This is a genomic window from Kribbella sp. NPDC023972, assembly GCF_040639075.1.
Classification (GTDB): Bacteria; Actinomycetota; Actinomycetes; order Propionibacteriales; family Kribbellaceae; genus Kribbella.
The window spans coordinates 56,138-112,188 of sequence record NZ_JBEZZH010000009.1; the positions used below are offsets into that span (position 1 = coordinate 56,138).

General features: G+C 67.7%; 56 protein-coding genes (2 of these 56 running past the window's edge). 34 read left to right on the forward strand and 22 right to left on the reverse strand.

Annotation, left to right across the window (positions count from 1 at the left end; all coding sequences use genetic code 11):
- A protein-coding gene (dcm, locus tag AB0F43_RS29795; RefSeq protein WP_360484090.1) for a DNA (cytosine-5-)-methyltransferase crosses the window boundary here: on the forward strand, nt 1–542 show its 3' portion. Its footprint begins 706 nt before the window's first position; 542 of the gene's 1,248 nt are visible here — the last part of the coding sequence; the start codon falls outside the window, past its left edge; the stop codon is at nt 540–542.
- On the opposite strand, the gene AB0F43_RS29800 is transcribed toward dcm, so the two are convergent.
- The 3 genes from AB0F43_RS29800 to AB0F43_RS29810 all read right to left on the reverse strand — a co-directional run bounded on the left by AB0F43_RS29800 (nt 539) and on the right by AB0F43_RS29810 (nt 2,583).
- Entirely contained in the window at nt 539–1,099 is a 561-nt protein-coding gene (locus AB0F43_RS29800; RefSeq protein WP_360484093.1) for a very short patch repair endonuclease, read from the reverse strand. The two genes, dcm and AB0F43_RS29800, sit on opposite strands and share 4 nt — an antisense overlap.
- Entirely contained in the window at nt 1,032–2,054 is a 1,023-nt protein-coding gene (locus AB0F43_RS29805; protein WP_360484096.1) for a NaeI family type II restriction endonuclease, read from the reverse strand. The genes AB0F43_RS29800 and AB0F43_RS29805 overlap by 68 nt, the downstream gene beginning before the upstream one ends.
- 355 nt (nt 2,055–2,409) lie before the next feature.
- The gene (locus tag AB0F43_RS29810; RefSeq protein WP_360484098.1) at nt 2,410–2,583 is read right to left on the reverse strand and encodes a hypothetical protein; all 174 of its coding nucleotides are present in this window, start codon (nt 2,581–2,583) and stop codon (nt 2,410–2,412) included.
- Between AB0F43_RS29810 and AB0F43_RS29815 the strand changes: the two genes are divergently transcribed.
- From AB0F43_RS29815 to AB0F43_RS29825, 3 genes are all read left to right on the forward strand, one after another.
- Nucleotides 2,551–2,844 carry a hypothetical protein gene (locus tag AB0F43_RS29815; RefSeq protein WP_360484712.1) on the forward strand — a complete coding sequence of 98 codons (294 nt, stop codon included), beginning with the start codon at nt 2,551–2,553 and terminating at the stop codon, nt 2,842–2,844. The genes AB0F43_RS29810 and AB0F43_RS29815 overlap by 33 nt on opposite strands.
- 276 nt (nt 2,845–3,120) lie before the next feature.
- A complete protein-coding gene (locus tag AB0F43_RS29820) occupies nt 3,121–3,606 on the forward strand; it encodes a hypothetical protein (protein WP_360484101.1) in 486 nt (161 codons plus the stop codon).
- A 246-nt stretch (nt 3,607–3,852) separates the two neighbouring features.
- Entirely contained in the window at nt 3,853–4,362 is a 510-nt protein-coding gene (locus AB0F43_RS29825) for a hypothetical protein (RefSeq protein ID WP_360484104.1), read from the forward strand.
- Nucleotides 4,363–4,616: 254 nt separating this feature from the next.
- On the opposite strand, the gene AB0F43_RS29830 is transcribed toward AB0F43_RS29825, so the two are convergent.
- Complete coding sequence (locus AB0F43_RS29830) at nt 4,617–4,868, reverse strand: ATP-binding cassette domain-containing protein (protein WP_360484107.1); 252 nt, start codon at nt 4,866–4,868, stop codon at nt 4,617–4,619.
- A 266-nt stretch (nt 4,869–5,134) separates the two neighbouring features.
- Here AB0F43_RS29830 and AB0F43_RS29835 point away from each other — a divergent pair, with 266 nt between their 5' ends.
- Nucleotides 5,135–6,160 (forward strand): WYL domain-containing protein, encoded by a 1,026-nt coding sequence (locus tag AB0F43_RS29835; RefSeq protein ID WP_360484110.1) that lies wholly within the window; start codon nt 5,135–5,137, stop codon nt 6,158–6,160.
- A gap of 76 nt (nt 6,161–6,236) precedes the next feature.
- On the opposite strand, the gene AB0F43_RS29840 is transcribed toward AB0F43_RS29835, so the two are convergent.
- Nucleotides 6,237–6,836: a hypothetical protein gene (locus AB0F43_RS29840; protein WP_360484113.1), complete on the reverse strand. Its 600-nt coding sequence runs from the start codon at nt 6,834–6,836 to the stop codon at nt 6,237–6,239.
- A complete protein-coding gene (locus AB0F43_RS29845; RefSeq protein ID WP_360484115.1) occupies nt 6,833–7,186 on the reverse strand; it encodes a hypothetical protein in 354 nt (117 codons plus the stop codon). The genes AB0F43_RS29840 and AB0F43_RS29845 overlap by 4 nt, the downstream gene beginning before the upstream one ends.
- Before the next feature lie 138 nt (nt 7,187–7,324).
- On the opposite strand from AB0F43_RS29845, the gene AB0F43_RS29850 reads away from it, so the two are divergent.
- Nucleotides 7,325–7,648, forward strand: a complete 324-nt coding sequence (locus AB0F43_RS29850) for a hypothetical protein (RefSeq protein WP_360484118.1) — start codon at nt 7,325–7,327, stop codon at nt 7,646–7,648.
- 141 nt (nt 7,649–7,789) lie between these two features.
- Here AB0F43_RS29850 and AB0F43_RS29855 read toward each other — a convergent pair whose 3' ends face one another.
- Nucleotides 7,790–8,863: an SDR family oxidoreductase gene (locus AB0F43_RS29855; RefSeq protein WP_360484121.1), complete on the reverse strand. Its 1,074-nt coding sequence runs from the start codon at nt 8,861–8,863 to the stop codon at nt 7,790–7,792.
- A gap of 521 nt (nt 8,864–9,384) precedes the next feature.
- Between AB0F43_RS29855 and uraH the strand changes: the two genes are divergently transcribed.
- Nucleotides 9,385–9,708, forward strand: coding sequence for a hydroxyisourate hydrolase (gene uraH, locus AB0F43_RS29860; RefSeq protein WP_360484125.1), 324 nt, complete (start codon nt 9,385–9,387; stop codon nt 9,706–9,708).
- A 94-nt stretch (nt 9,709–9,802) separates the two neighbouring features.
- On the opposite strand, the gene AB0F43_RS29865 is transcribed toward uraH, so the two are convergent.
- Entirely contained in the window at nt 9,803–10,933 is a 1,131-nt protein-coding gene (locus AB0F43_RS29865; RefSeq protein WP_360484128.1) for an epoxide hydrolase family protein, read from the reverse strand.
- A 55-nt stretch (nt 10,934–10,988) separates the two neighbouring features.
- Between AB0F43_RS29865 and AB0F43_RS29870 the strand changes: the two genes are divergently transcribed.
- Nucleotides 10,989–11,984: a WYL domain-containing protein gene (locus AB0F43_RS29870; RefSeq protein ID WP_360484131.1), complete on the forward strand. Its 996-nt coding sequence runs from the start codon at nt 10,989–10,991 to the stop codon at nt 11,982–11,984.
- A 58-nt stretch (nt 11,985–12,042) separates the two neighbouring features.
- Here the strand turns inward: AB0F43_RS29870 and AB0F43_RS29875 are convergent, their stop codons facing one another.
- Both AB0F43_RS29875 and AB0F43_RS29880 read right to left on the reverse strand, forming a co-directional pair.
- Complete coding sequence (locus tag AB0F43_RS29875) at nt 12,043–12,687, reverse strand: response regulator transcription factor (RefSeq protein WP_360484134.1); 645 nt, start codon at nt 12,685–12,687, stop codon at nt 12,043–12,045.
- Nucleotides 12,684–14,657, reverse strand: a complete 1,974-nt coding sequence (locus AB0F43_RS29880) for a histidine kinase (protein ID WP_360484137.1) — start codon at nt 14,655–14,657, stop codon at nt 12,684–12,686. Before AB0F43_RS29880 ends, AB0F43_RS29875 begins: the two co-directional genes overlap by 4 nt.
- A gap of 147 nt (nt 14,658–14,804) precedes the next feature.
- On the opposite strand from AB0F43_RS29880, the gene AB0F43_RS29885 reads away from it, so the two are divergent.
- Nucleotides 14,805–15,149 (forward strand): hypothetical protein, encoded by a 345-nt coding sequence (locus tag AB0F43_RS29885; RefSeq protein ID WP_360484140.1) that lies wholly within the window; start codon nt 14,805–14,807, stop codon nt 15,147–15,149.
- Entirely contained in the window at nt 15,146–15,862 is a 717-nt protein-coding gene (locus AB0F43_RS29890) for a hypothetical protein (protein ID WP_360484143.1), read from the forward strand. Before AB0F43_RS29885 ends, AB0F43_RS29890 begins: the two co-directional genes overlap by 4 nt.
- Nucleotides 15,863–15,874: 12 nt before the next feature.
- Here AB0F43_RS29890 and AB0F43_RS29895 read toward each other — a convergent pair whose 3' ends face one another.
- Nucleotides 15,875–16,711 (reverse strand): alpha/beta fold hydrolase, encoded by an 837-nt coding sequence (locus AB0F43_RS29895; RefSeq protein WP_360484146.1) that lies wholly within the window; start codon nt 16,709–16,711, stop codon nt 15,875–15,877.
- Nucleotides 16,712–16,932: 221 nt separating this feature from the next.
- Entirely contained in the window at nt 16,933–17,844 is a 912-nt protein-coding gene (locus AB0F43_RS29900) for a DMT family transporter (protein WP_360484149.1), read from the reverse strand.
- A gap of 78 nt (nt 17,845–17,922) precedes the next feature.
- Between AB0F43_RS29900 and AB0F43_RS29905 the strand changes: the two genes are divergently transcribed.
- Together AB0F43_RS29905 and AB0F43_RS29910 are read left to right on the forward strand one after the other, a co-directional pair.
- Complete coding sequence (locus AB0F43_RS29905) at nt 17,923–18,840, forward strand: LysR family transcriptional regulator (RefSeq protein WP_360484152.1); 918 nt, start codon at nt 17,923–17,925, stop codon at nt 18,838–18,840.
- 176 nt (nt 18,841–19,016) lie between these two features.
- Complete coding sequence (locus AB0F43_RS29910) at nt 19,017–20,381, forward strand: FAD-binding oxidoreductase (protein WP_360484156.1); 1,365 nt, start codon at nt 19,017–19,019, stop codon at nt 20,379–20,381.
- A 57-nt stretch (nt 20,382–20,438) separates the two neighbouring features.
- On the opposite strand, the gene AB0F43_RS29915 is transcribed toward AB0F43_RS29910, so the two are convergent.
- Nucleotides 20,439–20,978, reverse strand: coding sequence for a dihydrofolate reductase family protein (locus AB0F43_RS29915; RefSeq protein WP_360484159.1), 540 nt, complete (start codon nt 20,976–20,978; stop codon nt 20,439–20,441).
- Nucleotides 20,979–20,992: 14 nt separating this feature from the next.
- Nucleotides 20,993–21,556, reverse strand: coding sequence for an NAD(P)H-dependent oxidoreductase (locus AB0F43_RS29920; RefSeq protein WP_360484162.1), 564 nt, complete (start codon nt 21,554–21,556; stop codon nt 20,993–20,995).
- 138 nt (nt 21,557–21,694) lie between these two features.
- Here AB0F43_RS29920 and AB0F43_RS29925 point away from each other — a divergent pair, with 138 nt between their 5' ends.
- The gene (locus AB0F43_RS29925; RefSeq protein WP_360484165.1) at nt 21,695–24,736 is read left to right on the forward strand and encodes a BTAD domain-containing putative transcriptional regulator; all 3,042 of its coding nucleotides are present in this window, start codon (nt 21,695–21,697) and stop codon (nt 24,734–24,736) included.
- Between the two features lie 81 nt (nt 24,737–24,817).
- Nucleotides 24,818–26,338: an LLM class flavin-dependent oxidoreductase gene (locus AB0F43_RS29930; RefSeq protein WP_360484168.1), complete on the forward strand. Its 1,521-nt coding sequence runs from the start codon at nt 24,818–24,820 to the stop codon at nt 26,336–26,338.
- 16 nt (nt 26,339–26,354) lie between these two features.
- Here the strand turns inward: AB0F43_RS29930 and AB0F43_RS29935 are convergent, their stop codons facing one another.
- On the reverse strand, nt 26,355–26,981 hold the full coding sequence (locus tag AB0F43_RS29935) for a DUF6308 family protein (RefSeq protein WP_360484171.1): 627 nt from the start codon (nt 26,979–26,981) through the stop codon (nt 26,355–26,357).
- A 217-nt stretch (nt 26,982–27,198) separates the two neighbouring features.
- On the opposite strand from AB0F43_RS29935, the gene AB0F43_RS29940 reads away from it, so the two are divergent.
- From AB0F43_RS29940 to AB0F43_RS29960, 5 genes are all read left to right on the forward strand, one after another.
- Complete coding sequence (locus AB0F43_RS29940) at nt 27,199–30,618, forward strand: DUF6531 domain-containing protein (RefSeq protein ID WP_360484174.1); 3,420 nt, start codon at nt 27,199–27,201, stop codon at nt 30,616–30,618.
- A gap of 178 nt (nt 30,619–30,796) precedes the next feature.
- Nucleotides 30,797–31,333, forward strand: coding sequence for a hypothetical protein (locus tag AB0F43_RS29945; protein WP_360484177.1), 537 nt, complete (start codon nt 30,797–30,799; stop codon nt 31,331–31,333).
- Nucleotides 31,306–31,695, forward strand: coding sequence for a hypothetical protein (locus tag AB0F43_RS29950; protein ID WP_360484180.1), 390 nt, complete (start codon nt 31,306–31,308; stop codon nt 31,693–31,695). Before AB0F43_RS29945 ends, AB0F43_RS29950 begins: the two co-directional genes overlap by 28 nt.
- Before the next feature lie 184 nt (nt 31,696–31,879).
- On the forward strand, nt 31,880–32,254 hold the full coding sequence (locus tag AB0F43_RS29955) for a hypothetical protein (protein ID WP_360484183.1): 375 nt from the start codon (nt 31,880–31,882) through the stop codon (nt 32,252–32,254).
- 1,279 nt (nt 32,255–33,533) lie between these two features.
- Complete coding sequence (locus tag AB0F43_RS29960) at nt 33,534–34,628, forward strand: ABC transporter substrate-binding protein (protein WP_360484715.1); 1,095 nt, start codon at nt 33,534–33,536, stop codon at nt 34,626–34,628.
- A gap of 375 nt (nt 34,629–35,003) precedes the next feature.
- Here AB0F43_RS29960 and AB0F43_RS29965 read toward each other — a convergent pair whose 3' ends face one another.
- Nucleotides 35,004–35,468 (reverse strand): nitroreductase family deazaflavin-dependent oxidoreductase, encoded by a 465-nt coding sequence (locus tag AB0F43_RS29965; protein ID WP_360484186.1) that lies wholly within the window; start codon nt 35,466–35,468, stop codon nt 35,004–35,006.
- Between the two features lie 683 nt (nt 35,469–36,151).
- On the opposite strand from AB0F43_RS29965, the gene AB0F43_RS29970 reads away from it, so the two are divergent.
- Nucleotides 36,152–36,721, forward strand: a complete 570-nt coding sequence (locus AB0F43_RS29970) for a LysE family transporter (protein WP_360484718.1) — start codon at nt 36,152–36,154, stop codon at nt 36,719–36,721.
- On the opposite strand, the gene AB0F43_RS29975 is transcribed toward AB0F43_RS29970, so the two are convergent.
- Together AB0F43_RS29975 and AB0F43_RS29980 are read right to left on the reverse strand one after the other, a co-directional pair.
- The gene (locus AB0F43_RS29975; protein WP_360484189.1) at nt 36,718–40,116 is read right to left on the reverse strand and encodes a UvrD-helicase domain-containing protein; all 3,399 of its coding nucleotides are present in this window, start codon (nt 40,114–40,116) and stop codon (nt 36,718–36,720) included. The two genes, AB0F43_RS29970 and AB0F43_RS29975, sit on opposite strands and share 4 nt — an antisense overlap.
- Nucleotides 40,109–43,201, reverse strand: a complete 3,093-nt coding sequence (locus tag AB0F43_RS29980) for a PD-(D/E)XK nuclease family protein (protein ID WP_360484192.1) — start codon at nt 43,199–43,201, stop codon at nt 40,109–40,111. The genes AB0F43_RS29975 and AB0F43_RS29980 overlap by 8 nt, the downstream gene beginning before the upstream one ends.
- Nucleotides 43,202–43,390: 189 nt before the next feature.
- On the opposite strand from AB0F43_RS29980, the gene AB0F43_RS29985 reads away from it, so the two are divergent.
- From AB0F43_RS29985 to AB0F43_RS30025, 9 genes are all read left to right on the forward strand, one after another.
- Nucleotides 43,391–43,588, forward strand: a complete 198-nt coding sequence (locus AB0F43_RS29985) for a hypothetical protein (RefSeq protein WP_360484195.1) — start codon at nt 43,391–43,393, stop codon at nt 43,586–43,588.
- Between the two features lie 7 nt (nt 43,589–43,595).
- On the forward strand, nt 43,596–43,991 hold the full coding sequence (locus tag AB0F43_RS29990; RefSeq protein ID WP_360484198.1) for a VOC family protein: 396 nt from the start codon (nt 43,596–43,598) through the stop codon (nt 43,989–43,991).
- A 103-nt stretch (nt 43,992–44,094) separates the two neighbouring features.
- Nucleotides 44,095–46,872 carry an FtsK/SpoIIIE domain-containing protein gene (locus tag AB0F43_RS29995; protein ID WP_360484201.1) on the forward strand — a complete coding sequence of 926 codons (2,778 nt, stop codon included), beginning with the start codon at nt 44,095–44,097 and terminating at the stop codon, nt 46,870–46,872.
- The gene (locus tag AB0F43_RS30000) at nt 46,869–47,546 is read left to right on the forward strand and encodes a hypothetical protein (protein WP_360484204.1); all 678 of its coding nucleotides are present in this window, start codon (nt 46,869–46,871) and stop codon (nt 47,544–47,546) included. Before AB0F43_RS29995 ends, AB0F43_RS30000 begins: the two co-directional genes overlap by 4 nt.
- Before the next feature lie 14 nt (nt 47,547–47,560).
- Nucleotides 47,561–47,821 (forward strand): hypothetical protein, encoded by a 261-nt coding sequence (locus tag AB0F43_RS30005; RefSeq protein ID WP_132209572.1) that lies wholly within the window; start codon nt 47,561–47,563, stop codon nt 47,819–47,821.
- Nucleotides 47,822–47,825: 4 nt separating this feature from the next.
- Nucleotides 47,826–49,091, forward strand: a complete 1,266-nt coding sequence (locus AB0F43_RS30010) for a hypothetical protein (RefSeq protein ID WP_360484207.1) — start codon at nt 47,826–47,828, stop codon at nt 49,089–49,091.
- A complete protein-coding gene (locus AB0F43_RS30015; protein ID WP_360484210.1) occupies nt 49,091–49,567 on the forward strand; it encodes a hypothetical protein in 477 nt (158 codons plus the stop codon). The genes AB0F43_RS30010 and AB0F43_RS30015 overlap by 1 nt, the downstream gene beginning before the upstream one ends.
- 370 nt (nt 49,568–49,937) lie before the next feature.
- On the forward strand, nt 49,938–50,159 hold the full coding sequence (locus AB0F43_RS30020) for a hypothetical protein (RefSeq protein ID WP_360484213.1): 222 nt from the start codon (nt 49,938–49,940) through the stop codon (nt 50,157–50,159).
- Complete coding sequence (locus tag AB0F43_RS30025) at nt 50,156–50,320, forward strand: hypothetical protein (RefSeq protein WP_360484215.1); 165 nt, start codon at nt 50,156–50,158, stop codon at nt 50,318–50,320. The genes AB0F43_RS30020 and AB0F43_RS30025 overlap by 4 nt, the downstream gene beginning before the upstream one ends.
- A 121-nt stretch (nt 50,321–50,441) precedes the next feature.
- On the opposite strand, the gene AB0F43_RS30030 is transcribed toward AB0F43_RS30025, so the two are convergent.
- On the reverse strand, nt 50,442–50,747 hold the full coding sequence (locus AB0F43_RS30030; RefSeq protein ID WP_360484218.1) for a hypothetical protein: 306 nt from the start codon (nt 50,745–50,747) through the stop codon (nt 50,442–50,444).
- 255 nt (nt 50,748–51,002) lie between these two features.
- Here AB0F43_RS30030 and AB0F43_RS30035 point away from each other — a divergent pair, with 255 nt between their 5' ends.
- Nucleotides 51,003–51,992, forward strand: coding sequence for an oxidoreductase (locus tag AB0F43_RS30035; RefSeq protein WP_360484221.1), 990 nt, complete (start codon nt 51,003–51,005; stop codon nt 51,990–51,992).
- A gap of 11 nt (nt 51,993–52,003) precedes the next feature.
- Nucleotides 52,004–52,495, forward strand: coding sequence for a metallophosphoesterase (locus tag AB0F43_RS30040; protein ID WP_360484224.1), 492 nt, complete (start codon nt 52,004–52,006; stop codon nt 52,493–52,495).
- A gap of 116 nt (nt 52,496–52,611) precedes the next feature.
- On the opposite strand, the gene AB0F43_RS30045 is transcribed toward AB0F43_RS30040, so the two are convergent.
- The gene (locus AB0F43_RS30045; protein ID WP_360484227.1) at nt 52,612–52,767 is read right to left on the reverse strand and encodes a hypothetical protein; all 156 of its coding nucleotides are present in this window, start codon (nt 52,765–52,767) and stop codon (nt 52,612–52,614) included.
- 117 nt (nt 52,768–52,884) lie between these two features.
- On the opposite strand from AB0F43_RS30045, the gene AB0F43_RS30050 reads away from it, so the two are divergent.
- From AB0F43_RS30050 to AB0F43_RS30060, 3 genes are all read left to right on the forward strand, one after another.
- Entirely contained in the window at nt 52,885–53,418 is a 534-nt protein-coding gene (locus AB0F43_RS30050) for a hypothetical protein (RefSeq protein ID WP_360484230.1), read from the forward strand.
- 67 nt (nt 53,419–53,485) lie between these two features.
- Entirely contained in the window at nt 53,486–54,742 is a 1,257-nt protein-coding gene (locus tag AB0F43_RS30055; RefSeq protein ID WP_360484233.1) for an exonuclease domain-containing protein, read from the forward strand.
- 246 nt (nt 54,743–54,988) lie between these two features.
- Nucleotides 54,989–55,528 carry a phosphoribosyltransferase family protein gene (locus AB0F43_RS30060; RefSeq protein WP_360484236.1) on the forward strand — a complete coding sequence of 180 codons (540 nt, stop codon included), beginning with the start codon at nt 54,989–54,991 and terminating at the stop codon, nt 55,526–55,528.
- Between the two features lie 113 nt (nt 55,529–55,641).
- On the opposite strand, the gene AB0F43_RS30065 is transcribed toward AB0F43_RS30060, so the two are convergent.
- Together AB0F43_RS30065 and AB0F43_RS30070 are read right to left on the reverse strand one after the other, a co-directional pair.
- Complete coding sequence (locus AB0F43_RS30065; protein ID WP_360484239.1) at nt 55,642–55,902, reverse strand: hypothetical protein; 261 nt, start codon at nt 55,900–55,902, stop codon at nt 55,642–55,644.
- A gap of 74 nt (nt 55,903–55,976) precedes the next feature.
- Nucleotides 55,977–56,051, reverse strand: the final stretch of a protein-coding gene (locus tag AB0F43_RS30070; RefSeq protein WP_360484242.1) for an FBP domain-containing protein. 414 nt of this gene lie beyond the right edge of the window; only the last 75 of its 489 coding nucleotides appear in the window; its start codon lies beyond the right edge, outside the window; it ends in the stop codon at nt 55,977–55,979.

Sequence of the window (56,051 nt, forward strand, 5' to 3'; positions counted from 1 at the left end):
GCGCTTGGGCTGAGCTGGGTGTCGATGCGCTCGGTGTCGCTGACGCCCCTCCACCCGCTGGTACGCCGGAAGGCTTCAATCCGAAGCTGACAGTCGAGATGGTTGCCAGGCTGCAAGGGTGGCAGGACGACTGGGGTTGGCGCTTCGCTGGACGAAAGACCTCCAGATACCGCCAAGTTGGGAACGCGTTCCCGCCTCCGGTTGCCGAGGCTATTGGCCGACGGATTGTCGCCGCGTTGCAGCACATCGGGGAGCCGCGCCTTCAGAGCGAGACGGTGACTCACGACGAGGTGTACCGCGTTCTACGGGTCGCCGATAAGCCCCTGACGATCGATCAGATCTTCAGCATGATTGACGGCGCTCTCACCCGTGAGGAGATTGACCTCCGGCTCAAGCACTTGATGCGCGACTTCGATATGAACATCAAGCCGTCCAGGTCAAATGAACTAAGCTTCAAGCTCGGCGGCTTTCGCGCCTTTATCGGCCAGGACGATCACATCCGGCACGAGTATCTCGCCCAAATGCGTTCCAAGGTCAGCTAGGCGACTCGAGATTCGAGCGCCTTTTTGACAAGACGGATCGCCGTCTCGAGTGGCTCATGCTCCCAGATGCGAACGACAGCCCAGCCATCGTGGGTGAGTGCAGCATCCGCCAGGCGGTCCCGTTCGACGTTCCTAGCGAGCTTGGGGGACCAGTAGCCGGAGTTCACTGACGGCTGGCGGCCGTGCTCTGGGCAGCAGTGCCAGAAGCATCCGTCAACGAAGACGGCGATCTTTCGCGCGGTGAAGACGATGTCGGGCCGCACCCGCCGCGTCGACGTGCGGACTACCAAGTCTTTGCGGAATCGGAAACCTTCCCGATGCAGGGCTGACCGCAGCTGTACCTCTGGTTTCGTATTGGTCCGCCGAATGGCCTGCATGTTCCGCGACCGGCCCGCGCTTGTCGGCGTAACGATGCCAGCGGGGACCGAGCCCTGCACGGCGGGCCGTCCGCTCGATTCTCCGCTCGTCCGACGATTCGCCATCTCGCTGCTATGTCCCAGATTCGGCCGGAGTCGTCGCGAGTTCGGCCAGCGTGGCACTCTTTGGCCTCCGCACATCTGGCAGCTTGGGCGCCGGGAGCGAGACGACCTCGTCCTCGCGAGCGAGCCGCCAATGCCGGCCCTCGAGCTCGACGCTCCAGGGGGTCTCGGGCTCAGTGGGCACAACTTTGAAGCTTACGACCTCGCCGGGCTCCGGCACTACGACACCAAGCCGCCGGGCAACCGATCGATGGGCTTCGTAGTCGCCGCCAGGAATGAGATAGCCCTCTTCCCTGAGAATAGTCCGGGCGCCGTTGCCGTTGTCCCTTAGCCTCGCCATGTAGTCGTCCTGCTGGGCAAGCGTGGCGATCGTATTCCTCCCGATCCGCTTCTCTGTGACTTGCCTCAGTAGCTCGGTCACTCGACGTTGGCCGGACCGGGCAGCCAGGACCTTCGCTAGCGTCGCCGGGGCAAGTCCGAGGAGCACATTCGGCGGCAAGTCAGCCCCGTACTGCAGCCACACGATCTGCTCCCGGCCCTTGGCGCTGAGCTGCGTCTTGCCATCCCGGTTCGTGCTGAGCCTGCGGTTCGTTTCGGACGCTCTGACGATGCCGAGGCTCCACGTCCCACGCTGGTCGTCCGCCCACGCCACCAGCAGCAGCTGGCCGAAGCATTCCGGCGGCAGCATCCACCCGCCGAAGCTCTGCGAGAACTTGCAGTCCACGTCGTGGCCGCTGATCAAGTAGTCAAGCGGCCGTCCCTCGGCAGTGTCATCAATGACATCGTCGAACTCACGCCGCAGATTGATCTCAAGCAGCGTTCCATAGTGAGTCTTCTCAGTCTTGAACAGCTGATCCCACCGAAACCGCCCGGTGTGCTGTCCGTCGTACAGCTGGTCGTAGGTTGCCCGGAATACGGCTGCAGCTCGTTTCCCGTCCGGGTCAGCGATCTGGAAGGCTTGCACCACCTCGTCGCGTGCCGGATCTGGATCCGGCTCGTCGAACGGCATCCCAGGCAAGACAGCGTCACTCACGCCACCGGACGATAGCTGGTCCGCGCTCATCGATGTCCAGTGCCCCCGCGGTGTCGAACAATCTTGAAACGGCCGCGACACCTCCCGGCCTGCCTGTCTACAGCCCAGGCGCTTCGATAGTTCATCGATCAGCCGTTCCTGCTCCGACGAGCTGAGCCGGCGTGCGCGAAGCGGGGGCGGCGGCGCGGCGGCTCGCCAGGGAGTTGGCGGTCGCGATCGGACAGCCGGTGACAGTCGGTGCAGCGGGGCCAGTGTCCGGACCGGAGAGGGTTCCCGCCGCGCATGCTGAGGCTAAAAGGTGATTGGAGGCGCTGACGGCGCTCGGGCGGTGCGGTGAGCAGTCGCGAGCTCGGCTTCATGGGGGTTCCTGATCGGTGAAGCGCGGGGCGTCGAGTGGTTCCTCAACGCCGTACTCGGTCCGGTCCTGGAGTACGACGAACGCCGCGGCACCGGGCTGATCCAGACCCTGGAGACGTACTTCGCCAATGGCGGCAACCTGACCCGCGCCAAGGACGATCTCCACGTACACGTCAACACCGTTGCCCAGCGCTCGGTCGCGTACCGCAACTCCTCGGCAGCGACTGGCAAGAGGCCGAACGCGCGCTGGAGATCCGGTTCGCTCTACGGCTGCAGCGACTCGTCCGGTGCATCGAGTGCTGTCAGTCGTTGTTCGGCTCGGTGCAGCCAGGGGATGATTCCGGCCGCGCGGTTGCGGTCGGCCGCCTGTGAATACGCATGCCGGGCCGCCTGCACGTCGCCGAGTGCCTCGAGGCCGCGGCCGATGAAGTAAGCGATGGAGCCGATGCAGTCCGTTGAGCCGTACATGGCGAACTCGTGGCCCCACGGTGCGATCCGCGCGAGCGCCGTCGGTAGCTCGTCGGTACGCCGGGGCCGGGGCAAGCGTGTCGACACGCAGGTAGTCGCCGACCATCGAGGCGTAGTCCCAAGCGCCATCGGGCACCGGTGGGCCGAGAATGGCCCCGTCGCCAGCGCGCCCGGACTGGGCGAGCGCATGGGCGATGAAGGCCCGGTACGCCGGGTTGGCATGAGAACGCGCTATTGCGACATGAGTGTCGTCGACGGGGGTGCCCGGACCGCCGAGGCGCAGCTCCGCCACGGGCGCCATCTCGGGGATACCCACGACGGAGCTACGCCGGTGCCGTTCGAGCGCCTCCTCGCCGAGCCGGCGCGCGGCCTCGTCGCCGACAGAGAGCGCGCGGTGGAACCGCCACCAGGCGATCGGTACGTCCGCGCCGGGGTGCCGCAGCCGGCGGGCCAACTCAATGCATCGGGTCATCTGCCGGTCGGCTTGGCTCGCGTCGCCCCGCTGCAGGTATGCGGCGGCCGCACCGAAGCGGGTATAGAGCTCTTGCTCGTGCGACAGCGGCAGCGTGAGCACCTCGTCGGCGAGCGCCAGGCGTTCCTCCGCGGCGCCGGGTGTGCCCCACAGTGCCAGCGTTCGAAGGCCTACAACGTCGGCGAGCAGATCGGGATCGCCGACCGCTCGGGCTGCCTGCACCGCGCGCCGCCCGACCGCGTCGGCCTCGTCTGACCGCCACTCGTACGTGAGCTCCATCGCCAGGCTGGCCAGGACCCGGGCATGCAACGGGCCGGAACGCAGTGTCGTCAGGCAGTCTTCAACCGCACCGGACACGCTCACGGTCTGGGCCCACTTGCTGCGGTTCCCGCCGTTGCCTGAGATTCCAGAGCCACTGGGGCGTTCGTCTCCATCGACGTCACCCACCTCAGTACCGCCGAGGAGGCGCTGGCCCTGCTCGAGCCTTTCCTCACACTCCCGGTGTGCTGGTTCAACACTCTCGGGACCGTTCCGCTGGCCGAGCTCGGCGCCATCGCGGCGGAGCCCGTCGAACCGATGCCCGCCAGCGAGATGTCGGGTCTGCTGCGCGACCTTGACGACCCGGCAATCGAGCGGCTGCTCAACGTCGTCGGCGCCGGCAGCACCGCACCGCTCGCGGTCGTGCAGATTCGGCACCTCGGCGGCGCCCTCGCACGGGCGAGCGCAGCCGAAGGCCCGGCCGGAGCCGTGCTCGAGCCGTACCAGTTCTTCTGCCTCGGCGTGCCCGTCGCCCCGGAAGTCGAGGCGGCGATCGAGACGTGCTTCGCCGACGTCCGCAAGGCCCTCGCCGGGCACAGCACCGGACGCACGATGTTCACCTTCCTCGTCGCCGACGACGACCCGGCCCGGGCATTCTCGCCCGCTGCCCTCGCCCGGCTCCGCCAGCTGAAGCGGCGGACTGATCCGTACGGCGTGATCCGTAGTAACCGACACGTGCTGCCGCGTGGATGAATACCCGGACGTCGACGTGCCGGGAGCAACCGGCTCCTGGCACCGCCCCACTGACTGCGGATGGCACTCCTGCCCTGACGCAGGGGGAACGCATGTCTAAGCGCCGGTCATCACGGGTCGACAGGCTGTGGTTGACGCTGTGATCCTGCCGTCATTCCGCCCGGAGAGGCCTTCCATGCGCTTCTCTGGATCACTCGCGGCTCGCCGCTTCCCTCATCGCCGTACCGCTGCTGCTCGCGGCGATGCGCACGTGGTCACCTTGGGATCATCACCGACTTCCGGCAGTCGCTCACGGACCCGCAGTACCTCAGTCGCCGCTGTCGTTCCCGATGGCAAATAGCCAGGCGCGTTCCGCTCGACGAACCGGTGGTGTCCCGGCTGCCGAACCTGATCTGGCCGGTGCTCGGCTTGAGGAAGCCGGTCAGCAGGGTGAACAGCGTCGCCTTGCCCGCGCGGCTCGGACCGACCAGTGCGTGGACATCACCTTCCGAGACGGTGAGATCCACCCGGGCGACGGCGGTAAGCCGCGAAAGCTTTGCTCAGTCCGGTGGTCTCGATCACCGCCCTGGAATCGCGTCGGGGAGCGTCGCTTGGAAGCTAGGTGCACCGCGACGTCGTTCCATGATTGAGGCGAACAGACTGTTCGCCCAAGAGATGCGGCAGCACAGGGCGAGCCCGCACCTCTAGTTCCGCCGAGTGGCTTGGTCATCGGCGCGGTTCGACCGGGTGATTGCGGAAGGGAATCTTCCGTGGTCGATGGGACGATGGCGGGATGTTGGAGACGTCGGCGCGGTTGTTGCGGTTGTTGTCGTTGCTGCAGGTCCGGCGGGACTGGGCTGGAGCTGAACTGGCAGAGAGGTTGGGGGTTTCGACTCGGACGCTTCGGACGGATGTGGAGCGGTTGCGGGTGCTTGGGTATCCGGTGGAAGGGCGGGCGGGGGTGGCAGGCGGCTATCGGTTGGGGGCCGGTGGGGAGTTGCCGCCGTTGTTGTTGGATGACGAGGAGGCTGTGGCGGTTGCGGTGGGGTTGCGGACCGCTGCGGCTGGAGGACTGGCGGGGATTGAAGAGACGTCCGTGCGGGCGTTGGTGAAGTTGGAGCAGGTTTTGCCGTCGCGGTTGCGGCATCGGGTGCGCGCGGTGGCGGGGGCCACGGTTGCGGTGGGCGGGGGTGGGGCTCGGGTTGACGCTGAGGTGTTGACGGCTATTGCTGCGGCGATTCGGGATCAGGAGGGATTGCGGTTCGAGTACGCCGGCGGAAGCGGTGGTGGGGTTTGGGGGAGTCGGACGGAAGGCACGGACCAGCCGACACCGGATGCGGGCGTGGGGGAGTTGCAGTCGTCGCGGGCGGCCGAGCCGCATCGGTTGGTGGCGTGGGGGAGGCGGTGGTATTTGGTTGCTTGGGACAACGGTCGGGAGGGTTGGCGGACGTTTCGGGTGGATCGGATGCGGTTGAAGACGCCGAATGGGCCGCGGTTCACGCCGCGGGAGTTGCCTGAGGCGGATGCTGCGGAGTTTGTACGGCGTTCCGTCGGGGAGGCGTCGTGGCAGTATCGGGCTCGGGTGAAGGTGTTCGCGTCGGCGGAGTATGTGAAGAATCGGATGCCGATTCCGATCGAGCCCGAGGTGGTGGGCGAGGAAGCGTGCATCGTCGAGATGGGGTCGGATGATCCACATCAGCTGGCGTTGTGGCTGGGGTTGCTGGATGCGGACTTCGAGGTACTGGACGCGCCGGAGTTGGCGGCCGCGGTGAAAGAGGTTGGAGATCGGTATCACCGGGCGGCGGGGAAGTTCGGCTAACAGGAGGCACTCATAGGGCCGGGCCGGTTTCGGTCCGACTTAGGCGTCCCTAGCTCAGTTGTAGCGGTGGTCTGGGCTAGAGGTCTCGGCAGCGTGGGTCGCCACGACCGAGGCCTGTGCGCACCCGCGGTGTGAGCTGGCGTGGGTTGACGGCTCCGGAGGCGGGCGCGACGTTGGCGGCTGCGGCTAGGGCCTTGCGGAGATCGGGTGGGAGGGGTTGACGGATCGGGGCGGCGCCGGAGGTAGCGGCCGCTGCGGCGAGGGTCCGGATCCTGGTGCCGCGGACGCGGCCGAGTCGGGCCGCGGCGACGTCAAAAGGGCGGTCGTCCTTGCGGGGCTCGAAGCAGACGACCTCACGGTAGGGCAAGCCACCGTCCTCCGCCTCGAATTCGCGGTACAGGAGCCGATGGGAGGGCCCCAGCTCGTGATTGCGGCGAGATTCTGGGATGACTGCCAGCTTGATCTCCGCGCAGTCGCTGAGGTCATAGGCGGCGTAGCCGAGGCGTTTGCCGTCGAAGAGCTCTTCTTGACCGTGGACGAGAGCGCGGAGGCCTAGCTCGAGAGCTTGGTGTTCGCGGCGGCGCAGACCGCCGGGGGCCTGGGTTGCGGCGGCTCTTTTGAGCACAGCCAGCTGCTGCAGCACCTCCTCGCGGACCAGAAGGCGGTACTGCGTCACTGGGGCTTGGGCAGGTCGGAGTCGTCGACTGGTTCGCTGAGGTCCAAGCCGAGATCGGCGGCTACCTGTTCGATCGGAACCGACGGCTGGGGGTGTGCGAGGCGGTGGCGGAGGACGGAGTAGCTGGAGTCGAAGCCGTTCTCGTCGGTGGTCGCGGCTTCGAGGGCGCGCCAGACCTCGAACGGTATGACGACGCCCTCGGGCTGGCCGGCGTCGCCGAAGATCAACGGCTCGGTCTCGCCGGAGCGGAACAGGGTCAGGAGGTTGGGAAGGTGTTTCGAGGCTTCCGTGGTGTTGAGCACCCAGACGCGCTCGCCGCCTGGGAGTAGGTACTCGGTTTCGGCATCCATACCGACAGCTTAGGAGCGGCGCGCTGTGGGCGGATTGAGTTATCCACAGGGGTGGTGACGGAGGGGTGGTTGTGGGTTACGGGTGGTGGCGGGATGATCGGGGGTATGGGTGAGGGGCGGTGGGTTGAGGTTCGGGTGGTGGGGGCTGCGTTGGATGAGGAGGGGGTGGAGAAGGCGGTTCGGCAGTTGCGGAAGGAGTTGGCTGAGCAGGAGTTCATGACTCAGGCCGTGGTTGAGGAGGCGCCGGGTGGTGCCAAAGGGGATGGGTTGGCCGTTGCACTCGTGGGGGCGGGTGGCAGGGTGCCGGCGTTGATCGCCGTACTGAAGGACTGGATTTGCCGGCGGCACAGTCCGGGGACGATCAAGCTCACATTGGGGGACCGCTCGATCGAGGTGGACAAGCCGACGTTCAAAGAGCGTGAGCAGCTCCTCGAGGCGTTCCTCGGCAAGCAAGAGCCGTGACGGGTGGGGGCGTCGGCTAGGGGTGCTGATCGCGAACGACGGGGACAGTTGCTGCGGTCATCGAATCCAGAGGTGCGACGTACCACGCGAAAACGATTGGAATCGATGCCGGCGACAACAACCCGGGAGCGCTCGAAAAGGCTAGCCGGGGATCGGGGCATCCTCCCGCGACGGTGACGATGACGATGACGGTGAAGGCGTCGGCTTGGGCCGTTGCTGCTTTCGTTGAGCCAGGTACGCCAACCCGCGGCCCGCGGCCGCGCTGGCGGCGTCGATTGCCTCGGCCAGCCGCGCAACCGGGCGGGACAAGGTGAAGCGCAGCTGGCGACTGTGGGGTTTGGCCTTGTCGTCGAAGGCACCGTGGGCGCCGTGGTCGCCGGGAACGGGCTCGTAGAGGTTGTCCGGATCATCGGCGGGACGTGGCTCGTCGAGTTGTTGACTGTCATACCCGGTCCGGCCCAGGAAGGAGTCCAGGAGCGGACCGGCCAGCCGGTCGCCGAGGATGGTGTAGACCGTGGGGAATCCGACCCAGACCTGGCGGCGACGGTGGTGGGCGGCGTGCCAGACGGCCTCAGCGGCCAGCTCTGGTTGATAGATCGGCGGGACGGGCTGTGTCTTGCGCCGGAGTTTGGAGCGCTGGACGTGGAACTGCGGGGTGTTCACCGCGGGCATGTGTACCTCGACCAGGCGTACGGCGCTCCGATCGTGAAGCAGCTCGCACCGGATCGAGTCGGTGAAACCCTGGATCGCATGCTTGGCCCCGCAGTACGCCGACTGCAAAGGGATCCCGCGATACGCCAGCGCCGAGCCGATCTGCACGATCACTCCGCGATCCCGCGGCGTCATCCGGTGCAGTGCGGCCCGCGTCCCGTTGACGAAACCGAGATAGGTCACCTCCGTCACCCGCTGGTACTCGTCGGCCGAGATCTCCAGGAAGGGGCCGTACACCGTTGCCATCGCACTGTTGACCCAGATGTCGATCGGCCCGAGTTCCTCCTCGATCGACTGAGCGGCCTTCTCCACAGCGTTCGCGTCACTCACATCAATCGGTACGGCGACGGCTCTCGAGCCCGCCCGTTCCACGTCGGTGACAGCACCCGCCAGACCGTCCGGACCCCGCGCGATGAGACCGACGTCGTACCCGCGCTCGGCGAACAGTTGGGCGCAAGCCCGCCCGATTCCGGCACTGGCTCCAGTGATCGCTACAACAGCCATGCCACGCCGGTGCCCATTCGCCCCCGCCATGACACGCACGATGCGCTACCTCGGGCGTTGTGCCGTCAGCGGTTCGAGCGTAGCGTCGAAGCAGTATCGGCGACGTGGCCGCCCTGGGGACGGCTCACCAAGGGGGGAGACTGGACGCCCGGGCGTGCGTGCTGACACAAGCCCGCGCACGACTCCGCGTTCCCGGCCTGCCGGTGCCGGTCGTCCCTCATCGAGGGCGGTACGGCGCCACCCCCAGCGCCGCGCACCCGCACCCGGCCGGGATCGACGGAGGTGGCTCTGCCCCGACGTCCCTCCACGGGGGTTGGAGCCAAGGAGCCCGGAGTGCGCGAGCGCTCCGGGCTCCCTCACGCTGAGGCATGGTCCGGTGCGAGACCGGGCACCGGAGGAGCAGTACGGCGGGCAACGGACCGAGAAGCGGTACGACGGACGGCGGGACGAGGAGCAGTACGACGCGCGGCGGAACGAGAAGCAGTACGGCGGTGACGGGCCGGAGGAAAGGTGGTCGACGAATGATCAGCACCCATGTCCTCGATATGGTGAGCGGCCGGCCCGCGGAGGGTATGACGGTCGTACTGGAGCAGCTTGACCCGTTCACCGTGCTCGGCTCCGGGATCACCGACGCGAACGGCCGAGTCGGCGAACTGGGTCCCGCGCTCGGTCGGGCCGGTGATCACCGGCTGCTCTTCGAGGCCGCGGCCTATTATGCGAAGACCGGGCAGTCGTGTTTCTTCCCGCAGGTGATCGTCGCCTTCACGGTTGCCGACCCCTCGACCCGGCTGCACATTCCCCTGCTGCTCGGCCCGTTCGCGTTCTCGACGTACCGCGGCAGCTGAGGAAAACGGTCCGATAACTGACCGGCCGACCACATGCCGGTGCGGCCCGAACACCTGATCAGGTGATGGGCCGCACTGGGCATCGACGGATTGTCTACAGGTTGCGGAAGAACTTCCGGAGGTCGGCGGCGAGCTCGTCCGGACGCTCGAGCGAGGCGTAGTGGCCGCCCTTGTCGAAAGTCGACCAGTGGACGATGTTCGGGTTGTCACGCTCGGCCAGCGGGCGGATCGTCTTGAAGTCGTCGGCGAACACGGCGACGCCGGTCGGGGCGTGGTTCTGGGTGGGCTCGGCGCCGGAGTGGGCCTCCTCGTAGTGGTAGCGACCGGCCGCGGCGGAGCTGTTGGTGAACCAGTACAGCGACACCTCGGTCAGGATCTGGTCGCGGGTGACCAGGCTGGTCCCGTTGCCGAAGCTGTTGAACAGTTCGTTCCAGGCGAGCTGCCCGACCGGTGAGTCGGAGATGCCGACGGCAACGGTCTGCGGCCGGGTCGCGTTGATCTGGTTGTATCCGCCGACCGACTGGAACCACTGCAGGTGCTCCAGCGCCGCGTAGTCCGCGGGCGTGAACTTCTCGAACTCGGCCGGGTCGCCGGACGGGAAGGAGAACAACTGCAGCACGTGCAGCCCCAGGAAGCCCTCGGGGTTCAGCAGACCGAGCTCCCGTGCGACCATCGCGCCGGCGTCGGAGCCATGGACGCCGTACGACGAATAGCCGAGCCGGCGCATCAGCGTGTCGAAGGTGCGAGCCACCCGCGCCATCGTCCAGCCGCGGTCGACCAGCGGCGTACTGAAACCGAAGCCGGGGATGGACGGGATGACGACGGAGAACGCGTCCTCGGCGGAACCGCCGTACGCGACCGGGTCGGTCAGCGGGCCGATCATGTCGAGGAAGTCCACGAAGGACCCCGGGTACGTGTGCACCAGCAGCAGCGGCGTCGCGCCCTCGACCTTCGACGGGATGTGCAGGAAGTGGACGGTCTGGCCGTCGATCTCGGTCAGGTAGTGCGGGAACTTGTTCATCCGCGCCTCCTGCTCGCGCCAGTCGAACCCGTTCTGCCAGTGCTCGACCATCTCGCGGAGGTAGTGGTTCGGGGTGCCGTAGTCCCAGTCGTCGCCGGGGACGGGCTCGGGCAGCCGCGTCCGCGCGAGGCGGGCGAGCAGGTCGTCCAGGTCGGTCTGGGCGATGTCGACGGTGAAGGGCCGGATGCTCTCGTTGGTGTTCATGGCTTTACCGTAGAATCCGTATAGGAACATTAGATTCCTATTTAGGAGACTGATTTTGCTGGAGACTTCGTCGAGGTTGTTGTCCCTGCTGGCGCTGCTGCAGACCCGCCCGGCCTGGACCGGTGCGGAGCTGGCTGAGCGGCTGGAAGTGACGACCCGAACGATCCGCAATGACATCGACCGGCTGCGCGAGCTCGGCTACCCCGTCGACGCGACCCGCGGGCCGGCCGGGCACTACCAGCTGGGCGTCGGTGCGAAGCTGCCGCCGCTGTTGCTGGATGACGAGGAAGCGGTGGCGGTCGCGGTCGGACTGCGGACCGGCGCCGGTGTGGCCGGGATGGCGGAGAGCAGCGCGCGGGCGTTGACGAAACTCGAGCAGGTGCTGCCGCATCGGCTCCGGCGGCAGGTGAACGCGATCCACAGCACCATGGAGAAAGGGCCGGACAACACCGGGTCGAACGTGCAGGACCCCGAGGTCGATCCGGCAGTACTGACCGCGATCGCGGCCTGCATCCGCGACGAGCACTATCTCCGGTTCGACTACGAGATCCCTAGCGGTGTTCCGATCCGCGGCCCGGGGTCGGGACGTGCGTCCGACCTGCCCATCCTTGTCGAGCCGTACCGGTTGGTGAGCTGGCAGCGGTACTGGTACCTGGTCGCGCGGGACGAGGCCGACGCCTGGCGCACGTACCGGGTCGACTGGATGTCGTTGCGGATGGCAACAGGTCGTCGGTACGAGCCCCGCCCGATGCCGGGGGACGACTACACAGATTTCGTACTGCGGGACGTCGCGACGACCGGGTGGAAGGTGCACGCCCGCATCACGGTCTTCGCTCCGGCCCAGGAGGTCCTGTCCCGGATCCACGCCGCCGTCGGCGTGGTCGAGTCCGTCGACGACAACACCAGCGTCCTCGTCACCGGCGCCGACTCCCTGGAGATCGTTGCCGTCTACATCGGCATGCTGGGCCTCGACTTCCACGTCGACGGCCCGCCCGAACTCGTCCAGCACCTGCAAACAATCGGCAATCGCTACCTCCGCGCGATCAACTGACTGCTTCCCGGAGAGAAATCGTCGCTTGGGGACGACTCTCCTTCCGCAAACCGCGGGTTCATGGCTTGTCTGTGCCGAGGCCGGCGTTGCGGGCCTGGATGATCGCGGCGGCGCGGTCGGCGAGGCCGAGTTTGGTGAAGATGGTGGAGACGTTGTTGGCGACCGTCTTGGCGGCGAGGTCGAGGCGGTTGGCGATCGCGGCGTTGGACAGGCCGGCGGCGAGCAGGTCGAGGATCTGGCGTTCCCGGGTGGTGAGCTCGGGGAACGGGTCGGCCGTGGGCGGCGGCGCCGAGAAGAAGCTCAGTACGCGGCGGGCAACGCCCGGGCCGAAGATCGCTTCGCCGGCCGCGACGGCGCGGATGGCCCGGGCGATCTCCTCCTGCTCGGCGCCCTTGACCAGGTAGCCGCGGGCGCCGGCGCGCATCGCGGCGAACACCGAGTCGTCGTCCTCGAACATCGTCAGGACCAGGACGGCGACCTCCGGCGCCGACCGCGCCAGTTCCCGGGTCGCGGCGAAGCCGTCGACGTCGGGCATCTGCAGATCCAGTACGGCGACGTCCGGGCGCGTCGTGATCACCTCACGGATCGCCTCACGGCCGGTCGCGGCGACGCCAACGACCTCGATCCCCGGCAGCGACGTGAGCAAGGCCGACAGCCCCGCCCGCACGACCGGATGATCATCGGCCAGCACCACGCGAATCATGTGTGCTCCAAAGGAAAACTCGCCCGTACGACGCCTCCGCTCGGCGACGGACCTGCCTCGAACCGGCCGCCAAGCTCGGCGGCGCGTTCCCGCATCGCGTGCAGACCGACGCCGGGACGCCACTCGCCGTTCGGCGGTCCGTCGTCGGTCACCTCGATCTCCAGGTCCTCGCCACAGCGCAACGCTAGTACGGCGTGGGTCGCGTGTGAGTGTCTGACGATGTTCGTGAGCGCCTCGGTCGCGATCCGGTACGCCGCGACCTCCAGAGCCGCAGGCAGAGCCGGCAACCCATCCGCCGAGACCTCCACCCGGATCGACGCACCGTCTGCCCGGAACGACAGGTGATCGGCGCGCTGCCGCAATGCTCCGACGAGGCCGAGTTCGTCCAGCGCCGGCGGCCGGAGGTCGTCGACAAGACGTCGTACGTCGGCAATCGCCATCCGGGTATCACTGCGTAACGTGCTGAGAAGATTGCGTGCCTGGTCGGTATCGGTGTCAACCACGTTGGCGGCCGCGTCGGCAGTGAACGCGACGCCGGTGAGCGTCGGACCGAGGCCGTCGTGCAGGTCGCGGCGGAGGCGGCGCCGTTCTTCCTCGCGCGCGGAGACCAGCTTCTCGCGGGACGACTGCAGTTCGGCGGAGAGCCGGGTCGCGTGGACGGCGACGGCAAGCGGTACGGCGAGCAACCCGAGCACATTGTGGTCCGCCGACGACAGCTCCGACTCGCCGGATCGCAGACCGATGTTCAGTGAGCCGACCGCCGTTCCGCCGTACTCGAGCGCCAGCGGTACGACGTTGGCCGGCAGCGTCCCGTCCGAGGCGACGATCGCATCGTCGACAATCAGAGCGACGTACGGGAAGCGGAGGGCCGAGCGGATGGATGCGACGACGCCGGGCAGCCCGGCGGACAGTTGTTCGCCGACGCGGGACGCGACGCGAGCCGGGTCGCCGCGGTCGCCATAGAGGGCTCGATCGACGAGCTGCTGCAGGCGCGGCAGGATCGGGGCGATGAGCAAGGCAACGAAGACCGTGATCGCGGCGGAGCGGCCGACTCGGGACGAGATCAACGAACCCAGGATCGCGGCGAGCGCGGCGTAGGCGCCGATGGCCACCAACGACAGCAGGGCCCAGGTCAGGGCGCGCGACACGACAAGCCGGATGTCGAGGAGCTGGTAGCGCACGACTGCCACCGCGACGGCAACCGGGATCAACGGAATCGCGAGCAGAACAAGGACTGGTGTGCCGACGATGAAGGCCCACGGCGTCACGAACAGGATCGCGATGACGGATGCCAGGAGCAACCACAGGAGTTGCCGACGGCCCGTTTCATCGGCTCGCCGGTATCTGATCGCCAGACAGCTGATTGCCAGCAGCAACGCGACCAGGTTGCGGAGTTCGGTGATCGTCCACAGCGGCTGGAGAGCGTCGTACGACGAGAAGACCAGATACCCGGGTGGGATGCCGTTGCCGGGTGCGCTGCCGTCGCCGGCCATCTCCAGGACGAACAGCGGCGCGGTGGCGATGATGCCGATCGCGGCCCAGCGCCAGCGGGGCGAGAGCAGGCGGCCGGTCGGGAACAGCAGGAGGGCGAGCGGGAGGAACAGGCCGATCGACCACGGCCAGGCCAGCATCGCGAGCGTGACGACCAGACGCTGGGCGACCAGCGGGGCGTCTCCGTCGGCCAGCAGTTGGCCGATGGGCGTGGCCACCGCGGTGGTGGCGTGACCGATGCCGTCGGCGATGAACAACCATCCGATCGGGTTGCCCGGCCGGTGCCAGGCGATCACCGCTCCGCAGAGCCCGAACGTCAGCCCCATCAACCCGTTCGTCACCACGAACGCGTCCACCAGGATCTGCCAGCCCCACCCCAGGATCGCGGCGAGGACGAGCGCCGCGATCACCTCGGCGACTGCGAAGCCGCCGAGCCCGCCCGCGAGCCCTCGTCGGGCAGGTTGCTGTGAGGCCTTCATACCGGAAGTGTGCGCCCGGAAGTGTCCCGGCGTCTCGGGATCGGGTTCCCGGGCGGGGCGGGGAATTGCCTGGTCGCGGGGGACTGCGCGCCCAAGTGTCGGACGAGCTGACTGCCAGACAGTGGAGCCCTCAGAAAGGGGAACAACATGTACAAGCTGGGGTTGGTTGTACTCGGGCTGGTGTCAGTGGCGGATCTGCTGACGCCGGTGCTGACCGACGGTGAACATCCGCCGATGGAGATCGCGATCGGGGCGGCGGTGGTCGGGCTGGTCAGTCTGGTGCTGATCGGGTTCGCGTGGCAGGGGAAGCGGTGGTCACTTGCTCCGCTCATCACCTTGCGGCTCGCCTCGGCGCTGCTGGCCGTGCCGGCGTTCTTCACCTCCGGCGTACCGGCGGCCGCTGTCGCCGCTGCGGGGGTCGGGGTGGCGGCAACGGTGTTCGGGGTCGTGGCGGTGCTGCTGCCGTCCCGTGAGTTGGAGCGTGTGCGATGAGTCGGGACGTGACCAGTACGACGCAAGGCGACGTCCTACCGGCCGGCGTCCTACGGACAGGTTCCGCTCTTCGCCCCGTGTCGCGGTGGTTTGCGGCGCTGATCCTGCCGATCGGGCCGGCCGCGATCGCCGTACTTCGGTATGTCCTGCCGTATGACACCGTTGACGACGTGTCGACCATCACCAATAAGGTTGTCGACAATTTGGACCGGGGTTCGTTGGTGCTGTGGCTCGGGTTCGTCGGGATCCTCACGCTGGTGCCGGGGGTGTACTTCGTCGGGCGGCTCACCCGTCCGTGCGCTCCCTGGTTGACCGCGATCGCGTTGCTGCTCGTCGTACCGGGGTATCTCGCCCTCCCGTGGATGGCGTCGAGCGACATCTTCATCTGGTCCGCGGGGACGGCGGGACTGGATCCGGCCGCGATCACCCGGGCCGCCGAGGTCACGCACGGGTCGATGGATGTTGCCGGATTCGCGTTCGTCGCCGGTCATGTGATCGGCACGATCCTGCTCGGGATCGCGATGTGGCGGTCGCACGTCGTGCCGCGGTGGGCCGCGGTGGCGACCGCGATCTCGCAGCCGATCCACGCGGTCGCCGCGATTGTGGTGGTCAGTCACACGCTCGACCTCGTCGGCTGGGGTCTGCAGGCAGCCGGGTTCGCCGCGGTGGGGTGGGCGATCCTCCGGATGCGCGACGAGGAGTGGATGCGGTAGATGTTCGCTCCGTCAGACGCCGTGCTGCTTGAGGAAGGTGACGGTGCGGGCCATCGAGGTCGGCCAGGCGGGGCCGAAGGCGTGTTCCTCGCCGGGGTAGGTGTACATCGTCGCCGTCTTGCCGGCCGCCTTGAGGGCGGCGAGCGCTTCGCGGGACCAGGTGATCGGGCAGGTCGAGTCGGACTCGCCGTGGTGGATCAGCACCGGATCGGTGACCCGGTCGAAGAAGTTGATCGCTGACACGTTGCGCCAGAACGCCGGGTTGCGGGCGGGTTCGCCGTACGTGCGCAGGATGGTCGCGGCGATCGGGCGGTCGTTGCGGATCCAGCGGTTGAAGTTGTCCGCGGCATCGGCACTGACCGGCGCGAACACGACCGCGGCCTTGACCAGCCCGGGTTGGGCGACCAGCGCGTTGTAGGTGACCCCGCCGCCCATCGACCGGCCGAGCATGCCGATCCGGTTCGGGTCGACGGACGGCAGGGGGCGCAGCGCGAGTACGGCGTTGATCGCGTCCTCGGTGTAGCCGAGTCGCAGGTTCACGTCGGCGCGCGGATCGTCGGAGGACTGCGCGTGTCCGCGGTAGTCCGTGTGCAGTACGACGTACCCGCGGCGGGCGAGGTAGTCCTGCTCACGCATCAGGCCGCGGCCGTTGGTGTAGATCGCCGGGTCGATGTAGCCGTGGTTGAGCACGAGTGCGGGATGCCGGCCGGGTGTGCGCGGGACGTTCAGGATGCCGGAGATCGTCAACGACCCGCTGGAGTACGTCACGTAGTACCGGGTGTAGGCGGAGTTGCGAGCGAGCACCCGGCCGAGGCGGAGGTTCCGGCCGTCGTACTTCTTCGCGATCATCGCCTGCAGTGAGACAGGATGCGGTGCTGCGGTTGGAGTGGGCGCCGCAGTCGGAGTGGGCGTTGTGCTAGGCGTGGGCGATGCCGGCGGGGCGGATGACGTGGTGGGTGTCGAGGAGGCGCTTGGAGCGGACGCAGGGGGTGCCGCGTCGTCCTCGGAGGTACAGGCGATCGCGGCCGTCATCACAAGCGCGACGACTCCCGCCCACGTCATCCGCCGGTTCATACCTTCAAGTCTGCCGCCGCTTCCTCCGAAGGCGCCGAAAGTCCAGACAACGATTGTCGGCGCGGCCATTGCACGATCAGTACGGCGGCCAGCACCATCGAACCGCCGAGCCACTGCGTCACACTGAGCGTCTCCCCGAACACAGCCGCAGCCGCGACCACTGTCACCACCGGCTCGAGGATCGACAGGATGGACGCCACCGAAGGGCCGACCCGGGCCATGCCGGCGAAGAACAGCAGAATCGCGCCCACCGTGCTGACTACTGCCAGCGCTGCCAGCCACAGCCACCCGACCGGTTCGAAGCCGAGGACCGCACCGCCACGCAGGAAGCTGGTGACCAGGAACGTGCCGAAGGCCCCGGCGCACACCAGTGCTGCCAAAGCGAGTGGAGGCACGTCCGCGGTCACCCGGTCGCCGACCAGGATGTATCCGGTGTAGGTAACCGCAGCACCAAAGGCCAGCAGCGCACCCACCCAGTCGAATAGACCTGTAGTCGCACTGCTGAGCACCAGCACGATTCCGGTCAGTGCAACGCCCAGCGCCCAGACCCGTCGCCGAGACGCCCGCTCCCGCCCGAGTGCGATCGCCCCGGCCATGACCAGCACCGGATACACGTACAGGATCAGTGCCACGAGCGATGCGTCGATCCTGGCCAATGCGGAGAAGTACAGCCCGGCCTGTGCCGCGTAGCCGAACACTCCCATGCCCAGCCCGGCAAGCACAGCCCGGCGGGGCAGTTGGCGCAGCGCACCGCGAGCCAGTGCGATGGCGAGCAGCAGTACGCCGGCCAGCCCGAAGCGGACCAGCAGCAGCGCGTCCACCGATACACCAGCGTTGTACGCCAACTTGCCGAACACAGCCATCGCCCCGAACCCGGCAGCGGAAAGTAAGCAAAAGAGTCGCCCCACGGCATCGATGCTCCCGGTTGCGGACTGTTCAGGTCTATCGCGGCTTCATGCACAGAAATGTGTAGCTATGCTGAACAGATGCTGGATTTGCACCGGCTCCGCCTGCTGCGCGAGGTACACGGTCGTGGCACTGTGCACGGTGCCGCGCGGGCGCTCGGGTACACGCCCAGTGCCATCTCCCAACAGCTCGCCGTGCTTGAGAGGGAAGCCGGTACGCCGCTACTCGAGCGGATCGGGCGCAACGTCCGGCTGACCGCCGCTGGGCAGGTCCTGGTGCGGCATGCCGCCGTACTGCTGGAAGGGGTGGAGGCGGCGGAGGCGGAGCTGGCCACGGTCGCGGCTGGGCGGGCGGCCGGAGTGGTGCGGGTCTCAGCCTTCCAGTCCGCGTTCCTGCGCGTAGTGGCTCCGGCGGTACGAGCGCTGGCCGTGAGCCATCCCGACATCCGAATTGAAGCGGCTGAGGTCGAGGTGGAGCAGGCGGTACCGGCGCTGCGGTTGCAGCAGTTGGATGTGGTGGTCGGTGACGAGTACGACGGGCAACCGCGGGCTGTGCACGCCGACCTGCGTCGCGAGCGGTTGCTGCGCGAACGTATCCAGGTCGTATTGCCCGCTGATCACCCCGAGGCCGGTGCCGACCAGGTGTCGCTCGCACGGCTGGCCGACGTACCGTGGGCCGCTTGTCATCCCGGCACCGGGCATCACGAGATGCAGGTGCGGGTCTGCCGGGAGCTCGGCGGCTTCGAGCCCGACGTGCGCTACAACTCGGACGACTTCCTGATCCTGTTGGAGCTTGTCCGTACGACGGGAGCCGGTGCGCTGCTGCCGGACTTGGTGCTCGGGTACGGCGCTCCCGGTGTAGCGGTCCGCCCGTCGGCTGAGGGGGCTGTCGGTCGGGAGGTCTTCCTGCTCACGCGCCGCAGCCGCACGCCGGCAGGAGCCGCAGTTGCCGCCGCACTACGCGTTGCCGCGGACGAAACATTGACGAATCCGGGGTAGCACGGGACTCTCGGGGAAGAACGGGTGGGTCTGGGGGAGGTCCGGCCGCCCGTCGGGGGGTTCAGGCGCTCTCTGGGGTGGGGGGTTCTCGCGCTGCGCTCGACGGCGACGGCAGGTCTGTGCGGCGCTGCGCTGTGCTGCGGCGCTGATCTTGACGTGATCGCCGGGGAGGGCTCATGGGCACGATCGAGGACTTGAGGGAACGCGCCAGGGGTCAGGTCTTGACCGACGGCGACGAGGGGTACGACGAGGCACGCCGGGTCAACAACGCCATGCACGACAAACGCCCGGGGGTCGTGGTGCGGTGTGAGAACGCGGGTGACGTGATGGCCGCGGTGGACTTCGCCCGGACCAACGAACTCGACTTGGCAGTGCGCGGCGGCGGGCACAGCGTGCCCGGGTTCGGCACCGTCGATGACGGTGTGGTGATCGATCTGGGCGGGATGCGCAACGTCCGGGTGGACCCGGTCAACCGGACCGCCCGAGCCGGTGGTGGCGCGACCTGGGGCGATTTCAACGCGGCGACGCACGCCTTCGGACTGGCGACCACGGGCGGCATCATCTCGACCACCGGGGTCGGCGGCCTGACTCTCGGCGGTGGGATCGGGTACCTCGCCCGCGGCCTCGGGCTCGCCTGCGACAACCTGATCTCGGCCGACGTGGTGACCGCGGACGGGCAGTTCCTGATCGCGAGCGAGAAGGAGAACGACGACCTCTTCTGGGCGCTGCGCGGCGGTGGCGGCAACTTCGGCGTGGTGACCGCGCTGGAGTTCCGGCTGGCTCCGGTGTCGACGATCTTCGGCGGTCCGATGTTGTTCGAGATGTCCGACGCGGCCGCCGTACTGAGCGGGTTCCGGGACATGATCGACGGTGCGCCCGAGCAGCTCGGCGGGTTCCCGGCGTTCCAGATCGCGCCACCGCTGCCGTTCATCCCCGAGGACCGGCACGGCGACGTGTTCACGTTGATCGTCGGGTGCTGGGCCGGTGATCCGGACCGGGGAGAGTCAGAGATCTCGAGGTTCCGGGAGTTCGCGCCGGTGGTCGCCGAGCACGTCGGCCCGATGCCGTATCCGGCGCTGAACAGCGTTTTCGACGCACTGGTCCCGCCCGGGCTGCAGCACTACTGGAAGGCGAACTTCGTCACCGAGCTCACCGACGCGGCGATCCAGGCCCACCTTCGGCACGCCCCCGGGCTGCCGTCGATGAACGCGACCGTGCACATCTATCCGATCAACGGCGCCTGCCACCGGGTGACACCGGACGCGACCGCGTTCGCCTACCGGGACGCGACCTTCGCGACCGTCATCGCGGGCATGTGGCCGGACCCGGCCGAGAACGACGCCAACATCCAGTGGGTGCGGTCGTACTACGACGACGTGGCACCGCACTCGGAGGCCGGCGGCTACATCAACTTCATGGCCGGCGACGACCAGGGCCGGATCCAGGACAACTACAGGCAGAACTACGACCGGCTGGTCGAGGTCAAACGCAAGTACGACCCAGGCAACCTGTTCCACCTCAACCAGAACATCGTGCCCTAGGCAACGAACAACCACGTCCGTGCGACGCGTGCGCCGTACGGACGTGGTTGTCGTGCGTCAGGCCTTCGGGGCCAGCTTGTGGACGACGATGCCGGACTTGAAGGTGGTCGTGCCGAGCAGTTCGAGGTGGGTGATGTCGACGTCGATGCCGTCGAACAACTTCGCACCACTGGCAAGGACCGGAATGGTCCAGAAGTGGTACTCGTCGACCAGCTTGTGCTCCAGCAGCGTCTTGGAGAACTCACCCGTGCCGTACTTGATCAGGTCGCCGCCGTCCTCCTCCTTGAGCCGCTTGACGGCCTCGGCGGCGTCACCCTCGAGCAGCCGGGCGTTCCAGGTCGTCTCGGTGAGCGTGCGGGAGGCGACGTACTTCGGCATCGCGTTGAACTTGTCCGTGAACGGGTCGCCGCTGCGCTGCGACCAGGCCTCGGCGAAACCCTCGTAGGTGACCCGGCCGAGGACCTGCGCCTCGATGTTCTCCATCAGGGCCTGGTTGTAGGCCAGGTACTCGTCGTCCCAGTAAGGGCCGGTCCAGTCCTGCGGGTTGTCGATGACGCCGTTGATGGTCATGTAGGTGGACTCGATCAGCTTCCGCATGGTTCTTCCTCTTTCTAGTGTTGATAAGGATGGTCGGTGCGCGCGTCCAGGAGCGCTTGGGCCCACCAGACGAGCTGGTCGAGCATGAGCTTGGCCTGGGCCTCGTAGCCGGCGGCCGGCCGCGGCCAGTCGCCGTCTGCGGTGAACTGCTCCCAGTAGCAGGGCAGTGTGACCGTGTTGCGGATGGTGACGGCCTGGAGCTCGGTGAAGACCTGCCGCAGCTGAGCTGTGGCGTACAGTCCACCGGTCTCACGGCCGTAGCTGACGATCGCGACCGGCTTGGCGTGCCACTCCTCGTAGTACCAGTCCAGTGCGGTCTTCAGCGGCGCCGGGAAGCTGCTGTTGTACTCCGGTGTCACCACTGCGAACGCGTCCGCGGTGGCGAGCCTCGGAGCCAGTACGGCGACCTCAGCGGGTGTCTTGTCGTCGGTGTCGGGCAGTGTGGTCGGCAGATTCGCGGTGGCCAGGTCGATCAGGTCCACCTCGAACTGCTTGGCGGCCTGCCGGGCGAACCAGTGGGCCACGGTCGGTCCGAACCGCCCGTTGCGGGTGCTGCCGATGATCACTGCCAGTCGCATCTGCCTGCCTCCTTCCTGCGCGCCTCCTTCCTGATGACCCAGACTCTGCCGGAACCCGTTTACGGTTTCTTTCCGGTCGATCGCGGCGGCGGCGTAAACGGGGTAGGTCGTGCGCGGTCTGGCGGTTAGGGTGCGGCCATGCGTTTCGGGGTGCTGGGACCGGTCACGGCCTGGACTGACGCGGGGAAGCCCGTCACGATCCAGGGCCTGAAGGTCCGCGCCCTGCTGGCCGACCTCCTGGTGCACGAGGGCCGTCCAGTCCCGGCAGACCGGCTCATCGACGACCTGTGGGGTTCTCAGCTCCCCGGCAACCCGGCCGGCACCCTGTCCGCGAAGGTGTCCCAGCTCCGCCGCGCCTTCGAGGACGCTGAGCCCGGCAGCCGCGCACTGGTGAAGTCCGGCCCGGCCGGCTATTCGCTGACCGTCGACAGCTCGTCGTACGACGCACTGACCTTTGCCGAGCGGGTAGCCGACGGACAGCTCGAGGAAGCGCTCGAGCTCTGGCGTGGTCCGGCGTACGCCGACTTCGCGGACGAGGCGTTCGTGGAGACGGCTGTAGCCCGGCTGAACGAGCAGCGGCTCACGGCGATGGAGACATGGACCGACGCCTCGGTGAGTGAACTGGCCGCGCTAGTTGCCGAGCACCCACTGCGTGAGCGACTGCGTGCGAGTCATATGCGGGCGCTCTACCGGAGTGGTCGGCAGAGCGAGGCGCTGGAGAGCTACGAGGAGTTGCGGCGGCTGCTGGCTGACGAGCTGGGGCTGGATCCTAGTCCGGAGCTGGTCGCGCTCCACCAGTCGATCCTCACGCAGGAGCTTCCCAGTCGCCGTTCGAACCTTCCAGCGCCGCTCACCGAGCTGATCGGTCGTGCTGAGGCCGTGACCGACGTCAGCTCGTGTTTGGCATCCGCACGGCTCGTAACGCTGACTGGGCCTGGTGGAGTGGGCAAGACCCGACTGGCCTTGGCTTCGGCAGAAGAAGTGGCTGACCGGTTCGCCGATGGAGTAGTGCTGGTCGAGTTGGCTGCGGTGACTCCTGCTGCGCTGTCGGTGAGTAGCTCATTGACGGATGCTGTGCAGGCAGCACTGGACGTGCGGGAGATCGCTGGCGCTCCAGACATTGTGGTGGAGCGGCTGGCGGCGGTGATGGGCTCTCGGCTGCTGGTGCTGGACAACTGCGAGCAGGTGATCTCGGAGGTCGCCGAGCTGGCTGACCGGCTACTGGCCGCCGCTCCGGGCTTGCGGGTCCTGGCAACGAGTCGTGAGCCGCTGGGCCTGGCCGGCGAGGTCGTGTGGACTGTGCCGACCCTCGAAGTGCCTGCACGCGATGACGGGCCCGATGCGGTGGGCTCGTGCAGTTCGGTGCAGTTGTTCGTCGCCCGGGCTTCAGCCGCTTCTCGTGACTTCACTCTGTCGGCTGAGACCTTGGCCGACGTATCAGTGCTCTGCCGCCGCCTCGACGGGATTCCACTCGCACTGGAGCTCGCCGCGACCCGAGTCCGTGCGTTGGGAGTGCGTGGACTGGTTGCCCGGCTGGACGACCGGTTCCGCTTGCTGGCGACCGGACACCGTGGGGCTGCACCGCGTCAGCAGACTCTGCTCGCAATGATCGACTGGAGCTGGGAGCTGCTCAGCCCGGACGAACAGGTCGTTCTACGGCGTCTCGCCGTACACGCTGACGGGTGTACGCCGGACGCCGCGTCGGTGATGTGTGCCGAGCCAGGGGTCGACGTACTGGATGTACTGGTACGGCTGGTGGACCGGTCGCTCGTCGTACCAGTGCAGGGGTCCGAGGGGCCGCGATACCGGCTGCTGGAGTCCGTGGCGGCGTACTGCGTGGAGAAGCTGCGTGCCGCTGGTGAGCTGGAGTCGATGCAGCAGCGGCACCTTGAGTACTACACGTCCTTCGCGGAGGAGGCTCGGCCGTACCTGTACGGCGGTGAGCAGGGCAGGTGGTTGCAGCTAGTTGACGAGGACACGGCCAACCTGCGGTCCGCGCTGGACCGGGCTGTTGCATCAGGCCAGCTTGATTTGGCTGAGCGGTTGGTGGACGCGCTCGCCTGGTACTGGTACCTGCGCGGGCGGATTGCTGAAGCAGTGCGCTCGCTGGAGACGGTGCCTGATTCTGCTCGGGCGAGTGCTTGGCGAGTCGGGTTCATGTACGTCCAGGGTGACAGTGACGCGGTGGGGGAGCGTGACCGGTGGCTGGAGTCGGCGGATGCGCGGGCGCAGTGGTGGATCGCCTTTACTGGTAGCGATCTCGGTGACCTGGTGACGTGTCAGGCGCTGCTGGACCTCGCGCTGAAGAGCTTCGAGGCGGACGGCGACCAGTGGGGTGTCGCAGCAGTACTGGTGGCGCGTGCCAAGCACGCACACGTGCGGTCTGATGTCGAGGCGCTGCATGCCGATGCTTCAGAGAGTGCTCGTATCTTCCGTGCGCTGGGTGATCGGTGGGGCGTGCTGCAAGCGACCAGCTGGCTCAGCGCCCATGCGGAGCTGATTGGCGACTTCGACGAGGCTGCACGGTTGCAGCGGGAGGACGTGCAACTGGCTGAGGAGCTGGGGCTCTGGCCGGAACTCGCAGGAGCGCTGGGCATGCTGGGCTGGACTGAGATCCGGCAGGGCGACTACGAGGCTGCTCGGGCCCAGGGCGAGCGTGCGCTGCGGTTGGTGACGGAGCAGGACCAGCGCTCGACCCAGGCCCTGGCGGAGATCGTGCTGGCCTTCGCAGCCCGCCGTACTGGCGCCCTGGAGGAGGCGGAGACCCGCCTGCGTGCGTTGGTGGAAGCGGCCCGCCGGCAGAAGGATCCGGTCCTCTACCTCTCGCTGGTCCTGACGGAGCTCGCGTACGTCGTGGAGCTTCGCGGCGAGCCGGAGGCTGCTCTCGGGTTGCACGTGGAGGCCTTCCGCATCTCGGAGGAGTACGAGTCGCTCCGCGGCATGTGCTGGGCCCTGGAGGGAATCGCCGCGTGCCTGCCCGACAAGACCGTCGCCGCACAGCTCTTGGGTGCGGCCGACGCGACTCGAGCCGCCGAGGGTTTTCTGATCACCCCGGCCGAGGCCGAGGACAACGTCCGGGCCGCGTCCGCCGCTCGGGCCGTGCTGGGTGACGCCGACTTCGAGATCGCCTGGGACGCCGGGACCGCCCTTTCCCCGGAACAGGCCTTCAGCCTACTGTGATGCTCCGCAGATCTTCTGTGCTTGAGATTATGTGTGTAGCGAAGTAGTTTCATGGTCAAGCAGACGGGTGAAAGGTGAACCATGGACTACGGCCACGAACTGGTCTTCGGCACGTTCCTGACCCCGGCGGTCGAGCATCCGGACCGGGTGATCGCGCTGGCGCAGCTGACCGAGCAGGTCGGCCTCGACCTGGTCACCTTCCAGGACCATCCGTACCAGCCTCGGCTGTTGGACAGCTGGACGCTCTTGTCCGTCGTCGCCGCCCAGACCCAACGCGTCAAGGTCGCGACGAATGTCGCCAACCTCCCGCTGCGCCAGCCGGTCGTACTCGCCCGCAGCGTCGCCACGCTCGACCTGATCAGCGGTGGCCGGGTAGAGCTCGGTCTCGGCGCGGGCGGCTTCCTGGACGCCGTCGCTGCGAACGCTGGTCCCCGGCTGACCACCGGGCAGAGCATCACCGCACTGGAAGAGGCCATCGCGATCATCCGCGAGGTGTGGACCCCGGAAGGCGGTGGCATCCGGCTGCCTGGCAAGCACTACACCGTGGCCGGCGCCAAGCGTGGTCCGCAGCCGGCACACGAGGTGGAGATCTGGCTCGGTGCCTACAAGCCGCGCATGCTGGCTGTCACCGGACGGCTTGCCGACGGCTGGCTGCCGAGCAGCGGCTACGCCGGGCCCGACCAGCTCACGTCGATGAACAAGATCATCGACGAAGCCGCGGTTGAGGCGGGCCGCGACCCTGCGTCAGTACGGCGGCTCTACAACGTGTCGGGGCGGTTCGACGGGCGTGGTGGCGGGTTCTTGCAGGGACCGGAGGAGCTGTGGATCGACCAGCTCGCCGACCTGACGCTGGACGAGGGGATGAGCACCTACATCCTGGCTTCTGACAACCCTGAGGACATCCGCCGGTTCGCTGAGGTCGCAGCCGGTGTCCGCGAGGCTGTCGAGGCGGCTCGCTCCGGTGCTGTGGTCAGTGCACCTGCCGAGCCGACCATCCGGGGTGGCGGGTTCACCGTCGTACCGACTCCACCTCCGGCTGTACGACGTAGCGCCGTACAACTGCTGGATGAGTCGGATCGGCCCACCGGACCGGCGTTGGACCCGGAGCGGACGTACACGCCGTACCAGCTGTCGTCGGGTCAGCACCTGATCGACGTACACGACCATCTGCGTGCTGAGCTCGAGCAGATCCGGGACCTGGTCGAGCAGGTGGCTGCCGGTTCGATCGGTGTCGGACAGGCACGGTCACACATCAACACCATGACCATGCGGCAAAACAACTGGACGCTGGGGACGTACTGCGAGTCGTACTGCCGGCTGGTGACCACTCACCATTCGTTGGAGGACGCCTCACTGTTCCCGCACCTGCGGCGAGCGGACCCGGCGCTGGTGCCCGTCGTGGACCGGTTGGAGCAGGAGCACCGCGTCATCCACGACGTACTGGAAGGTGTCGACAAGGCACTGGTCGCGCTGGTCGACGGCTCCGGCGGCATCGACGGTCTGCGAGCAGCTGTCGACCTGCTGGACGACACGCTGCTCTCACACCTGTCCTACGAGGAGCGTGAGCTGGTGGAGCCGCTCGCGCGGCTCGGGGTCGTCTAGGCCTAGCCTCGCCGGCTCATTTGGCCTCGCCGAGTAGTGAGGCGAGGATGTCCAGCAGGCGGAGAGTGGGCACCTCGCCGAGCAGGCGCGCGGCCGACGTCGGCGGCTCGGCGATCAGACGGACCTGCAACAGCTTGAAGTCGCGGACGTTGGCCGGGTTGACCAGGTCGTTGTGCACCGCGGTCAGGAACTCCGCCCCGGCCGACGCCGATCCGTAGGTCATCCGGATGAAGCTGTCGGTGACGGGGTAGAGGTACGGCCGCTTCAGGTGCAGCAGCTTCGACTTCTTGGCGTGGCCGAAACCGCGGTGGCCGGTGAACTTCTCGTCCAGCGCCATCGCCGCCTCGAACAGCTCACTGCCCGGCGTCGCGTCCTCCAGTCGCGCGTCGACGGGGATGGCGGCGAGCTCCTTCTCCGCATCCACCTCGAGCAGCCACGGGATGTCCATCGCGCGCAGGTCGGAGCCGATCACCATCGTCCGGGCCAGATCCTCGAGCGTGATCTGGTTCGGGTCGGAACCTCCGACGCACGTCATCCCCGGCAGACCGTCGTAGTAGCGCAGTACAGCGCCGTTCGTCTCGGCGTACAGCCGCAACTGCGCTATCGCCTCGTCAACGACGATCTTCCGAGTACCGATGTTCATGAGCCACACCCTCACACTCTTGGTGGCAGACCCGCCAGCGGGCGGACCATCATCCGAACGTTTCCCTGACACCGTTTCCGCAGATCGTAGGCGACCCCGCGCTCACCCACACGCCAGGGTCACTTCCCGTTGTCCACAACCTGTAATCATCCGGTCTCAGCAACCTCCGAAATCCATAGACTCTCGGTGACACCCCATCAACCGAGCGGAGCCGCCCATGAACCCTGTACGGCGCTGGCTCGCCCTGCTCGGGTGCGCCCTTTTCGTCGTCCCGCTGAGTCCCCCGGCCCACGCCGCGCCGCCGGGCACGTGCGTCCACGTCGACGTCAGCGTGACGGCGAGCGGCGAGCTACTGACCAAAGGCCCACAGATCGCGAACGACGGCGGGTTCGCCCACGCGGGCACCGGGCAGACGTTCACGTTCCAGGCGCGAACCTTTGCCCCGTCAGGAGATATCTGCACCATTCAGCTCACCGACCTCCGCACGTGGAAGGTGAGTGCCTGGCCATGTGAGAACCATGCAGCGCCAAAACCTGCACGGACGCAATCGCTGACCTGGACAGTGACGGTGCCGGTCGACTGTTCGCTGTCCAGTTCGCCGGGGCTGCTGAGCGCTTCGCTGACGAACAACAAGGGCTCGGCCAGCGGCAACGTGATGATCTACGCCGGCGCGCCGGGCTTCGTGCTGCCCGACCTGCAGGCTCGCGGCCTGTTCGGGCCCTTCGCACTGCAGTCCGACCCGGTCAACTCGCTGACGGGTGCGCTGGTTGCCTCCGAGACCGACGCGGCGGTCGATGGCCTCGGCGTCCCGCTCACCGTTACACGGACGTACAACTCGAACGACTCGGGCGCGAGTCCCCTCGGGCGTGGCTGGCGTCCGTCGTACTCCGATCGGCTCGAGCTGGACGCCGGGGGAGCGCGCTACCTGGCGTCGGACGGCCGGGAGATCGCGTTCGACCGGCAGGGGACCGGGTTCGTGGTCGAGCGCGGCGTGGCTCGTTTCGGCCTGGCGCGATCCGGCAGCGAGTACGTGCTGACGAGTTTCGATTATCTGCGCATGCGGTTCTCGGCTGCCGGCGAGCTGCTGTCGATCCTCGATCGGAACGACCAGGGTGTGGTGATCGAACGCGTCTCCGGGCGTGTGGCGACGGTGACTAACGGCCGGCGGTCGTTGTCCTACGACTACAACGAACTCGGGCTGATCGCGTCGGTACGCTTGTCCGGGCCGGGCGTCGAGCCTCGAACCGTGCGGTATGAGTACGACGATGGGCGGCTGACCGCGGTCACATCGCCCGGCGGCGTGCGGACGCGGTACGCGTACGTCGACGGTCGACTGCAGTCGGAGACCGTCGGGGACGCGGCCAAGCCGGCGTTCGCGACGGAGTACGGCGCCGACGGCCGCGTCGTGGCCCAGACGGACGGGAACGGCGGCAGGTCGACCTGGTCCTGGGACCCGGCCGGAGTCCGCGGTACGTCGACGATGACCGATCCGGCCGGCGGGAAGTGGATCAACGAGTACGAGCGGAACTGGCTCGTCCGCCAGATCGATCCGACCGGCGCCACGGTCACCTTCCACTACGACGCGGCCGGAAACCTCATCCGCGTCTTCGACGGCCTCGGTCACGGCGCGAGTCATAGCTACGACGCCTTGGGCCGGGTCATCGCTTCAACGGATGCCGGCGGCAACGTCACCCGCCGGACGTACAACGGCTTCAACGACCTGGTCAGCTCAACTGACCCACTCGGCCGTCGTACGACGTTCTCCTACGACGCTCGCGGCAACCTGCTGAGTACGACGTACGCCAGCCGGACTTCTTCGGTCCTGTACGACCGCCGAGGTCAGGTGACACAGGCGCGCGATCCGCTCGGGCGAGTCACGCGGCTCGCGTACTCGGCGGATGGTGATCTCGTCAGCGTCACGGATCCGGCCGGCCGGGTCGCTCGCTACGAGGTGGACGGCTGGGGCCGAGTGACCAAGGCGACCTCATCGCGGGGTGCCGTCAGCACCTTCACCTACACGGCCGACGACCAACCGCTCGAGCAGCGTGGAGCGCTGGACGTCACAACCCGGCAGACGTACGACGCGCAGGGCCGGCTCGTGACCGTGGTCGACGGCCGTGGCAACACCACTAAGTTCCGGTATGACGACGCCGGCGCACTGGTCGGTGTCACCCGACCGTCGTTGCCGGAGGCCACCGCTTCGTTCGACTCGGCCGGTCGACTGACCAAGCGGGTCGACGCCAGCGGCCGAGTCCAGACGTTCGCGTACGACGCCGCCGGCCGCACGACCTCCACGACGTACGGCGGCCGCACCTGGCGGTTCAGCTACGACAAAGCCGGCCGCCTGATCCGCACCACTCTGCCCTCGGGCAAGTCGGCGTCGTTCACCCTGGACGCGCGCGGCGCGATGACCAAGATCGCGTACTCCGACAAGACCCCGTCGGTCAGCTTCACCTGGGATGCGGTGGGCCGCCGTACCTCGATGACGGACGGACTGGGTACGACTCGGTTCGGGTACGACGCTGCCGACCGATTGACCTCGAGCGGGCCGGTGGCCTACCAGTGGGATGCGGTCGGCAACCTGACTGCGCGAACGGCGGCTGGGCATACGGAGACCTATACCTGGGACGCCGTTGACCGCCTGAGTTCGGCAGCCGTCGACGGGAAGCCGCTGGCGTCATACCGCTACGACGACTCGCGGGGCACGATCACCACCACCCGCCCCGGCGGTCTCATCGAGACCCGTTCAATCGATCTGCGGAACCGGACCACGTCACTCGCGGTGACTCGGGGTGGCAAGCCGGTCCGGTCGATTACCTCGTCGTACGACGCGGCTGACAATGTGGTCCGCAGCGAGGACTCCATTGCCGGCAAGTCGTCTTACACCTACGACGCGTTGAACCGTTTGACCGGCGTCTGCTACGGCGTCGACCAGTGCACCGACGACGCCCAGGACTACATCCGCTACGACTACGACGCCATCGGCAACCGCATCTGGGAGCAACGGCCCACGGGCAGCACCTGGTCCCTGTACGGCGCCGGCAGCGAACTCCTCGCCTCCATCACCGCCCCTGCGACGTACCCCCTCGACCCACCAAAGGCCCGCGTCTACGCGTACGACGCCGACGGCAACCTGTCGACGGCCGGCGAAACCACTTACACCTGGTCAGCAGCCGGCAAACCCCTCACCTCAACCACAGCCGGCACCCAGACCACCTACACCCACACCGGCGACGGCCGCCGAGCCACCTCCACCACCGGCCCCCAGACCACCAACTACCTGTGGGACCCCCTGTCGCCCCAGATCCTGTCGACATCCACAGGCCGCACCCCATCCCGCTACCTCTACGGCACCGGCCTCCTAGCCCAAGCCACCTCGACCTCAGTCACCCCAGTGACCACCACCCCCACCGGGTCCATTCTCACAACCGCCACCCCAACCCCCACTCACCACGCTTACGACCCCTACGGCCTCTCACGCCCTGTCGGCGCTCCGCCCACCCCGCCTACGAGGGGCGCACAAACGCCCTCGCCCGGCTACATCGGCGGCCTCAAACTTCCGAGCGGCAACTACCTCCTCGGCCAACGACCCCACCACCGGCACCTTCCTCACCCCAGACCAAGGCGGTTCACCTAACCCCTACGCCTACACCTCCGGCAATCCCCTCTCCAGCACCGACCTTCAGGGCCTGTCCGACATCGACGGCACCCTCACCGACGTCTCCCACATCTCCGGTTACGCCTCCACCGCAGCCCTGGCCGGAGCCGTAACCTGCACCCTCGTCCGAGCCTGAGCCCCCGCCATCCCCATCTTCATGCAAGTCTCCGCCGCCACCGGAATGGTCTCCGCCGGCACCGCCGGAGTCCTGGACACCCAAGCCTGCGTCGTGAAGGGCAACTGCTCAGCTCTGGCAGCCGACATAGCCGTCGGCGCCGTGGCCAGCCGCTTTCCAGCGCTTGGGAGCACCGGCCGCCGACTGCCGACCATGTCGGGCCGCGCCATGTTCGGTGGGCGGGACACAGCCGTCAAGAACATGTTGAGGTATTCGGAGAGGAACCCGATGGAAGGCTTCTACGACGTCATCGGACACGGCGGACCAAACGACATCGCAGGGCAGTCCGCCAGCGAGATAGCGCGTAAGATCGCGCCGAGTATTGGCGGACAGAACGTCAGGTTGCTGTCGTGCTGGACGGGTTGTTCCAATGGCAGCTTTGCGCAGGACCTGGCGAATGAGCTAGGCGTGACCGTATTGGCTCCAACCACCGAGATCGGTGCATCTGGATCGGGTAAGACCCTGGAGATCTACGACGGAGGTGTGTGGCGATGGTTCGAACCGGTCGGTCGCCGCTGAGGCTGATCGGCTATTGGGCCGGTCCGACTGCGCCAGACTGGCCGGATCCGAGGGACTTTGTCGATCCAACCTGGGATCGGCATGAGCGCGACACGATCGCCGACTACCTCCGCTGCGGTTTTGTGGTCCGAGCGTTCGGAGGAGTATCTACCTGCCGGTTCTGTGATCGTCAGAACGGCGCGCTCGAATTGAGTGACGGTGCGTGGTATTGGCCCGATGGTCTGGTGCACTACGTCGCGGATCATGAGGTTCGACTGCCAGCAGAGTTTGTCGAGCATGCTCTTGGGTATCTGGACCGGTTGGGCGATTCCGAACGTGACATTGAGTGGTGGCGCTCCCAGATCCCGCGGGCAGGCAAGTGAGCGCGGTAGCCAAGTAGTCCCACGAGTGCGCGCTTGTGCGCTTCTGTGTCGACGTGAGGATGGCCTCGGGCCATCCGGAGCCTGCCAGCGCTGCCGGATGGAAAACGGCTGTTGAGCGATGACCTCGAGCTCTCGTCAAAGCCGTCAGCGAATCGGTTGTTGTGTCCTTTGAGGATCGGTGAGTATGAAGGTTCGCTGCGTCAAGATCATCAACCCTGCCACTCTGGAAGTGGAATCTTCCAGCACCTGGGTGCGGATGGGAGAGGAGTACCTGGTTCTCGAATTGATGGGCAGTCCCAACGGGAGGCTCTCACTCCGGATCCTTCACGATGACAACTCCACGGGCATCTGGGATTCGGAGATGTTCGTGGACACTGATCCAACCGTTCCCTCGAATTGGGTGGCACGAGTCTCTGAAGGCGGCCGACTGCACATCGGTCCACCGCGATGGCTCGACCGCGGCTTCTGGGAGCGTTACTTTGACGATGAGCCGACCGCCGTCGAAGCATTCAAAGCGGAGATGGCAGTCATCCGTGATGATTCGGGTCGACTCGGCTGATGCTTCGATGCGGCTCTACGAGCTCCAAACCTCCTTGCAGATGAATGGATCGCTGGCGCCTCGAGGCTGCTCTGTGTTGGCTACTAATGGCGCCGGAGCCACCTCCACCGAACGAGTCTGAGTTCCTGCGGTTGTTCCGACGGCAAAATCAGTCACGAGATTTCCGACATCGCGACTGATCCGTCGCTGACGCGGCGGCCGGGGAACCGCAGGGGTGACTTCTTCGTTAGCGGCACCAGAGACGGCATCGATATCGAGGTGCTCATCCGGAACAATCAGATTTGGATCGGCTACCCGACCAACACTGCGAGGAACCCATACTGACCATGGAGGAATGGCTAGGCCAAGTGCGGGCCATTGCCTGGTAAGGCGCTGAGTACGTGCCTGACGAGTTCATGCCGCCTGATCTCGACGACTTGGCTGTCCGCTCGGAGGAAGGTGAGCGTCCTTGAGCGGCGTGGTCGGGTGATATGCGCGTGTCGCTGTGCATGACCTGCTGCCTGGCTGGCATCTCGTCATATGAGATCGAGTGCGCGTCGACTTGAGGAGCTGCCACTTCCCGGAGCTTGTCCGACAAATACAACCTGGAAGCGGAAGGATCACCTGTTGAACCCGGATGTAGAACGGCGCCACCTCACCGAGTCAGTTCATCCGTCGGCATCGGTGACAGCTGGTGTCGAGCTCTCTGTCAGCTCTTCGGACAGCGACTTGTTGCTCGCTCGGTGTCGGGCGGTTCTACTCGCGGTTCTGCAGCATGACGAGGAGGACTGGCCGTCGCTGAACACGTGGCGGAGTGAATTGCCCAGGTGGTTTGTGGACGCTTGTTGCCCGGAGAGAACTGCGGAGGAGGCTCGGCAGTGGTTGAGTTGGTGGAGGACACTGCCACCAGATGAGCAGGCAGCTGCTACCGAGGCAAAACGGTGGGCACTCTCGGACTGGCTGTGGTGGCTCGAACCTGGCCAGCGCACCTGGTACTGGCTCGGTGCGAACGTGATCGACACACACGACCTCCGGATCTTCTTGCAAACGGATGGATCGCCGGCGCCCATTGGCGCCCTGCGTTGGCTACTGAAGGCCGCCGGTGCCTCCGACATCGAAGAGGTCTGAAGCGCGAGGGTTGGCTGACGGGCCACGGGACGGGGCGCCGGGGCTGGCTATTCTCGGCTCGGCTACTCTCGGCGCCACTGACGGTCACCGTGCAGTCTGGGCATACTGCAACCACCCTGCGATCCGGGCAAGCGGCGACCGAATCGTCACTCGGGAGACGCCACGCATGGATATGCCACCATCGGAGCGGGCTGAGGAATCAGCGGTCCAGATTGGGGCTCTTGTTCCGTTGACTCGGCCTGGCTGGGTTGAGGCCGGGCGACACTTGCTCGCTGGACTCGAGTTGGCCGTTCGAGATGTCAATGAGGCCGGCGGGATCGTCGGACGACCGCTCGAGCTGGTGGTTCGAGACACCGCGGCTGATCCACAGAGGGCGGCGGCCGCCGTGGATGAGTTGGCTCGTCTGGGCGTGGCTGCCTTGGCGGGGGAGTACCACAGCGTCGTCGCTCGCGCCGCTTCCGCCCGGGCCGACGCCCTCGGCTTGCCCTTCCTCTGCTCGTCAGCGGTTCTCGACGCGCTCACCGAACAGCCGACGGAATGGGTCGCGCGCCTCTCCCCGCCGCAGTCCCACGGCTGGCAGATCTACGCAGACTTCCTCCTCAGCGCGGGTCACAGTCGAATCGCCGTAGCAGCCGTGTCGAGCGTCTACTGGGCAGCTGGGGTCCGCATTCTGCGGGACTATCTCGCTCCACGCGGCGGCACCGTCATCGAACTCGACCTGCACGCGCTCGCCCCCACGGCGGTGTGCGACGAACTCGTCGACAATCGCGCGACAGCCCTCCTTCTTCTGGTTGGCTACCCGGAGCCGGCAGTGTCGATCGTCAAGTCCGTCCGTCACGATGAGCGCCTCGCCGAGATCATGATCGGTGCTCCGGCCGGGCAACCGGAGTTCGCCGAATGGGCGACGTTGCTGGGCGACGACAGCGCCGCGATCCCGTTCTTGCGCTACCTGCCCGAGCGCCTCACCCCACTCGGTGCACGGGTCGAAACGGCCCTCCGTGAGCGGCTGGCCGAAGCGCCATCCTTCGTCGCCTTCGAGGGCTACGACACTGTCGCCGTCCTCGCCGACGTACTGCGTTCTCACGGCGCGGACCGGGCACGCATTGCCGAATCCTGGCCGCAGGTTGCAGTCAAAGGCACCCGCGGCCAGATCCAGTTCTCCCGCACGCCAGGCATCAGCGTTTGGCAATGGGCTTCGCCGCCAATCCAAGTCGTCGATCGAGATCCGGCGGATCCCCAACGTTTCCGGATCATCCACGCCAGCTGACAGAGCACGGCGGACCGCATGCCCAGATCAGTGTGGCTTGAACTCTTGTTGAGGGGTCTCGCCGGTGGCGTTCGAGGCTCGTCGCAAGGAGAGGAACGTCAACGGCCAGCTGTGTCTGAGCCAGATGGTCAGTGGTGGGTGGCGGGGCTGGCGGCAAGCGGGTTGGGGCTTTGGGTTGGTGGGGCCGGGAGATCCTGGGATGCGGTGGTTGATCGGGTGCTGGCCGGACCGACCTGAGGTAGTTCGTCGGCGAGGGGCGGGGATTGGCTGGCGTGCTGGGGGTTGCTGGCCTGGGGAGGGCCTGCGTGGCCCGGTCTACACATGGCAGGTCGTTTCCGATCTTTGCGGCGGTGTGTGGCGGTGGTTGGCTTTGGGTCAGCGGGGGGTTAGGCGGATTACGGGGTATTGGCGGGTGGACTTGGACTGGTACTTGGCTAGGCGGGGTTGGGCGGTGGTGATGCGGTGCCAGGCCTCGTCGCGGGTGGGGCCTTCAAGGGTGTGAGGGGTGACTGGGAGGGGTCCGCGGCCGGGGAGGGCGATGGAGGCGTTGGTGGGGTGGGCCATGAGGTTGGCGTGCCAGTCCGGGTGCTGGCTGCCGCCGCCGGAGGCGACGACGAGCCAGGCGTTGTCGCCGTCGGGGAACCAGGCCAGCGGGGTTTCGCGCGGCTCGCCGCTGCGGCGACCGAGGGTCTGCAGAACCAGTACGTCCATGCCCATGAACTTGTCTCGGCCGGCATGGATCTTGCGGCTGGTACGGGCGTTCATGGTCCGCTGGATCCAGCGGGAGAACGCGCCGGGGGTACCGGGCTTGCGCTTGATTGTCTGCTGGTTCTGAGTCATGGCTACCTCCAGTTGATTCGACTTGGTGTCTCTGGCGGTAACGCTATGAGCCGGTCACCCTTGGCTGCTTCTCGATTCCTGATCGATCGGTCGAGGGGACCCAGTTGGCAGTGGGGGGCCGGCTCGCTAGTCGGTCGGGGTGGCGCCGATGTGGCGGCCAGGGCGGCGGTCAACGGGTAAGGACGTTCTGTGGGGAGGGCGGTCTGGGCTTCCGTTGCGTTGGTCCGGGACAGGCCGTGGATGTGGTGCATGGCGGGGGTGACGTCTTCGATGGTGGTGATCCAGTCGTGGACGTAATGGTCTGCTCTGGGTCCCATTCGCGTTCTTGATCGAGATCTCGCTGGCGTTGCGGCACGACAGATCGCGGGGGCCATCGTCATGACGATCCGGGCCGTGCGTCGGCTGAGCAGCTTCTCCCAGCGGCGCCCGCCGAGGTAGCTGGTCGCGGCCGTGGTCGCTAGTTGAATAGTTGTAGTAGGCAACGGTCTAAATGGGTTGCGAGCGGTGGGGTGGGCGCTGATCATGCGGGGTATGGAGACGACCGTTGGAGTGTTGCTGTTGATCGTTCCCGCCGATGGGCCGGCGCGGGGTCAGCAGCAGGGTGGTCGTGGGTGGAGGTCGATCCCCGTTCAGTCGTGACGGGGGCGCTAGTCGCCGGGTTGCTGGCCGGGTATGGGATTGCCATGCCGGTCGGCCCCGTGGGGACCTACTTGGTGGCGTTGACTGCCAGGAGTTCGTGGCGGGTCGGGGCTTGTGCGGCATTGGGGATCGCGTCCGCGGACGGGATCTATGCATTGGTGGCGGCGGTTGCCGGGTCGGCGTTGGCGCCGGTGCTCGAGCCGATCGTCGTACCGCTGCGATGGGTTTCGGTTGCGGTGTTGCTCACGCTTGCGGTGCGCGGCACCATCACCGCAGTACGGCGGTATCGCGCGCAGCGACTGACCACCATCGACCAAGAGCTGCCACCAAGCGCGGCCAAGGCGTACGTCGGCATGCTCGGGATGACGCTGTTGAGTCCGATGACGGTGATCTACTTCGCGGCGCTGGTGCTGGGCGGTCCGGACTCGATGGCAGCGACAGAGCGCGCGGTGTTCGTGATCGCCGCGTTCGTGGCGTCGGCCAGTTGGCAACTGTTGCTCGCCGGAGGTGGTGCGTTGCTCGGGCGTGCGCTGACCGGGCAGCTCGGCCGGTTGCTGACCGCGCTCGGCTCGAGTGTGGTGATCGCCGTCCTGGCGGTGCGGTTGGTTGCCTAGAGCGGACGTTCCACCGCGCCTGCCGGGTGCAGGAAGAGGAGGACCGGTGTCCCGGCGTTCGGGATGGTGGTCGCGTAGGCCTGGAGCTGGGGTGCGTAGTACGTGACCCGGCTGTCCAGCGCGGCCGCGGGTACGGCGTCCGTCTTGTAGTCGACGATGACGAGGCGGCCGTCGTCCTCGCGGTAGATGAGGTCGACGAATCCTTCGAGGATCGTGCCGTCCGGCTGCGCGGTGCCGACGTACGACTCACGCCAATGCTCACGCACGGCCGCCCGTTGCACCACTGAAGAAGCCAGCGCGGACCGAGCCAGGGCCGCGACGACATCGGCGTACTCGAGGACGCCTTCGGCGACGCACTGCGCCGAGACAGCGGCGTCGAGGCCGGCGCCTGTGCCAAGGTCGACAACCTGCAGTACGCCGTGGACCGCGCGGCCGATGGCGGTGCCGTAGCGGCCCTTGGACCACGGCGGCAGCTCGAGGTCACGAGCCGCCTTGGCCGTGCCGGGATCCACGTCGGCCAAGGCGACGTCCGGGCCGGTGCCTTCCAGGCCGGACGCGCTCTGCGCGGAGCGCAGGCGACTCGCCGACCGTGCGGCCGCGACGCGGGTCTCCCAATCGGTACGGGCGATCGGCGGCGTGACGTCGGCTGACGACCGCGGCTCGCGCTCGACCGGCGCTGGACTGGTGAAGAGCGTGACGTGCGGTGCCTCGACACCACCGGCGGACGCGAGGAGCTCGGCGTTGCTGGACTGGCGGCGGTTGCCGGACCGGTGCAGTGACACCACCAGGTGGTCGCGCGCTCGAGTGGCGGCGACGTACAGGAGGCGGCGGCGTTCGTAGTCGTCCATCTGCTCGTCGACCGGCTGGACGAGATCGAAGTCCTCGGTCTGCACGGACGACTTGAGCTTCACCGCGTAGCCGCCGTCCGGTGGCCAGAGCACCTGGACGCCGCGCTGGCGGTTCGGCGCCGCGGTCATGCCGGACAGGATCACGATCGGGAACTCCAGGCCCTTCGCGGCATGGATCGTCATCACGCGTACGGCGTCCGCGTCGGTCTCGGGCAGCACTGCCTCGGCGACCCGGGACGCCTCTTCGCCTTGATGCGCGGCCCAGGCCAGGTACGAACGCAGGCCGCCGTGCTCCACCTCGGACCAGGCCCGCGCCTGATCGACGACGAACCGGACCCGGCGCCAGGCATCCCGCGCCCGCGGCCCGATCGCGGCGACCTCGAGCATCCGGCGGTCGGCGACGATCTTCGCCAGTACTTCGCTCGGCGTCATCCACCGCGCGGCGTAGTGGGTACGGCGGAGCCACTCCATCGCCGCGCCGACCGGATGAGTCAACAGGCTGTCAGGGACCGGCGCCGTCAGGTTGAACGAGCCGCCGGATCGCTTCCAGACATAGAGGTCGTCGTCACCGCAGCCGAACAGCGGCGAACGCAGGGTCGTGACCAGAGCGAGCTGGTCGCTCGGGTCGCCGAGCGCGCGGGCGCAGGCGAGGAGGTCCCGGACTTCCGCGGTCTGGTAGACGAGAGAGCTCGCCTCGGCGCGGTACGGGATGTCCGCGCGATCAAGCGCATCTTCGAGGAACGGCAGCGACGTACGAGCCGGAACCAGTACGGCGATGTCGCCGGCTTCCGCTGGACGCCAGCCACGCGTGCGGTCGTCGTACACCAGCCAGCCGTCACTCAAAGCCTGCTCGATGACCGCGGCGACGTCAGCGGCTTCGCGTTCGCGGAGGACGGAGGCCTGGGCGCGGGGAAGGTCGTTGTGCGGCTCGGCCCCGAGGATGGTGACCGCCGGACCGGACGCGGCCTCGTCGTAGTCGCCGAGGTCCGGAGAGTCGGCGCTGGGCGTCTCGTCGGAGGTGCGCCGGAACGGGAGCACGGTCGCGAGGGGTTCTTCCTCGAGGTCGCCGAGTAGGGAGAGTTGGTCGCCGCTGACGTCGGCCGGTTGCGGCGGGGGAGGCCCGGACGAGCGAGGCGCGTCCGGGGACGGCCCGGCGCGGTGGGGTGAGAGCGCCTGGTACGACGGCTGAGCCCCTTCCTGCGGTTGGATCAACGACCCGAACACCGTGTTGATCCAGTCCAGGATCGGCGACACCGTACGGAAATTGGTGGTCAGGGCAACCGTCTCGCCGAGCAGGTCCTGGGCCGTCAGGTACGTCGCGATGTTCGCCCGCCGGAACCGGTAGATCGACTGCTTCGGATCCCCGACCACGAACAGCCGGCCCTCCGGCACCTCCACCTCGCGCCAGTCCTCGGCGGACGCCTCGGCGCCACCGGCGATCCGCACCGCCAGCTCGATCTGGATCGGGTCGGTGTCCTGGAACTCGTCCAGCAGCAACCGCTCGAACCGCTCCTGCAACGCGGACCGCACCGGCGCCTCCCGCCGGAGCAGGTCGCGCGCGAGCACCAGCAGATCGTGGAACTCCAGCCGCCCTTCCTCCCGGCGCAGCCGAGCCGACTCCAGCACCCGCTCCGCGATCCAGTGTGAAAGGTGCCGAAGGCAAGCATCAAGGAGCAGGTCGACCAGTGATCCGGCGACTTCGACCACCTCGGTGCAGTCCGCGCGCACCTTGCTGATGTCCGGCCAGTTCTCCTTGCGACCGATCCGGCCGACCTTCAGCCCGCGCAACGTCTGCAGGATCGCGAGCTGCGTCTCCTGGTCGGTCGCGGCGTCCAGCATCGCCCCGAGCTCACGGATCTGCTGGACCTTCGGCAGCAGTCGATCCTCGGCCTCCAGACAGGACTCCGCCACCGCACCGATCTGCGCGGCCGCGGCGACCAGTCCCTCCAGATCGGGCATCGACACCAGCTCGGGTGGATCGACCAGCACTCGCTCGGCGATCAGGTCCCAGTCGTTCCCGAACAAGCGGGCCAGCGAGCGCAGGTGTTTCAGCTCGACCCCGACCGCCATCGCGAGCAGCAACGGCTCCGCGATCGAGTCGTCGTCCAGCAGTTGCTGCTGCAACTCCGACCAGCGCTCCTCGAACGCGACGGACGAACCCACCTCGTCCAGTACGTCGATCAGCGGCGGCAACCCGGCCTCGATCGGATGCGCGAGCAGCAGCTGCTGCGCAAAGGCATGCAGCGTCCCGATCGACGCCGAATCCAGATCGTCCAGCGCCTCGTCCGCCAGCTTTCGCGCCGGCCCCTTGCGTGCCTTCTCGAATTCGACCCGCAACCGATCCCGCAGCTCGGCGCCCGCCTTCTCGGTGAACGTCACGGCCGCGATCGTCCGCAGCGGTACGCCGTCCCGCAGCACCAACGTGGTCACCCGGTCGACCAGCGCATGCGTCTTCCCCGACCCGGCGCCCGCCTCGACGAACAGCGTCGCCGACGTGTCCGACTGGATCCGCTCCCGCGCCGCCCCATCCAGCAGTTGCTCACTCATCGCCGGCCTCCTCGAGAGCGGCCGCGTCGATCAGCTGGACCAAACGGGACAGTGTCGGGTCGTACCGTTTCCGGTCCCATCGCGCCCGCACCTCGCTGTGGCCGATCCCGTCCGGGTTGCAGTAGTGGCACTGCACCCAGAGGAAGTCCGGCACCTCGGGCGCCTTCGGCGGGAAGTACCCGGCCGCGATCGACGACACGATCACGTCGAGCGTCTCGACGTACCGGGCCTCGACCTCGGGGGTCAGTGGCACTGGGATCCGCTTCCCACCCTTGCGGACGAACCAGTACGACGCCTCGACCGGTGTGGACGGTTCACCCAGCCGGGCGCGGGCGGCGTAGGCGTAGACCGGCAGTTGCAGCTTCGTCCCGCCCGCCACCGGATCGGACTCGATCGCCTCGTACCGCGAGAAGCCGCCCGTCTTCACGTCGGTGACGTAGATTGTCCCGTCCCGTCCGAGGTCCACTTTGTCCGCACTACCGCGCAGCAGCACACGGCCCGACGGCACCGGGATCTCCACCGGCGGCTCACCGTCGAACCCGAACCGCAGCTCGGAAGCGACCACCGATGCGTCCCGCTCGGCGCGCCAGCGATCGTCGTCGTTCAGCAACACCATCAGGTCGCCGAGGATCCGCAGCCGCTCCCGCTGCCACAAGCGGGGATGCCCGGTCAGTCCTTCCGCCTCGAACCGGTCGGCGAGCTCCGCACCGATTGCCAGCAGCAACGATCGCTGCTCGGCCGACCAGGGCTCGCCGTACGCCGGCAGCGAACCGGCCAACCGGGACACGAACGCGTCCAGGCTGTTGTGGATCAGGTTTCCCACCTGGATCGGCGAGATGACGAGCAGATCCTCGGGTGACTCGAGCGGCTCCACCTGCAGCAACCGTTCGACGAAGTACGCATGCGGGCAGGTCGCATACGCCTCCAGCGAGGTCGGCGACGCGATCCGGTCCTCCACCGCGAACTCCGGCAGGCCCGACACTCCGGACAGATCCCCGTCGAAGCGGGTGAACGCGTTGCTCGCCCGACCCCGCAGCAGCTCACGCGCCCGGACCACCACCGCGTCGTCCAGCCACAGCCGCGCCGACATCGCCCGGACCTGCCACTCCTGCTCGGTCGCCGGCATGGTTGCCGTCGTCAACGAGCCCGCGTACGACGCCGAGGTCAGCAGACGATCGCCGTACTCGGCCTGGTCCCACTCGGTCGCGGCGAGCGCATGCTCTCCGGTCAAGGAGCGCAGGGTCCCCAGCAGCCACCGGGTCGGAAGGCGCCGTGACGACCGCCGCAGGTCGCCGCGCGGGAACGACGCCACCACCTTGCGCGCCCCCGCCGAGAACGCGACCAGCAGATGCCGCTGCTTCTCGTCCAGCCGGTCCCGGAACGACGCCAGCTCGGGCGCCGCCGCCTCACGGACCCGATGGGGGAGCAGTGCGTCCTCGTGCACCCGCCCCGGATACAGGTCCTCGGACAGCCCCACGACGTACACGATGTCCACCGACAAGCCGATACTCGCCGACAACGGCGCCACCAGTACCCCGGTGCCGAACGTCCCGACCCGAGGCAGCGACTGCTGCAGCTCGAGATCCAGTACGTCGCGCAGCACCGTGAGGCTGGCCGGCGTACCAAGCTCGTCCAGCGTCGACAGACCCTTCAACGAGCCCTCGACCGCGACAGCGGCGTACTGCTCCTCGATCGGAAGGGACGAGTAGTCACCGAGTAGATCGTGGAACAGGTGCAGCGCGCTATCGGCCAGCTCAGCCCAGGTCTCCAGGACGGCGATGGCCTTCAGCCGGCGACGGAGCTCTGAAGCAAACGCATGCAGGCGTTCGGCGTTGGCGGCGTTGTGCTGCGCGCGCCGGATCGCGGCCGGCCGGGGATCCTCGGCCGCCTCCTCCTGATTCGCCGTACGGCGCTCGGACTCGGCGTAGCGCGCGAGCCGTGCATCCCAGTCGTCGCCACGAACCACGCCGGCGACGCGGGACATGCGCTCCCACTGCGGCACCGGGATCCGCTCGCCGGTGAAGTCACGGGTCGGCGCGTTCGCCAGCGCGCGGAAGACGTCGGCACGGGGCAGATCCTGGTCGACGAGCGCGAGCACCTCGAGCAGGGTCCGCGCGATCGCGCGCTCGTGCACCGGCCGGGTGCCGGGACCGTTGACCTCGATGCGGGCGGCGGCGAGATGCTCGTGCAGAAGTCGCGCGTACGGCGTCGCGGCCGAGTACAGAATGGCGATGCGATGGGCCGGGGTGTGGGCGAGGGACGCGACGACATCGCGGACGACACAGCGCACCTCGTCATCGGCGTCGGAGGCGTTCAGGACCTCGGTCGCGACCGGGTAGTTCTTCGAGATCGACGGCGGCAGGTCGATCCCGATCCGTTCCAGGGAACGCCGGACGGCCCGGTCGGCACGGCGTACGTCGGTCAGGCCGATGATCACCGTGAGGTCGGCCGCGGCGGTGCCGAGCGCTTCGACGAAGGCGGCCTGGGTCTGGGTGAGCTCCTGCGGAAGGTAGAGAACGAGGGCGCCGAGCTCGGCGACGATGCCTGGCTCGGAGGCGATCCGCTTCACCGCGGCCCGGAGCAGGTCGGTCTCGTCGTACCACTCCCCGGCGAGGTTGGAGGTGACGTCGCGGTGCAGGCGGACGAGGTCGGGGCCGAGAACGGAGGCACCGGCGACCTTCTCGAGCGCGGGGTGCGTCAGGTCGCGAAGCTCGCGGTGGGCTGAGGCAAGCGCCTGGATGGTGGACGGGTGCTCGGCGACCTCCTGGAATTTGCCGGGCGCTTTGGACAGCGCCGTACGCCAGGTCGCCGCCACGATCGGCCGGGTCGCGGGCCGGCGTGGCGAGAGGGCGCCGGCGGCCAACTGCTCGGCCAAACGTTCGAGCGTGCCCAGGTACAGACCGGCAATTCCAGCCGGGGCCGTCGCCAGGGAGCGGCGGGCGATGACGCCGGAGAGGTTGTTGGGCAGGAGGAGGGTGACAGGCTTCATGGGATCGTCGGCCTTGAGCCGCGCGACGACGGCATGCAGGCGCTCCAGCGCGGCCGCGCCGTAGGCCGTCGTCTCGATCCGGGTCTCGCTCACCACGTCCCCCATCGTCAACTGTCACCGGAGACGCTAAACCCTCCCACGGACAAAACCCGCGACCCACCCGCGGCGGAGCACTTTTGTGCACGGAATCAGTACGTCGCCGCGCCGAGAACTCAACTGATGCACAAAGAGCCGCGAAACGCCAAGGTTTCTGCGGGCCGGGCGGTCGGCTCGGACAATGGGGGAATGACCAGGGAGACGTCGTTCGCGCGGGTTCTGCTCGTGCTCGTCTTCGCGCCCGCCGGCGGTGTATTCGGCAAGGCGGTGGCCGAGGCCGCGCAGGGCCGGCAGTGGTGGCCGTGGCTGCTCACGGCGCTGGTCTGGCTGCTGCTGTCCGGGCTGTTCTCGGTGGCGGTGACGAACCATTTCGACGAGCACAGATAATGCTCCGATGGCGGCCGCGGTGCATCACATCGAACTCTGGGTCCCGGAGCTGTCCCGGGCACTGAACAGCTGGGGCTGGATCCTCAACCGGCTGGGCTGGAAGGACGGTGATGGCTGGCCTGGCGGAATGACCTGGACCGCCCCCGACGGCACCTACCTGGTCGTCGAGCGGAGCCCTGCGATGTCGGCCGAGGAACACGACCGGCTCCGGCCCGGCATGAACCACCTCGCCCTGAACGCGGCCGGCCGGGCCGAGGTCGACGCGATCGTTGCCGAGGCAGCCATGCACGGCTGGACCCTCATGTTCGCCGACCGCCACCCGTACGCCGGCGGCCCGCAGCATTACGCCGCCTTCCTGCACAACGAGGACGGCTACGAACTCGAGATTGTCGCTCCAGACTGATACGTGAGACTACTGATGCCTGGAGTGACGGCAGGGGCTGGTGGTGTGACATGGTTACACGAGGCAAGTGGTGTCGCGGGGCAGAAGTGGAAGGACGGTGCTCGTGACGGAGAAGCCTGACGGGGGAAGTACGCCCGGACCGGCTTCGCGCTCTGCGCGTTCGACAGAATCTGCACCGGAGCTCCTGGAAGCCCGGATCCGCGGTCTCCAACACGCGCTCGGGCAGTTGCTGGAGAACGCCCGCCGGCTGACGTACGGCGAGCATCAGCGGGCCGTGCAGCTGCATCGTCAGCTACAGGAGCAGACAGCGATCGCCCGGCGCGAGTCACGCGCACTGGTTGACGCCAAAACCGCCGAGGCCCTGGCCACCGCCGAGCCGACGGCGCGTCGGCTCGCGGATCGGCTCGCGCCCGGTCTCGCGTCGATCCCGCCGAACGACGCCCGCTGGCGATCCCGCCAACTGGTCGGCGCGGGCATCCCGGCGTACGTGCGCGTGGGTGAGCTCGACCCAGGTACGCCGGTCGCCGCGCCGCTGTTGCGCACCAACGGCTGGAAGGTGACCGCCGACCGCAACGAGTCGGCCCGCCGGCTCCTGCAGAGTGTGGCGTTGCGGCTGGTCGCGGCCGCGGAACCCTTCCGGCTCAGGATCGACGCGTTCGACCCCCGATTGACCGGGACGATGGGGCTGCTCGGGCACTTGACCACGAAGTACCCGCAATTGGTGCCGAGGGCAACGCACACCGCCGAGCAGCTGCATGCGGTGCTGTCCGGGCTGGTCGACGTCTCGTCGTTGCGCGCCAGCCGGCAGGCGCAACTCGGGCACAAGCGGTTCGAGGATCTGATCCGGGAGACCGGCCGGGTCACCGATCCCTATCGGCTGGTCATCCTGTTCGACTACCCGGCCGGCATCGACACCCTCGCCCAGCGCGATCTGCTCCGGCTGGCGGCGACCGGTGGAGAGCGCGGCATCTGCTTCCTGGTCCACCACGACCCGTCGATGACGCCCGAGAACGACGTCGACACCAAGCAGCTGCTCGACCTGCTCACGCCTGTTGCCATCACCAACGAAAAGGTGGAGCTCCCGCAACTGCCCGGCGTACCCGCGAAACTGGACCCGGCCTTCGACGCGAACGTTGCCGCCGGCATCTGTGACGTCGTGGCCGAGCTGGCGGAGATCGCCGTACTGCCGACGATCGAGTTCGACACCACCCTCCCGGACCGCTCGACCTGGTGGCAACCGGTCAAGGACGAGCTCAGCACGGTGATCGGGTACGACGACCGCACGCCGGCGCTGGTGCGCTTGCGCAGCGGCAACCCCGCCCTGCCGCACGTCCTCGTCGGTGGTGCGGTCGGTCAAGGCAAGTCGAACCTGTTGCTGGTGATGATCCACGGTCTCGCCGCGCGGTACGCCCCGGCCGATCTGGAGATGTATCTGCTCGACTTCAAGCATGGTGTCGAGTTCTCCGCGCTCGGTCCGGCGGCGGAGCGCGAGCACTGGTTGCCGCATGTGCGCGTGCTCGGTGTCCACAGTGACCGTGCGTTCGGTCTCGCCGTACTGCGTCATCTGTCTGACGAGTTGGCGCGGCGCAGTGAGATCTTCAAGTCACATGGCAACGTTGCCGACATCGCCGAGCTGGCTCCCGGTCCCGATCGGCCGCCGCGCATTCTCGTCGTACTCGACGAGTTCCAGGTGCTGCTGGAGGACGACGACGAGCTCGCCGACGAGGCGGCCAAGCTGCTGGAGCGGCTGGTTCGGCTGGGCCGCGCGTACGGCGTCCATGTCGTCCTCGCGACGCAGACGATCGAGGGCGTCAAGCGGTTGTCGACGCGGCGCGACTCGATCTTCGGACAGGTGCCGTACCGGATCGCGCTGAAGACGACGCCCGCCGACGCGCAGGCGATCCTGCGGAACGGGAACACCGCGGCAGCCGAGCTGCAGTTCCGCGGTGAGGCGGTGCTGAACGCGAACTTCGGCTCGCCGGACGACAACCAGCATGTGCTGGTGAGCTTCGCGGACAAACCGGTGCTGGACGAGCTGCGTCGCGAGCTGTGGGTCAAGTCGGGTACGACGCATCCGCCGCGGGTGTTCCATCTCGCCGAGCCGGCGCGGTTGGTGGACACCGCGGCCGCGGTGAAGCCCGAGCTCGGCCGGCCGTGGACCGGGCTGCCGATCGCGGTGACCGAGGCGCCGGTGCCGGTGGAGGTACGACCCGAGCCGGGCGCCGGCGTACTCGTGCTGGGTGACGGCCCGGCCGACGCGCTCGGCGTACTGAGTGGTCTGGCGTTGTCCGCGGCGGCCGCTGCGGTGGACCCGCCGCGCTTCGTGTTCATGGACGGCACCAACTCGTCGCCGACTGTTGCCGATGGCAAGGATGCGTTGATCCAGGCGTTGCGGCAGCTGGGGTGTGAGGTCGAGACGGTCGACAAGCACGACGACGTCGTACCGCGGCTGTTCTCGCTGCGGGACGCGGTGCGGAACGGGCAGATCAGTGGGGAGACCTATCTGCTCGGCTACGGGTTCCATGGCGTGCCGAAGATGCAGCTGCATGCGGAGGGGTTCTTCGAGAGCCCGGCGAACGCGTTGCAGGACATCGTCCGCGACGGGCCGGCGCAGGGGCTCATCACGTTCGGCTGGTGGAACCGGCTCCATGTGTGCACCGAGCAGCTCGGGTACGGGCGTGCGAATGTGGCGACCCACCTCTTCCTCAAGCACCCGCAGGACGGGGTACGTGCTGTCTGTGGCCCGCTGGTGCGCTGGGCGTCCGAACCACACCGCGCGCTGCTGTGGGACGGACTGCACCCGGAGGCACAGGTCGTCGTACCTTTTGCGGCACTGCGATCCGACGAGGTCGATCGCGCGGTGGAGTTGGTACGGCGATGAAGACGGAAGAGCAGGAGTGGGCCGAGTACGCGCGGGCGCTGCGGCAGGTTGCGGGAGCCCGAGCGGACGCGCAGCAGGCGCAGGACCGGCTGACGGCGCACAAGTCCAAGGCGGAGGCCACTGCGATGGCCGAAGCCGATGCGATGGCCGAGCGGGGACGGCAGCTGGAGGTACGGCTGAACGCGCTGGCCGAGAAGGCGGCGGTCAGTCTGCAGCGGGCCGGCCTGCCGGCTGAGGGCAAGCGGGCCAACATCGCGCTGCCCGAGATCCGCGCACTGCCCGACATCGAGGCCGTCGCGGCCCGGCTGACCAAGCAGTTGGCCGAGACCGTGGACCAGCTCGAAGAGGTCCGTGCCGAGGCCCGGGCCGAGCAGGAGCGGCGCAAGCGTCGTACGATCAGCGCCGCCCTGACGCTGGTCGGGTTCGTGGTGGTATGGGTGGTCACGCGGTCGTTCCTGGCCGGTATCGAGGCCGCCGCCATCGCCGCGGTCACGATGCTGGCGGCGTCGCGGGTGCTCGGGCTGCCACGGCTGCCCGGCGCCCGGTGGTGGGGCTGGGGAGGTGCGGTCATGGTCGTCGCGGTGATGGCGGCCGGACTGCCCTGGTGGCTGGCGATCCTGGTCCCTGTGATCGTGTCCGGTACGGCGATCGTGCTGCCGAAGAAGCGTGGTTGAGGGAGAGGGTCAACGTGTCCGACGTACAGCGGCTGAAGGAACAGCTCCACCAGGTCTCGATGGAGGCCAAGCAGGCAGCGGGCGGCCTGGCCGGGTTCAAGCTCCGCTTCACCCAGCACAGCCAGCAGGTGGAGAGCCTGATCGCCGGTACGGCGACCGGCGTCGACCGGGACATCTCGGAGATCCTGGACGCGGCCGGCAAAGCGGTCGAACAGGCCGCCGAGGCCCTCGAGATCGCCTCGGCCGGATGCAAGAGCTACGCCGACCAGATCTGACGTCATGCCGTCTGACCTGCAGCGGGTCGCGCGCGGGCTCGTCGACTGCCTCGACGAGGTGCCGCAGGTGGTCCAGCACCTGCAGCGCACCGCCGACCGCTGCCGCGAGAACGCCCAGGTCGCCCTGATGGCGTCCCGCGGCCACGCCACGGTCGCCGCGCAGCAACTCGACGCGGCCGCCCGCGCCTGCGAGGCCGCGGCCCACTACCTGTCGATGGCACCTCCGAAGACCCGCGCCTGGGCCGAACGCCTGATCGGCGACACCCGTACGACAAACCGCCCCGCGACCGACTCCGCCGACCGCAACAAGGCGACCGGTGGACGCGGCGACGTCGCCGAACGCGACTCCAAGGGCCGCACCAAACGCCTCACCGCCAGCTGCGAAGACCTGGACCTCCCCGAAGACAGCGAGCCACCCCTCATCACCGTCGCCCGCAAAGCCTTCGAAAAGTTCCGCAAGCAACAAGACAAAGACGACGAAGACCGCGACCTCCCCGAGGAACCCCTCGAGCTCGAGATCACCGTCACCGAAACCGGGGAGTTGACCATAGAGGAACGCGACGAGAAGGAAGACCAGAAACGCGAGGACCACCTCCTCCAGGACTTCCAGATCGCCGTAGACCTCACCGAACCAGTCAAGAACCTCCTGGCCGCCATGGCCGACTCCCAGGAACAAACCTGGGACCACGTCCTTCTGACCATCACCCCCGACCGAGTGGAAGCCACCTTCGACTACCCCGAAGACCAGCGTCCGCAACCCATCGTCGTCGACATCGAGCTTCCCGACCTTCCCAACCCCGAGCCCTTCGACTTCGACCCAGCCTTCGGCCTCCGCCCCCTGGGCCCCGACTTCGGCACGGGCGTCCACGATCCGCAGGTGAAGTTCGAACCGAAGGAACGACTCATCGCCGACAGACTCGCCGAGGAAGGCTGGCGCGTCGACGCTCGTCCAGAGAACCACGGCGTCCATGGGCAGAAAAACCCGGACGCCGCGCTGCGGCGGAACGGGGCCGACAAGGGCCTGATCGTCGAGTTCAAGACGCTGGACAGGGCCTCACTCTCCGCGGTGAAACGCAACATCCACAAAGCGACCGAGCAAGTCGGATCGCTCGGTGAGATCTTCATCGACGGCCGGAAGGTCGGCCTGTCCGAGCCGATGGCCGAGCGTGGATTCCGGATGGCCTGTGGTCAGCCCGGCAAGACGGTATCGGCGATTGTTCATGTCATTCTCGGTGACGGGCGGTTGGTCACCTTCACGAAGGAGCGGTGATGTCGACGAGCGACGATGTGTTTCTGGCGACGGACGAGCCTGTCGAAGGGGTTGCCGAGTGGCTGGCGGATGTGCTCGCCCTGGAGGCGGTCGCCGATCCGGAGTTGAAGGACAACGAACTCCTCTTCCGGGCCTCCGCCCGAACTGCTCAGGGCGACCTCGGCGTTCTGGTGTCCCCGAACAACTATGTCGAGGTCGACCCCGAACCGGAGGAGATCTCGGCACTTGATCGCTATTCGATCGACCTCGACATTCGTCTCGTCGGACGCAAGGACGAAGACCTGCAACTGCGCGAGACCAAGGCACTCTTCGGCGAACTGGTAGCCGCCCGCCCCGACGTACCCATGCTCCTGGTGCACAACCTCGACACACTCGTAGCAGCCCATCTGCCTGGCGTGGGCACCAACACCTTCGACCAGTTGATCAGCCCCGATGCCCCAGACATCGACACCTGGCGCCCCTGGGTCGTCAGCTGATGTCTGTTGTCGACTGTGTATTCGTGGCGGTCGCCGAGTCGCCGGGGCACGTGGCTGAGTGGTGTTGGTGCACCAAGTGACGATGCTGGTCGCGGCTTATCTGCCAGCCGCGGGGTCGCACTATTTCGGTCCCGACGTCACCGTCGACGATCCTGACATCGACACCTGGCGGCCGTGGGTTGTCGGTTAGGTGGCGGTCGAACACCAGTGCGAAGTGCGGAAAGTTCTGTGGAATCGCGTCATGAAGTTCTGTGGGGGGCGTCACTCTTGTGAACCCCTCCCCACAGGGAAGTGGACGTGATTGTTGTGGACTGTTGTTCTTCGATGTCGCTGATGGGAACGCGCCGGCCCGCTAGGCGGGTGCATTGAGATGTCCGATCCTGTTCCTCAACGTTGCCGCGTACGGGTGTGGTTCGGAGACCACGTCGTCGCGGACTACCGGGCGGAGGCCGAGCTGGCCGAACGCTACGCAGTGGCCATGGCGCGGCGGTTCGCCGGCTTGCGCGTGACCAATGATCCGATCCCCGAATCCGACTCGGGCCCGGACCGTGCGTTGCCGGGCGAACGGCTTTGGGAGGTACCCCCGAAATGACGTCCCGTCGGTTCCGGCTGATCCGCCATCATGACGTCTCCGGTGTCAGCGGCACCGGGCCTCGCGACAGCGGTTCGTACGGCGGTGCGCGCCGGCCGGCTGGTCGTCGTACCGGGTGTCCGATGAGCCGGACCGGTTCCGGCGCCGCCGACCCGGTCTGATCCTGGGCCCTTCCGGTACCGGCAGGCCCGAATCCCATTGCACAAGGCATCGGGTACGACGTGACTCGGGCCCAGCCGGACTCGCGGTATCGGCTGGGCCCGAGGGCTCTTCGATGCGGCTCTACTCCATCGCCTGCGTCACGTCGAGGTTGTAGTAGGTGGCCGGCCCGTCGCACAGCTCCATCATCTTCGCCGCGTACTCACTGGTATCGCTCCGGTTGGAGTTCTCCATCGCCTCGTCGTACGACGCGAACTGGACGATCGCGAAATAGCGCCCCGGTTCGTCCCGGTCGGCACAGGTCATGGCGGAGATCGGGGCGGCGCCCTCGCCGGAGGCCTCACGGGTCGTGCGGAACTCGTCGATGAGTGCCGCGACCTCGTCCGGCTTCGACGTCCGGTACTCGATGATCTGAACGAAACCAGCCATGTGTCCCCCTTGCCCAGGGCCCCCAATTCGGCGCCTCCTCTGTCGAGAGTGCGCCCGGATCCTCGCCACCGCAAGGGCTACTGCATCACGAAGCGTTCGGGTACCGAACGACAGGAGGTGTTGGCTGCCGCTGGTCACCTTGCCGCCTGGTTTGAGGCCGGACGAGGGCTTGACCGAGCACTACCTCCTGTCGTTCGGTTCTGCCTTTAGCAGAGGCGGGTGGGATTTGCCGGGGTGGACTGATTGGCTGGTCGTGTGGAGATACTGATACTCGGCGGGACCGCCTGGCTGGGTCGTGAGATCGCGACCCAGGCGCTGGCGCGTGGGCATGCGGTCACCTGTCTGGCGCGCGGAGAAAGCGGTGAGGTGGCCGACGGCGCCACGCTGATCGCGGCTGATCGCAGTCGACCGGACGCGTACGACGCTGTGCCCGACAAAGACTGGGACGCGGTGTTCGAGGTGTCGTGGCAGCCAGGGCTCGTGCGTGGGGCGCTGGCGGCATTCGGGACGAAGGCGAAGCACTGGACGTACGTGTCCTCGGTCAACGTGTACGAGAAGTACGACACGCCCGGTGCTGACGAGTCCGCCGTACTGCGGGCTCCGACCGAGCTGGACGTCGTCGACCGGGAGCAGTACGGCGAGGCGAAGGTGGCCTGCGAGCTGGCCTCGGTCGAGGCGGTCGGGGATCGGCTGGTGATCGCGCGAGCCGGGCTGATCGGCGGGCCGGGGGACAGGAGCGATCGCGCCGGGGCGTGGGTGGCCAGGGCGGCCCGGGCGCCGGAGGAGCCGATGCTGGTGCCGGACACGCCGGAGCTGGCCACGGCCGTCATCGACGTACGGGATCTGGCTTCCTGGTTGCTGGACTGCGCGACCGAGGGGCGGACCGGGATCTTCGACACGCGCGGCCCGGTGGTGCCGTTCGGGGAGTGGATCGAGTTGGTGCGTGAGGTCGGCGGTCACGCCGGGCCAGTGGTGCTTGCGCCGCGGGAGTGGCTGGAGGAGCGGAAGGTCGAGCAGTACATGGGGCCGGATTCGCTCGCGATGTGGCTGACCGAGCCGGGGTACGAAGGCTGGTCGAGTCGCAGCGGCGCGGCGGCTCGGGAGGCTGGGCTGACGCATCGGTCGCGGCGCGAGTTCCTGGCGGACACACTGGCGTGGGAGCGCGAGCTCGGCCTGGAGCGCGATCGCAAGGCCGGTCTGAGCCCCGCGAAGGAGAAGGAGTTGATCGAGTCACTGGCGACGTAGAGAGTGGGCCTATGCGGTTGGTGCTGATCTCGGACACTCATCTGCCGGTACGGGCGAAGAAGCTGCCGGAGCCGGTCTGGGACGCGATCGACCGCGCCGATGTGGTGATCCACGCCGGGGACTGGGTGAGCGTGGCGCTGCTGGACGAGCTGGAGGCTCGTGCTGCCCGCCTGATCGGGTGCTGGGGCAACAACGACGGGCCGGAGTTGCGGGCGCGGCTGCCGGAGGTCGCCCGGGTGAGTCTTGACGGGCTGTCGCTCGCGGTGGTGCACGAGACCGGGCCGGCCAAGGGGCGCGAGGAGCGGTGCGAGAAGGCGTACCCGGGAGTGGACGTGCTGGTGTTCGGGCACAGTCACATCCCGTGGGACACGACGAGCCCCGGTGGGCTGCGGTTGCTGAACCCAGGATCGCCGACGGACCGGCGCCGGCAGCTGTACTGCACCTACCAGACGGCGACCATCGCATCCGGCCGACTGGAAGAGGTTGCTCTACACAACCTTTGACGGTTGCGGTTGGCAACAGTTGACCAGGCGACGCCGGTCGGGCGTGAGGTAGTGACCGCCGTACCACCGAGTTACGGCGTACCACTCACGCCCGGCCGGCTTCGCCGTACCAGGGTTCAGACGTTGGCTGCTTCCTTGACCCGGGTCTTGAGACGGTCGCGCACCTCTTCCGGCGTGTACGCGCGGCGCTTCCGCTCGCCCCGCGCGATCACCACGCCCGTTGCGGCCACGCCGACGAGCCCCGCAAGTCCTACCACCTTCCATACCTTCATGGCGACTAACCTAGCGACGTGGACAGCCGGATTTCACTGGATGACGCTACGGAACTGACACGAACAGGTGACATTTGGCTGTTTCGCGGCGGCAAAGCCGCGGATCGGGCCATTCAGTTGACCACGAACAGCCCGATCAACCACGTCGGCATGGCGATCGTCATCGAGGACCTGCCGCCGCTGATGTGGCACGCCGAGCTGGGCCGGTCCCTGCCGGACATGTGGACCGGGAAGCACCATCGCGGCGTACAGCTGCACGACCTGCGGGACGCGGTGCTGGTATGGGCGCGGAAATACGGTCAACGCGCGTGGTTGCGGCAGCTGGATCACCCGGTCACCCGGGAGATGGAGGACGCCGTACTGCGCACTGTCGCGCGCCTCGACGGTACGCCGTTCCCGTCGACGGCCCGGCTGGCATCGCGGTGGATGTGTGGACGAGTCCCGGCGTTTCGGCGTGGATCGCGTGAGCTCGAGCTCGAGTCGGCGTACTGCGCAGAGGTCGTGGCCGTGACGTACGAGGAGATGGGGTTGCTGCACGGGCGGTCGCCGAACTGGTACGACCCCGGCCGGTTCTGGAGCGGCGACGATCTCAAGCTGTCGCACGGTGCCCGGCTGGGCGAGGAGATCGCGGTCGACATCCCAGCGCTCTGAAAACTGTCGGAGCCGTGTGATTGGGTTGTTTCCGGGTCGGTAACCGAGCCGGAGGAGGCGCCGCGGGATGTATGCCGTCATCGACACCGAGACGACCGGCCTGCTGCCAAGCCATCGGCATCGGGTCATCGAGATCGCCGTTGTCCTGCTCGATGCCCGCGGCCAGGTGGAGCACGAGTGGGTGACATTGCTCAATCCGCAGCGCGATATGGGTCCGCAACACATTCACGGGATTCTGACCGCCGACGTGCTGGCCGCGCCGGAGTTCGGTGACGCGGCGCGGGAGCTCGGTGGGTTGCTCGCCGGGCGGATGGTTGTCGGGCACAACGTCGAGTTCGATCTCGGGTTTCTGCGCGCGGAGTTCGCCCGGCTCGGGTACGCCGTACCCCTGATCACCGAGCGCTCGATGTGCACGATGGCGCTGGCCGGTTATCTCTATCCGGGCGCGAAACGGACACTCGGCGCGTGCTGTGCGGCGGCCGGGATCTCAATCGAGGGCTGGCACTCGGCTCTGGCGGACACTCGCGCGACAGCGCAGCTGTTTGCCCACTATTTGCAGGCGTTTCCGTCACCGCCGCCGTGGCAATGGGCTTTTGAGGAAGTCCGGCGGTTGCGGTGGCCTGACCTACCGGGGGCGGATTTCACGCCGACGGTGCGACCAGTGCATGCCGGCGGCCGGCATGGGTGGATGAGCCGGATCGTCGACCAGTTGCCGCGGGTGCCCGAGCCGCCGCAGGCCGACTCGTACCTCGCGCTCCTCGACGGCATCCTCGCCAACCGGGAGATCACCGCGGCCGACGCCGACCAGCTCGTCCAGGTCGCGACCGAGCTGGGGCTGACACGGTCGGAGGTTCAGGAGCTGCATCGGTACTACGTCTCCGCGCTGGCCGAAGCGTCGTGGAGTGACGGTGGGATCACCCAGGACCAGCGCGGTGATCTCGACAGGGTCGCGGTGATGCTCGGGCATCGTGCGTCCGACGTGGATGACGCGTTGCTCCGGGCGAGCGCCGGGCGTTACGTCGTACCAGCTCGCCCTGGCGCCCAAGGCTTCCCGCCGGGGAGCACGCTAGTGTTCACCGGCGACATGATCGAGCCGCGCGAGGTGTGGTGGGACCGCGCGGTCGCCGCCGGCTTCGTACCCCAGGAAGCCGTCCGCCCGGACACGACCTTCCTGGTCGCCGCCGACGTCGACAGCCTGTCGGTCAAGGCCCGCGCGGCCCGCGCGTACAACATCCCCATCATCTCCACCGAAGACTTCCGCCGCCTCCTGCCAACCCCCCACACCGCCACCGATTCACCCCCACCCGAACGCCGACCCGCCTAACCCACCCACCCACCCGCCCGGCTGACCGAGGCGCCCCATCCACCCACCCCCGGGCTGACCGAGGTGCCGACGACCCAGGCCGGTGCTCGGCGCGTCCTCGAAGTCGCCGCGCAGAGCCGGCGAGTCTGACGTCACGCCGTACCTGGCCGATCAGTAAGTGGCGTGGGGACGGGCGTCGGCTGCCCGGCCTATGTCGGTGGCGGTTCTCGGCCGGCCTGCTGAGGGTGGCGGATAGAGTGCCGGTCTGTGGAGCTTCAGGAGTTGGCACAGCGGATCTACGCGACCGCACATCTGACCGGCGAGTTCGTGCTGCGGTCGGGGCAGGTCACCGGGGAGTACTTCGACAAGTACCGCTTCGAGGCGGATCCGGTGTTGCTGGATGCGATCGCCGAGGCGATGGTGCCGTTGGTGCCGGCTGACACCGAGGTGCTCGCAGGGCTGGAGATGGGAGGCATCCCGGTGGTGACCGCGCTCGGGCGCCGTACTGGACTGCCGTGCGCTTTCGTGCGCAAGCGGGCCAAGGAGTATGGAACCCGCCGCCTCGCCGAAGGAGCCGAGACCTCCGGCCGCCGGGTAACCGTCGTCGAGGACGTCGTCACCACCGGAGGCCAAGTAGTCCTCTCCACCGAGGAACTCCGAGCCCAGGGCGCCACCATCACCCACGCCGTCTGCGTCATCAACCGCAACCCCACAACACCAACAGCCCTGCTCGAAGCCGGCCTCACCCTGCACGCCCTCTTCAACTCCGAAGACCTCGCCGCGTCCACCACCCGCGCAGCCGGTTGAGCTCGTGCCGGGGACTTATCTGCGCGCGCTTCGCGTGTGAGGATCTCGTCGGTCGCGCGCGCAGCGGACCAGACCGAGCCCGGCGGAGGGGTTGTGCCGGGCTCGGCTGTGGGCTATTCCGCGTTGTCGGCGGTTTCGCGTTCTATCTCGAAGCGGAGTTGCTTGCCGGAGCGGATGCGTTCGATCGCGGCCAGGCAGGCGGCGTCGCTCATGTGGACGCCGATCTCACCGAGCTTGTGGCGCAGCACCAGGGCGGCGTCTTCCGCCGACCGGGAGCTGGACTCGTTGATCGCTTCGATCGTGGTGGCGGTGAGCTTCTCGCGGATGTCCGGGTGAACCTCGTGGATCTCGTGCGTGATTCTGAACTCCGTCATCGCGACTCGCTCTCCCTTCGCCCGTGTGGACTGCCGCTACATCCAGCGTAGTTCCCGGTACCCACTTCGCGCGCTCAAGCGAGGACGCGATTTACGAATCCTTCAAGTCGGGAGTGGAGTCGCTCGGCCCGAATCTCCGGGGAGGCGGT

Bases quoted from the DNA above. Each gene is read 5' to 3' on its own strand.
- AB0F43_RS30030 (WP_360484218.1), bottom strand. From the start codon at position 50,747: ATGGCTGGTTTCGTTCAGATCATCGAGTACCGGACGTCGAAGCCGGAC.
- AB0F43_RS30055 (WP_360484233.1), top strand. From the start codon at position 53,486: ATGTATGCCGTCATCGACACCGAGACGACCGGCCTGCTGCCAAGCCAT.
- AB0F43_RS29985 (WP_360484195.1), top strand. From the start codon at position 43,391: ATGACCAGGGAGACGTCGTTCGCGCGGGTTCTGCTCGTGCTCGTCTTC.
- AB0F43_RS29820 (WP_360484101.1), top strand. From the start codon at position 3,121: ATGAGTGTCGTCGACGGGGGTGCCCGGACCGCCGAGGCGCAGCTCCGC.
- AB0F43_RS29945 (WP_360484177.1), top strand. From the start codon at position 30,797: ATGCAAGTCTCCGCCGCCACCGGAATGGTCTCCGCCGGCACCGCCGGA.
- AB0F43_RS29885 (WP_360484140.1), top strand. From the start codon at position 14,805: ATGTACAAGCTGGGGTTGGTTGTACTCGGGCTGGTGTCAGTGGCGGAT.
- AB0F43_RS30045 (WP_360484227.1), bottom strand. From the start codon at position 52,767: ATGAAGGTATGGAAGGTGGTAGGACTTGCGGGGCTCGTCGGCGTGGCC.
- AB0F43_RS29925 (WP_360484165.1), top strand. From the start codon at position 21,695: ATGCGTTTCGGGGTGCTGGGACCGGTCACGGCCTGGACTGACGCGGGG.
- AB0F43_RS30010 (WP_360484207.1), top strand. From the start codon at position 47,826: ATGCCGTCTGACCTGCAGCGGGTCGCGCGCGGGCTCGTCGACTGCCTC.
- AB0F43_RS29875 (WP_360484134.1), bottom strand. From the start codon at position 12,687: ATGATTCGCGTGGTGCTGGCCGATGATCATCCGGTCGTGCGGGCGGGG.
- AB0F43_RS30065 (WP_360484239.1), bottom strand. From the start codon at position 55,902: ATGACGGAGTTCAGAATCACGCACGAGATCCACGAGGTTCACCCGGAC.
- AB0F43_RS29950 (WP_360484180.1), top strand. From the start codon at position 31,306: ATGGTTCGAACCGGTCGGTCGCCGCTGAGGCTGATCGGCTATTGGGCC.
- AB0F43_RS29895 (WP_360484146.1), bottom strand. From the start codon at position 16,711: ATGATCGCGAAGAAGTACGACGGCCGGAACCTCCGCCTCGGCCGGGTG.
- AB0F43_RS29955 (WP_360484183.1), top strand. From the start codon at position 31,880: ATGAAGGTTCGCTGCGTCAAGATCATCAACCCTGCCACTCTGGAAGTG.
- AB0F43_RS29975 (WP_360484189.1), bottom strand. From the start codon at position 40,116: ATGAGTGAGCAACTGCTGGATGGGGCGGCGCGGGAGCGGATCCAGTCG.
- AB0F43_RS29880 (WP_360484137.1), bottom strand. From the start codon at position 14,657: ATGAAGGCCTCACAGCAACCTGCCCGACGAGGGCTCGCGGGCGGGCTC.
- AB0F43_RS29905 (WP_360484152.1), top strand. From the start codon at position 17,923: ATGCTGGATTTGCACCGGCTCCGCCTGCTGCGCGAGGTACACGGTCGT.
- AB0F43_RS29920 (WP_360484162.1), bottom strand. From the start codon at position 21,556: ATGCGACTGGCAGTGATCATCGGCAGCACCCGCAACGGGCGGTTCGGA.
- AB0F43_RS29910 (WP_360484156.1), top strand. From the start codon at position 19,017: ATGGGCACGATCGAGGACTTGAGGGAACGCGCCAGGGGTCAGGTCTTG.
- AB0F43_RS29845 (WP_360484115.1), bottom strand. From the start codon at position 7,186: ATGGATGCCGAAACCGAGTACCTACTCCCAGGCGGCGAGCGCGTCTGG.
- AB0F43_RS29970 (WP_360484718.1), top strand. From the start codon at position 36,152: ATGCCGGTCGGCCCCGTGGGGACCTACTTGGTGGCGTTGACTGCCAGG.
- AB0F43_RS30040 (WP_360484224.1), top strand. From the start codon at position 52,004: ATGCGGTTGGTGCTGATCTCGGACACTCATCTGCCGGTACGGGCGAAG.
- AB0F43_RS29865 (WP_360484128.1), bottom strand. From the start codon at position 10,933: ATGAACACCAACGAGAGCATCCGGCCCTTCACCGTCGACATCGCCCAG.
- AB0F43_RS29930 (WP_360484168.1), top strand. From the start codon at position 24,818: ATGGACTACGGCCACGAACTGGTCTTCGGCACGTTCCTGACCCCGGCG.
- AB0F43_RS30015 (WP_360484210.1), top strand. From the start codon at position 49,091: ATGTCGACGAGCGACGATGTGTTTCTGGCGACGGACGAGCCTGTCGAA.
- AB0F43_RS29935 (WP_360484171.1), bottom strand. From the start codon at position 26,981: ATGAACATCGGTACTCGGAAGATCGTCGTTGACGAGGCGATAGCGCAG.
- AB0F43_RS29940 (WP_360484174.1), top strand. From the start codon at position 27,199: ATGAACCCTGTACGGCGCTGGCTCGCCCTGCTCGGGTGCGCCCTTTTC.
- AB0F43_RS30025 (WP_360484215.1), top strand. From the start codon at position 50,156: ATGACGTCCCGTCGGTTCCGGCTGATCCGCCATCATGACGTCTCCGGT.
- AB0F43_RS29915 (WP_360484159.1), bottom strand. From the start codon at position 20,978: ATGCGGAAGCTGATCGAGTCCACCTACATGACCATCAACGGCGTCATC.
- AB0F43_RS29890 (WP_360484143.1), top strand. From the start codon at position 15,146: ATGAGTCGGGACGTGACCAGTACGACGCAAGGCGACGTCCTACCGGCC.
- AB0F43_RS29960 (WP_360484715.1), top strand. From the start codon at position 33,534: ATGCCACCATCGGAGCGGGCTGAGGAATCAGCGGTCCAGATTGGGGCT.
- AB0F43_RS29990 (WP_360484198.1), top strand. From the start codon at position 43,596: ATGGCGGCCGCGGTGCATCACATCGAACTCTGGGTCCCGGAGCTGTCC.
- uraH (WP_360484125.1), top strand. From the start codon at position 9,385: ATGATCAGCACCCATGTCCTCGATATGGTGAGCGGCCGGCCCGCGGAG.
- AB0F43_RS30000 (WP_360484204.1), top strand. From the start codon at position 46,869: ATGAAGACGGAAGAGCAGGAGTGGGCCGAGTACGCGCGGGCGCTGCGG.
- AB0F43_RS29855 (WP_360484121.1), bottom strand. From the start codon at position 8,863: ATGGCTGTTGTAGCGATCACTGGAGCCAGTGCCGGAATCGGGCGGGCT.
- AB0F43_RS29965 (WP_360484186.1), bottom strand. From the start codon at position 35,468: ATGACTCAGAACCAGCAGACAATCAAGCGCAAGCCCGGTACCCCCGGC.
- AB0F43_RS29800 (WP_360484093.1), bottom strand. From the start codon at position 1,099: ATGTGCGGAGGCCAAAGAGTGCCACGCTGGCCGAACTCGCGACGACTC.
- AB0F43_RS30020 (WP_360484213.1), top strand. From the start codon at position 49,938: ATGTCCGATCCTGTTCCTCAACGTTGCCGCGTACGGGTGTGGTTCGGA.
- AB0F43_RS29835 (WP_360484110.1), top strand. From the start codon at position 5,135: ATGTTGGAGACGTCGGCGCGGTTGTTGCGGTTGTTGTCGTTGCTGCAG.